Below are 55,386 nucleotides of genomic sequence, written 5' to 3'. Positions count from 1 at the left end.
GGACGCGGGCCCGGCCCTGGGCCACGGCCGCGTACACGGCGAGGGCCTCCTCGGGCCGGCCGGCGCGGCTGAGGGCGAACGCGCGGGTGTGCCCGGCGGCGAGCGCGTCGGGCTCGCCGCCGGGCGGGGTGTGCGGGGTCAGCCCGTACGCGGCGGTGAGCCGGGGGTCCTCGGCGGGGGCGGGGCGGGTGATGCGGTGGCTGCCGGTACGGGAGCCCGTGCCGGGGGCGGTGCCGACTCCGGGGGCGGTGCCGACTCCGGGGGCGGCCGTCACGGGGCGGGCGGCGGTCCAGGAGCCGGTGAGCAGGGTCCACTCCCCGCTGGCGGGGCGGGCGTCCACGCCGGCCTTGCGCCCGGCGGTCATGCCCGCGGCCCAGGCGGGCAGCGGCGGCCGGGCGGCGGGCCGGCCGCCGGGGCCGAAGCGGGCCTCGACCAGGCGGCGGTGCAGGTGGCGGGCGTCGCCGGGCCGGTCCTCGGGGCGCTTGGCCAGCAGGTCCAGTACGAGCTGCTCGAAGTAGCCGGGCAGTTCGGGGCGGTGCTCGCGCAGCGGTACGGGCGCGGTGTCGCGGTGGCCGACCAGCACGGACCAGGAGTCGCCGAGGTCGAACGGCGGGGCTCCGGTGGCGATCTCGTAGAGGACGCAGCCGAGGGAGTAGAGGTCGCTGCGGTGGTCGACCTCGCCGCCCGCGATCTGCTCGGGCGACATGTAGTGCGGGGTGCCCATGGCCATGCCACCGCCGGTGAGCTTGGCGGTGAAGCCGATGTCGTGGGCGAGGCGGGCGATGCCGAAGTCGCAGATCTTCACCGTGCCGTCGGTGAGCCGCATGATGTTGGCGGGCTTGAGGTCGCGGTGGACCACGCCCTGGTCGTGGGTGTAGCCGAGGGCGGCCGCCATCTGCTCGGCGATGTCGAGGACCACGTCGACGGGGAGCGGGCGCGCCTCGTTCTCCTCCATGAGCTGGCTGAGGTTGCGGCCCTCCAGGAGTTCCATGACCAGGTAGAGGGGGCCGCCGGAGGCGCTGTCGTCGCCGAAGTCGTGCACGACGGTGACGCCCCGGTGCTGGAGCGAGGCGGCGACCCGCGCCTCGCGGCGGAAGCGCTCGCGCAGGACCTGGGTGAAGTGGGCGTCCTGTTCGGGGCCGAGCGGCTTGAGGCACTTGACCGCGACCTGCCGGCCGAGCGACTCGTCGCGGGCGCGCCACACCTCGCCCATGCCGCCGCGCCCGATCAGATCGAGTGACCGGTACCGGCCCTGGATCAGTCTGGACTCCGCCATGTCTTAAAGCCGCCCCCGTCGTCGTGCCGCGCCCTCCCCGGCCGGTCCAGTATGGCCGCTGATTTTCGCAGTGTGTACGCGGAGGGGCGGCTCCCGGGGCCCGGTCGGCGCATCGCTTTCAAGACGTGACCTGGAGGCGGCCGCCGGCGTAGACCTGCGGGAATGGTGCGCGGCACGCGACCCGTGAGACGCATGCGGCGGGTCGGCGTCCTCGTGGCTCATCGGGGCCTCCCGCCCGGGTACCCACCCCGGCGGGCCCGGGATCAGGCGGGCGGCGGTGCGGCGGGCGGGCGGCCTCGTCACGGGGTTCAGGGGCCGGTCCAGTCGAAGGTGATGTGTTTGCTGGACTGTCCTTCCCTGCTCCAGTGGAAGCCGAAGGCGTCGGCCCGGTCCACGGTGGAGCGGCCCCAGGTGGCGACCTGTCCGGGGCCGGTCTCGCAGCCGGGCAGGTTGGTGGACTGGACGCGTGCGCCCTCCGGGGTCGTGGGGCCGGTGAGGGCCACGGCGTCGGCCTCGACCCGGCCGGGCACGGTGGCCCGCCAGCCGCCGAGGTCCTCGTCGACCTCGATGCGGACCGGGGCGAAGTCCATGCCCCGCATCTCGGCGTTCATCATGGCCACCATCTCGGCGGGCCAGCTGCCCGCCTGCCCGCCGAAGATCATCTGGAGTGCCTCGCGCTGCGCGGCGTCGGCGAGCTCGTCGATGAAGACCGCCGCGTAGGTGTCGCTGTGCTCCGCCCACACGTTCCCGACGAAGGCGCCGAGCATCAGGACGTTCAGGCCGTCCAGCGTGACGTCGCCGTAGGTGCCCTCGCGGATGTGCCAGGCGAGGACGCCGTCGCACGCACCGTAGGTGGGCTTCTGAGCGAAGGTGCAGGGGCAGGGAACGTCGCACCGGCACGTGTCGAACCAGTCCCCGGCGGCGTGCCAGCTCGGGACGGTCGCTGTGGTCTCGGACATCTCATCGCCTCCACAAGACCCCGTCCCGATTCTCCTCCTGCGGTCGCGCCCATGGAAGCGGTCGCCGTCATCCCGTCGGCTGCACGTCGGGGTGCGTGCCCGGCTCCATGTCCGGCTCCGTGTCCGGGTGCGTGCCCGGCTCCATGTCCTCCATGTCGCCCATCGGCGGGCCGTCCTCCAGCCCCGGCAGCATCCAGTCCTGGAAGGGGGTGAGGGCCGCCAGGACGAGGAAGGCGATGCCGACGGCCCAGGCCAGCCGGGGTCCCTGCCGCCAGAGCTTCTCCAGGAAGATCACGACGGCCACGGCGGCCATCGCCGCCACGTTCATGACCCCGAGCGGGATCAGGACGAGCATCAGGCCCCAGCAGCAGCCGACGCAGTACAGCCCGTGGTGCGCTCCGACCCGCAGGTCCTTCGCCCACCGCCGGTAGCGCGCGTACCGGGCCAGCTGGAACACCGGGTTGCGGCAGTGCCGCAGGCAGACCCGCTTCAGCGGTCCGAACTGCTGGATCCCGGCGAGGAGGAAGGCGCCGGCGCCGATCCAGCGCGCCGTCCCGGGGCCGTCCGCCACCATGCGGCCGGTCACCATGAGCGCCCCGTACACCAGCAGGCCGAAACCGGTCCAGGCCAGCAGGTAGCCGCACACGAACCCGGCGATCCTGAGGGCGCGGGCCGGGCCCGCCGAGCGGCGGCGGATCCCGCGTACCCAGGTGATCGCGACGGGGGCCACCGACGGCAGCATCATCGCCGCCATCATGACCACCCACAGTGCCAGGAAGAGCGGCAGGGCCAGGCCCATGGTTCCCGGCCCCACGGCCATCTGCCGGGACCGGTCCACGGTGACCGCCCAGGCGAGCAGGGCGATCAGCGTCATCAGCGTCCAGGCGACCGCCAGCTCGCGCCGGGGCAGGAGGACTGCGGGGCCGGCCGGCACGGGCGTGCCGGGGCGGACGTGCGGCATGGTGCGCCTCCCGGGGGCGCCGTGACCCGAGGACCCTTCCAGCTGAGCACAGGGCGGGCGGCGACGCGATCCAGGACGGCAAGATGTTCGACGTACATCCGATCGGCCGGCTCCACCCCCTCGGCTAACATGTTCGAGCCAACAATGACCAGGTTGAAATATGAACATCGGCTGAAAATTGACATCTGTGGTATCGCGGGCGCTTTCGCGCACGAGCGGCGGAATCACGTCCGGGGGTTGGCGTAGGCCGCGGGTCCTGCTGTGGCTCGCGGTGAGCGTGACGGGCCTCGGGTTCCTCATCGCCCTGGAGATCGCCGCGCGCCACTACGGGGTGGCCGGTCCGATCACCAGCCAGGCGCGCGAGGTGGTCTTCGCCCCCCGGTCGGGAACGGTCCTCTACGCCAGCATGGCCCTGATGATGGTCGTGCTCACCTGGCGGCAGCGGTTCGTCGCCCTCGGTGCCGCGATCGGCATCGACCTGGTCTTCTGGCTCGTCCGGTGGGTGGTCGGCGCCGAGATGATGGTCGGCAACGGGGCCCTGTGGGTGACCCTGGGCGTGGGCGTCTTCGCCGTCCTGCGCCGCACCGGCCACGAGCGCGCCCTGCTGCTGAAGGGCGTGGGCCTGGCGCTGCTGCTCGTCACCGGCCGCAAGACCGGCTACACCTGGCTGCTGATCACCTCCAAGACCCGCCCGACGGTCCTCGACCAGTACGTGGCGGCAGCCGACCAGGCGCTGGGCAATCCGTCCTGGGTGGCCGGCAAGATCGTGGAGGCCACCGGGGCGGTCGGGCACCACGTGCTCGACTGGGTGTACATCCAGCTCGCGGTGGCCGCCGTCGTCGTCGCCCTGTACCAGCTGCGCCACGTGGCGGCCGAGCGCCGCTTCCCGGGCCACCACCTGGTCCGCACCTTCCTGGTCATCGGCCTGCTCGGGCCGGGCATCTACATGGTCTTCCCCGTGGTCGGGCCGATCCTCGCCTACGGCGTCGACGGCGGGCACTGGGCGGTGGCGGACCTGTGGCCGAACACCCCGCCGCCGATCGGCGCCCCGCAGCCGATGCCGTTCGACGAGATCACCCCGCGCAACTGCATGCCCAGCCTCCACACGGCGTGGGCCACTGCGATCTTCATACATTCCCGCAAGGGGCCCTGGGTCCTGCGGTTCGTCGGCGCGTTCTGGCTGGTCGCGACGCTCGGCGCGACCCTGGGCTTCGGCTACCACTACGGCGCGGACATCGTCTCCGGCGTGGTGTTCACCGTCACCATCGAGGCGGCGCTGCGCGCGCTCGACCGCGGCTGGGACCGGCGGGCCACCCTGCTGGTCGCCCACGGCACCGTGGTGTTCACCGCGCTCCTGGTGGCGTTCCGCTACCTGTCGTCGGAGATGGCCGCGTACCCCTGGGTGTTCGGACCCCTGGTCCTCCTCTCGGCGGCCTCGGTGGTCTACGGCTACGTACGCACGACCCGGACGTGGGACCGGACACCGCAGCGGGCGCACGTGCCGGCGCCCCGGCGCGAGCAGCAGCAGCCCGAGCTGGTCTGACGGGCGGCGGCACCGGCCGTCCGGCCCCGGGGCCGACACGCCCGCCCGGATGCGGCGGATCCCCGGGCGGGTGGACGAGGATCGCCACCGCGTGCCCGTCCCCCCGTCCCGGGAGTCACCATGGCCTCAGACCCGGACCCGCCCCGCCCGCGCGGCCCGGCCGGCTGGAGGGGGCCGCGCCGCTCCGGGCCGTCGATGCTGCCGGTCCTGATGCCCGTCGCGCTCCTGATCGTGGTGGCGGTGGCGGTGGGGTCGTGGCTCCAGTTCAACGAACGGCAGGCCCTCGACACCGTCCGCACGGTCGGGTCCACCGCCGCCGACCGGGTGGACGTGCAGGCCACCGTCCAGCGGGTCGACGCCGCGGCCAGGGAGCTGCTGCTGCGGGTCCGGGCCGTCCCGCTCGGCGCCCTCGGCGAGGAGGAGGGGACCGCCCCGGTGGCCGACCTCACCCTCCAGACCTCCGCGGCGACCCTCGGCGACCTGGCGTTCAAGGCGCACGAGCGCATCACGACCCGGGACGTGCAGGTGGCGATCACGGGCGGGTCGATCAGCGACTACCCGTTCGACAGCTACGAGACGGACGTCGAGTTCTGGGCGCAGCTGGACGGCTGCGTGCTGGACTGGTTCGCCTTCCTGTGGGCCGAGACCGTGATCGCCCTCTGCCTGATCGCCGTGGTGGTCGCGGGCGTCCGCACCGCGCTGCACCCGGTGGAGGAGCGGCCCTGAGGCCTCCGGTGCACGGGCTCAGCGGCGGACTCTCGGCATGCCCAGGCCGATCCAGGAGATGATCTCGCGCTGGATCTCGTTGTTCCCGCCGCCGAAGGTGAAGATCACGGCGCTGCGGTAGCCGCGTTCCAGTTCGCCGTGCAGGACCGCGCCCGCGGAGCCGTCCTTGAGGGAGCCGGCCGCGCCGACCACCTCCATGAGCCAGGCGTACGCGTCCCTGCGCGCCTCCGAGCCGTACACCTTGACGGCGGAGGCGTCCTGGGGGGTGAGGGTGCCCGATTCGACGGCGCCCACCATCTGCCAGTTGAGCAGCTTCATCGCGTCGAGGCGGGCGTGGGTGCGGGCGAGCCGGCCGCGGACCCAGGACAGGTCGATGACGCGGCGCCCGTCGGCGAGCTTGGTCGCGGCGGCCCAGCGCTGGACGTCGTGCAGCGCGCGGACGGCCATGGTGCCGTGCGCGGCGAGGGTGACGCGTTCGTGGTTGAGCTGGTTGGTGATCAGGCGCCAGCCCTTGTTCTCCTGCCCGACGCGGCGGCTCGCGGGAACCCGGATGTCCTCGTAGTGACTGGCGGTCGTGTCGTGGGAGGCGAGGGTGTTGATCAGGGTGAAGGAGTAGCCGGGGTCGGAGGTCGGCACGAGCAGCATGGTGATGCCCTTGTGGGCGGGGGCGTCCGGGTCGGTGCGGACGGCGAGCCAGACCCAGTCGGCGGTGTCGCCGTTGGTGGTCCAGATCTTCTGGCCGTTGACCACGTAGGTGCCGGTCTCCTCGTCGCCCTCGCGGACGGCCTTGCACTTGAGGGCGGCGAGGTCGGTGCCGGCGTCGGGCTCGCTGTAGCCGATGGCGAAGTCGATCTCCCCGGAGAGGATCCTGGGGAGAAAGTACGCCTTCTGCTCGTCGGTGCCGAACTGCATGATGGTCGGCCCGACGGTGTTGAGCGCCATCAGCGGCAGCGGGACGACGGCCTGCGCGGCCTCGTCGAAGAAGATGAACTGGTCCATGGCCGACATGCCGCGGCCGCCGTACTCCTTCGGCCAGCCGACGCCGAGCCAGCCGTCCGCGCCGAGGCGGCGGATGGTCTCCCGGTAGAAGCGCTTCTGGGCGGCGGGGTCCGCGTAGCGGGCGTGGACGTCCTCCGGCACGAGCCCGGCGAAGTAGGCGCGCAGTTCGGCGCGCAACCGCTGCTGCTCAGGCGTGTATTCGAGGTGCACGGCCCCTCCGGGAGTCTCGCGGTGCTGCCGGTCGCTGTGGTGGCGGCGGTCAGAGTAGAACCCGTTACAGGAATTGGGAAGGGCCGGGAGTTCCCCGCGGAACTCCCGGCCCCCGGCGTGCGGTCCGGTCAGGCGCGGCGGCACTGTCCGGTGCGGGGTCCGGTCCCGGTGTCGCCGGCCAGGAGGGGTTCGGGCGCGTTGCCCGCGCAGCGCAGCGGACCGTTGACGGTGTTGCCCGAGACCTCGGTGCCGCCGCCGTTGCCGGCCAGCGTCACCGGTCCCTGGACGGTGTTGCCGGCACAGGACTCCCAGGCGGGGCCGGAGCCCAGCAGCACCGGGCCGGTGCTCCCCTCCACGGAGAGGGGGCCGGTCAGGGAGGAGCCGCAGATCGTGAGGGCGAGGGCTCCGGTCGCGGACACCGGGCCGGTGACGGTGGCGTCCGTGACGGCGAGGGCCCCGCCCGGCCGGACGGTGACCGGGCCGCTCTGGCTGCCGCCGGCGCCGATGCACAGGGCCTCGCCGGAGGCCACCGTCAGCGGGCCGGTGTGGGCCTGCGTCAGGCAGGGGGCCGTGAACCGGACGGTGAGGTCGGCGGGGGCGGCCGTGGCGCCCGGGGTGAAGGCCGCGTCGCCGCTGTAGCGGGCGGTGACGGGGTGGGTGGTGGGCTGGAGGGTGCCGGTGCGGGTGGTGGCGCGGCCGTCCTGGAGCGGGACGGTGGCCAGCGGGGTCGTGCCGTCGAAGAAGGTGACCTCGCCGGTCGGGGTGCCCGCGTCCGGGTTGCCGGGGGCCACGGTCGCGGTGAGGGTGACGGCCTGCCCGAACAGCGGGGTGGTGGTGTCGGCGGCCACGGTGACCGAGGTTCCGTAGCGGAAGGAGACCACCGCCTTTCCGTTGCCCCGCCGCACGCCCTGGGCGAGGGTCACGGCGGTGGCCGTCGGCGCCGCCCAGCTGCTGCCCCCGCCGCCGCCGGCGCCGTAGAGGTTGCCGGGCCGGCCGCCTCCGGAGCCGCCGCCCCCGGCGAACCAGCCGCCGCCTCCGCCGCCGCCCCCGTTGCCGCCGCCCCCGCCGTTGCCGCCGGAGCCGCCGCTCCCGGGGTTCGGTTGGCCGCCGTACTGGTCGATGTCGCTGCCCGCGCCTCCCGGGGCGCCGACGGTGTTGTTGCGGGCGCCGCCCGCGCCGTGGGCGGACCGGGTGCCGCCGCCGCCCGCGAGGCCGGAGCCCTCGGGCCCGCCGCCCTGGCCGCCGGGCTGCGCTTCGGGCCCGCCGCCGTGGCCGCCGTGCAGCAGCGGTCCGCCGTTGCCCGCGCCTCCGCCGCCGCCGGCCACCAGGATCCGGTCGGCCGCGCCGAAGGAACCCGTGCGCACGTCGCTGGCGCCGCCGCCGGAACCGCCGCCGCCGTGGGCGCCGCCGCCTCCGGAGCCGTGGCCGCGGCCGCCGGGGCGGGCGTACTCGCCCTTGCGGGAGGTGCCCGAGCTGCCCACGCCGCCGACGGTGATCTGGAGGATCTGGCCCGGCGTGACCGCCAGGTCGGCGCGGGTCTCGCCGCCCAGGCCGCCGGGGGCTCCGTCGTTCGGGGGGCTGGGGACGACGTAGCCGGCCGCGCTGCCGCCCTCGGCGCCGAAGAGGTCGACGGTCACGGCGGTCACCCCGGCCGGCACGGTGAAGGTGTCCGTACCGACGGCGGTGTAGGTGCAGGTGGGGTTCCGGGCGGTGAAGACGCCGCCCGTACCGCAAGGGCTGGCGGCGGCCGCGGCCGCCGGATCGGCCGTGGCGGGGACGGGCGCCAGTGCGGCGGCCAGCAGGCCCGCGGCGCCGGCCGCCTTCAGGATCTTCGATCGGTACATGCTCAAGGGGGTTCCAAACGACGGTACTCGGGAGACGGGACGCGCGGGGCCGCCGCGGTCACGGCCACGACGGGGGCCGTGACCGCGGCGGCCGGGCTGCCGGTGGTTCAGACGCCGTCGTCGGCGCAGAGCGCCCAGACGTCGGAGTAGGTGTTCGGGGAGCTGCCGCCCCCGGTGTGGGTGAAGGCCGACCAGTACGAGGCCGTGGTGGTGCCGTCCGCGACCGGGCTGCCGCCGGAGTCACTGGGGTAGCTGCCGTTGAGGTGGTCGCCCGGGGAGCCCGGACCGGTGAAGTTCGTGGTCGTGACGCCGCCCCCGCTGATGGCGGCGCCGCCGCTGATCAGCTTGCCGTCGTTCTGGCCGCAGCCCACGGTCACGGTCGCGCCGCTGGTGGCGGCGGTGGGGCCGCTGACCTCGCTGAAGCGGACCTTGACGGTGGTGCCGCTGATGTCGATGTTGTTGCCGCTGCAGATGGCGTACGCGTACGTGGTGTTGCCGCTGTCGCCGCCACCGCCGTTCCAGCCGACGGCGCTCCAGGAGTCGGGGTTGGTCTCGCCGTCGGCCGCGGCCTTCTGGCCGTAGGCGTGGGCGGAGTCGTTGAAGGTGGGGAAGCCGGCGATCGGCTTGAGGCTGCCGACGGCGGCCGGGGTGATGCGGGCGCCGCCGCCGAGCAGCCGGGTGTTGGCCGGACAGGTCGCGGTGACGAGGCCGACGGTCGAGCTGGCGGAGGGTCCGGCGACCTTGTTCATCACCACCTGGGTGTGGTTGATCAGGTTGCTGCTGAAGCACATCGCGTACGGGGTGCTGGAGAAGGAGGCGTTGACCGCGCCGCCGCTGCCCCCGATGCCGAGCCAGTACGTCACGTCGGTGCCGACGACGCCGGTCGAGCCGGTGTACTCGGTGCTGCCGTCGGGGCTGGGCGAGGTGCCGTTGATCTTGTTGCCGTTGGACGAAGTCCCGGTGCCGATGGCCTGGTTGATGCCGCCGCCGGAGATCAGGCCGGCGGCGCACTGGGCGCTGGTCGAGATCTCGGAGAAGGCGGAGCCGGGGCCGGAGGTGGCGCCGGGGGTCTTCACCGTCACACCGACGGTGTTGGCGTGCGCGGTTCCGGGCACGGCGAGGGCCAGGAGGGCGCCGAAGATCAGGGCCCTTCCGGCGAGGGGGCGCCGCAGGAGGAAGCGGTCCATCGAGTTCTCCCTGTTCGGAGGTGGTTGAGGGCAGGCGGACCCGCGCGCGGGCGGCACCAGGCCCCGGGGATCCGGGTCCGGCGCCGGGCGTCGGGGGGTTCGCTCTGGCCGGATCGCGGTCGGCACGGCGCCGGAGCGGCGTGGACCGGGTGCCGCAGCGGGCTGCTCGCTGGATCAGCGGACGGACTGGCCTTGCGGGGAGAGCGCGGCGCCGCGTACGTGACGGCCGGCGCGGCCCAGGTCATGGGCCGTCCCGGCCGTCCGGCACGCAGATGGCACTTGCGGAATGTAGCAGTCAGATAAGGCCGCATGTAAGCCGGGAACGGCGTTCTTTCCTGGCAAATGCGGTACTGACAAGTAGGTCGCCGTGCGGGCCGGTCCGACGGTAGGGTCACCCGTCATGAAGGAAGCGGAGACCGTGGTGGCCGGCAGCGAGATCGTGGTGGAGTGCCCCGGGCTGACCCACCACTACACGGGCGGCGCACCGGTCCCCCTGCGACTGCGGCGCCGCACCGCCGACGGCACCTGGCTGTTCGAAGTGGGCACCCCGCTCGCCGCAGTCCCCCTGCTGGCCGGGGCCGCGCTGGAGGAGGACGTACGCGGCCTCGCGCAGGGAATCCTCGACACCCTGGAGGTGCAGGACGGGGAGCCCGACTTCCGGCTCTACGACGACGGGTACGCGCAGGTGCGGGCGACGGTCGGCTACGGCCCCGAGCTCTACCTGACGCTGGAGGCCACCTTCGACCCCGCACAGGACCGGGCCGGCACGGACGCGAACGGCACCCCCTCGTACTCCAACCCCTTCGGCTGGTCCTACGCGGAACTGGGCGGGATCCCCCTGGCCGAACCGGAGGCCCTGCGCCGGTTCGCGCGGGCGCTGCTGGCGGCCCTCGACGGCTGAGGCGCGCACGCGCACGGCGCCGGGCGCGCCCGAAGCGGGAGGGCGGGTACGGCTGCGGCATGTGCGGGCCCCTTCGGACGGCGCGGACGCTGAGCCTCCCCTGCCGTCCGGCCCCACACCGCGCGCGCCGCCCCCTCAAGGGCGGCGGCCGCGTCCTCCCGCTCTGGGGCAACCGCGCCCGAGGCCCCGTCAGGGCCGGCCCAGGACTCCGATCATGACTTCGGCCGTCGCCGCCATCGCCGTACGTGCGGCGGTGAGGTAGGGGCGGGGGTCGGCCGGGGTCAGGTGGGTGCGGATGGCGTCGGTCATGGCCAGGTTGAGGGCGGTGCCGATGTTGACCTTGCGGATCCCGCCGGCCACGGCCGCCGCGAGTTCCCCGTCGGGCAGGCCGGAGGAGCCGTGCAGGACGAGGGGGACGTCCAGGTTCTTGGCGAGGCGGGCCAGCAGGGCGTGGTCGAGGGAGGCGGTCCGGGTGGTCATGGCGTGGCTGCTGCCGATGGCCACGGCGAGTGCGTCGACGCCGGAGTCGGCGACGAAGCGGCGGGCCTCGTCGGGGTCGGTACGGGCGCCCGGGGCGTGCGGGTCGAGCGGCGCGGCTCCGTTCTTGCCGCCGACCTCGCCCAGTTCCGCTTCGATCCAGAGCCCGTTGGCGTGGGCCCAGTCGGCGGCGGAGCGGGTGGTCTCCAGGTTCTCGGCGTAGGGCAGGTGCGCGGCGTCGTACATCACGGAGCCGAAGCCGGCGTCCGCGGCCTGCCGCAGCAGGTCGGGGCTCTTGACGTGGTCGAGGTGGAGGCCGACGGGCACCCGGGCGGCTTCCGCGCAGGCGGCCGCGGCGCGGGCGATGGGCAGCAGGGCGCCGCCGCGGAACTTCACGGCGTTCTCGCTGAGCTGGAGGATGACGGGCAGGCCGGCCCGTTCGGCGCCCTCGACCACGGCTTCGGCGTGTTCCAGGGTGATGATGTTGAAGGCGGCGACGGCGCCGCCGGCCGCGGCGGCGTCGGCGACGAGGGTCCCGGCGGGGACGAGGCTCATCGGACGGCCCCCTCGCCGGCGGTGAGGATCACCGAGCGGGTGAGGTTGCGGGGCGCGTCGGGGTCGAGCCCGCGGTGGGCGGCGACGGCGACGGCGAGGCGGTGCACGCGGACCAGCTCGGCCAGCGGGTCGAGTTCGCCGTCCACCCACTGCGCGCCGGTCCCGAGGACCTGTTCGGCGATCCCCTCGGGGGTGCTGCCGAGCGACCAGGTCGCGGAGCCTGGTCCGGTGACGCTGACCGGGCCGTGCCGGTACTCCATGGCGGGGTAGGCCTCGGCCCACGACAGCGAGGCCTCGCGCATCTTGAGGGCGGCCTCGTGGGCCAGGCCGACGCTCCAGCCGCGGCCGAGGAAGGTGAACTGGCCGCGTGCGTCGAGGCCGTTCGGCAGGGGAAGTTCGAGGGCGGCGCGGCCGTCGGCGACGACGGCGGGGTCGTGGGCGCCGACGTGGGCCCGCAGCAGGGTGAGGGCGGTGGTGGCGAAGCGGGTCTGGACGACGGAGCGTTCGTCGGCGAAGTCCAGGACGACGAGGTCGTCCGCGAGGCCCGCCACCGGAGTGTCCGGGTCGCCGACGACGGCGGTCGACGGGATCCCGGCTTCCCGCAGCCCGGCCAGCAGGTCCAGCACCTCGGTGGTGGTCCCGGAGCGGGTCAGCGCGACCACCCGGTCGTAGCGGCGGTGGCGGGGGAACTCCGAGGCGGGGAAGGCGTCGGTCTCGCCGTGGCCGGCCTCCTCGCGCAGGGCGGCGGCGGCCTGGGCCATGTAGTACGAGGTTCCGCACCCGACGATCGCGGTACGCTCGCCGGGCCCCGGCAGCACCGCCCGGTGGGCGGGGGCCAGTTCCGCGGCCTGTTCCCAGCTGTCGGGCTGCGTGGCCAACTCGTACGCGACGTGACTCATGCGGGCTCCTTGCGCGTCGGAATGCGTGCCCGGTGGGGGTGCCGACCGGACTTCCCTGCGTGTTCCTGCCTGATCCTGCGTGTTCCTGCAAGGTAGCGGGCCGTTTCACGCAACTTCAAGCATCTTCCGGGTGATCCGCTGGGCTAACCTCGACGGCGGGCCCGTCACCGGCCCGGGGGACGACACGGAGGGGCGCCATGACCCGCAAGGAACGCTGGCAGCGACTGCTGGACCTGCTGGTGGAGCGGGACGGCCTGGAGGTGGAGGCCGCCGCCGGGGCGCTCGGCGTGTCGGCGGCGACCATCCGCCGCGACCTCGACCAGCTCGCCGAGCAGCAGTTGCTGGTCCGCACGCGCGGCGGGGCGGTGCCGCACGGGGTCTCGTACGAACTCCCCCTGCGCTACCGCACCTCCCGGCGGGCCGCCGAGAAGCGCCGGATCAGCGAGGCGGTCGCGGCCCTGATCGCACCGGGCGAGGTGATCGGCCTGACGGGCGGCACCACCACGACGGAGGTCGCCCGGGCCCTGGCGGCCCGCGCCGACCTCGCCGCGCCGGCGGCCGGCGCGCCCGCGCTCACGGTGGTCACCAACGCCCTGAACATCGCGGGGGAACTGGTGATCCGGCCCCAGTTCAAGATCGTCCTGACGGGCGGGGTGGCCCGCCCCCAGTCGTACGAACTGACTGGCCCGCTGGCACAGCAGACGCTGGGTCAGCTCACGGTCGACACGGCCGTGGTCGGCGTCGACGCCTTCGACCCGGAGGACGGCGCGGCCACCCGCCACGAGGACGAGGCCGCCGTCAACGCCCTGTTGTGCGCACGGGCCCGCCGGCTGGTGGTGGCGGCCGACTCGTCGAAGCTGGGCGTGCGCGCCTTCGCCCGCATCTGCGCCACCTCGGCGGTGGACGTCCTGGTCACGGACACCGCCCTGACGGAGGCCGCGGCGCGGCCCTTCCGCGCGGCGGGCGTGGAGGTCGTACGGGTCTGACGCGGTGCCAGGGCCCGGCTTTATCCAAAAGACACGGCCTAGCCCTGCTTCTCGAAGCCCGCCAGCAGGCCCCGCGGGTCGAAGGTGACCCGGATCCGGGTGATCCTCCCGCCCTCCACGTGCATCCAGTTCGCCGTGGGCGCCGGCGGGGCGATGGTGGTGCACAGGTCGAACCAGGTGATCACCTCGCCGCCTTCCGCCACCCGCGCCTTCACGTCGATCTTCTCCAGTACCCGGCCCATCCCCCTCAGCCCGGCCAGCGCCTCCTCCGCCCCCGAGGCCGTGCCCAGTGCCCCGACGAAGTCGACGTCCTCGGCCAGCAGCCCCCGCACGGTCTCGAAGTCGCCCGCCTCCCAGGCGCTGAAGTAGGTCTCGGCAAGTTCGCGCGCGCTCTTCGTCGTCGTCATGCCCCCATCCTCCGGCCGGATCCGTCCATCCGTCCAACAGATGGATCCGATGCGATCTATCATCACCGGATATGGAGATGCACCAGCTGCGCTACTTCGCCGCCGTCGTGGACGAGGGCACCTTCACCGGGGCCGCCCGCCTCCTGCACGTCAGCCAGTCCGGCATCAGCACCCAAGTCGCGAAACTGGAGCGCGAGTTGGGGCAGCAGCTCCTCGATCGCGGCGGACGCCGGGTCGGCCTCACCCCGGCCGGGGAGGCCGTCCTGCCCCTCGCGAAGAACGCCCTCGCCACCCTCGACGCCATCCGGCACACCGCCGCGGAGTTCGCCGACGCCGTCCGCGGCCGGATCAGGCTCGGCATGATCGCGGGCTGCTCGATCCCGCCCTTCCTGGACGCCGTCGCCGACCTCGGCCGCACCCACCCCGGCATCGAACTCAGCCTGCACGAGGACCACTCCGACGCCCTCCAGGCGCAGGTCCTCGCCGGCTCCCTCGACCTGGCCCTGATCGGCTACGCGGGGGAGACCGCCCCCGGCCTGGAGGTGAGCGTCGTCCTCGACGAGCCCATCGCCGCCGTGGTACCGGCCGGGCACCCGCTCGACCGGGCGGAACTGCGGCTCGCCGGCCTCCGGGACGAGAAGATCCTCTGCCTGTCCCGGGGCACCGGCATCCGCGCCGCCTACGAGGACTCCTGCCGCCGGCTCGGCCTCGAACCCCGCGTGCACCTGGACGCCTGCTCCCCGGCCGCCCTGCTGCGCCTCGCCGAGCGCGGCGCGGGCGTCGCCGTGCTCAGCGCCTCCTCCGCGCCGGGCGCCGGCCTGCGGACCGTCGCGCTCGCCGACGCCGCCACGCACGCCCGGCTCGGCCTCGTCGCCCGCGGCGACCAGCACTCCCCGGCCGTCCGGCTCCTGCGGACCAGACTCCTCGCGGCGCTGCGGGAAGGTCAGGGGGTGTCCGACGGATCACGGCCGGGCCCGGGCCGCCGGACACTCCCTGGCTAGGGCCTGTCGTCAAACTTCCGTCTGCCCCGCGACGCCTTGCACGCGCTCTCGCCGCACCGGGCGGAAGCCCGAGTACGTCCAGTACGAGGGCTGCCGCCCGGCACGCCGAGAGCACGCACCAGACGCCGCGGGGCCGCCCTCCGGGCGACGACGGCAGTTTGACGCCAGGCCCTAGGCCGCTCCCCGGCGGAGGCGGGCGGCGATCGTGCGGGCGCAGGCCATGGCTTCGGTGTGCGTGGTGTCCAGCTCCAGGTCGTACGAGACCCCCTCGTGGACCACGGCCGCCTGGGACGCGGCCATGCCCGGGGTGCGGTCCCCGCGGGCGATCTCGCGTCCCGCGGCGGCCTCCGGGTCGCACCGGACGGCGACCCACAGGACGTCGAGGTCGCCCAGGGCCCGCCGCCAGCGCGCCTGCGATTCGGCCCCGCCGAGGAAGACGTCGTCGATGACGATCCTGGCGCCGGCCCGGGCCATCGCCACGACGCCCTCCATCCAGGCGGCCTCCAGCGCCCGGAAGTCCTCCCCCACGCTCACCCGGCCGTCCTCGCCGAAGACGATCCCCGCGTCCGCGTCCCGCATCCTCCCGGGCATGGAGTCGACGAAGGAGTCGCAGCCGAAAGCGAGCCAGGCGTCCGGCAGTTCGGCCTGGAGGCAGCGCACGATGCCGGACTTGCCCGAGCTGGAAGCGCCGTTGAGGATGATCATCCGAATGGTCATCGGACCACCGTAGGGCGGTCCCCGCCCTACGGGTAACGGATTTCGGCGGCCGCCCGGTCAGTGCGCCGGGACGCGCTGGGCCTCGTGGGTCAGGGCCGCCAGGACCGGGGCGATCAGCGGGTGCGTCTCGGCGCCGCGGCGGGTGGCGGCGAAGACCCTGCGGGTGGCGGCCGGGCCCGCGACCGGGCGCACCCGGACCTCCTTGAGGTCCATGCCGCGCAGCGCCGAACGCGGCACCAGCGCCACCCCCGCGCCCGCGCCGACCAGGGCGGTGACCGCCCGGAAGTCGTCGGAGGAGTGCACGAAGCGCGGCTGGAACCCGGCCAGTTCGCACGCCAGCAGGGTCACGTCGTGGCACGGGTTGCCCGGGTACTGGCCCACCCAGTCGGCGTCGGAGAGGTCGGCCAGCGCCACGGCGGGCAGGTCGGCGAGCGGGTGCCCGGCGGGCAGGACCGCGTCGAAGGGCTCCGCGTACAGCGGGAGCACCGACAGCCGGCCGTCGTCGGCGCCCGGGGCGCCCCGGTACTCCACCGCCAGGGCCAGGTCGGCCTCCCCGTCGAGCAGCAGCGGGAGGCTCTGGTCGCCCTCCAGGTCCCGGACCCGGAGCCGGATGCCCGGGTGGTCCAGGGCGAGCCGGGCGATGGCGGGGGCCAGCACCTCGGCGATGCCCGTCGCGAAGGCGGCCACCGTGACCTCGCCGGCGGAACCGCCCGCGTAGGCGGCGAGTTCCGCCTCGGCGCGCTCCAGCTGGGCCAGCACCTCGTGGGCGTGGGCCAGCAGGATCTCCCCGGCCGCCGTGAGCCGTACGCCGCGGCCGCTGCGGGTCAGCAGCGTGTGCCCGGTCTCCTGCTCCAGCGCGGCGAGCTGCTGGGAGACGGCGGAGGGGGTGAGGTACAGGGCTGCGGCCGCGGCGGTCACCGTACGGTGGTCCGCCACGGCCCGCAGGATGCGCAGCCGGCGGGGGTCGATCACACCCCCATGATGTCAGCCCTGAGCAGCGGAAAGCGCCGCGCGGGCGTCCACGAAGGCGGCCACCGCGCGCTCGACGTCGGCCGTCGAGTGGGCCGCCGAGAGCTGGACGCGGATGCGGGCCGCGCCGAGCGGCACCACCGGGTACGAGAAGCCGATCACGTACACGCCGCGCTCCAGCAGCAGCTCCGCCATGCGGCCCGCCTCGGCGGCGTCGCCGATCATCACGGGGGCGATGGCGTGGTCGCCGGGCAGGATCTCGAAGCCGGCCTCGGTCATCTTCGTGCGGAACAGCTTGGTGTTGTCCGCGAGGCGTTCGCGCAGGTCACCGGCGGACTCCAGCAGGTCGAGGACCTTCAGGGAGGCGGCGGCGATCACCGGGGCGAGGGAGTTGGAGAAGAGGTACGGGCGCGAGCGCTGGCGCAGCAGCTCGACGATCTCGGCGCGGGCGGCGACGTAACCGCCGGAGGCGCCGCCGAGGGCCTTGCCGAGGGTGCCGGTGATGATGTCGACCCGGTCCATGACCCCGTGCAGTTCGGGGGTGCCGCGGCCGCCGGGGCCGACGAAGCCGACGGCGTGCGAGTCGTCGACCATGACCATGGCGTCGTAGCGGTCGGCGAGGTCGCAGATCTCCTGGAGGGGGGCGACGTAGCCGTCCATGGAGAAGACACCGTCGGTGACGATGAGCTTGCGGCGGGCGCCGCCCTCGGTGGCCTCCTTCAGGCGGGCCTCCAGCTCGGCCATGTCGCGGTTGGCGTAGCGGAAGCGGCGGGCCTTGGACAGGCGGATGCCGTCGATGATCGAGGCGTGGTTGAGGGCGTCGGAGATCACCGCGTCCTCGGCGCCGAGGAGGGTCTCGAAGACGCCGCCGTTCGCGTCGAAGCAGGAGGAGTAGAGGATCGTGTCCTCCTGGCCGAGGAAGGCCGACAGCCGCGCCTCCAGCTCCTTGTGCACCTCCTGGGTGCCGCAGATGAAGCGGACGGAGGCCATGCCGTAGCCCCAGCGGTCCAGCGCGTCCTTCGCGGCGGCGACCACGTCGGGGTGGTCGGCCAGCCCGAGGTAGTTGTTGGCGCAGAAGTTCAGCACCTCGCCGGGGGCGCCGCCCGCGGTGACGGCGACGGCCGCGTTCTGCGGGGTGCCGATGACGCGCTCGGGCTTGTGCAGGCCCGCTGCGCGGATCTCGTCGAGGGTGGTGCGGAGGTCTTCGCGTACGGACTCGAACATGGGCTTCGGTTTCTCCTTGTGCGGGTCGCCGTCCGGCGGACGGGGAGGAGGGGCCGGGTGCCGCCCGGCGGGGCGGAGTGGTCTGAGGGGGGCCGGGCCCCGCGGAGGGGGGTGCGGGGCCCGGCCGGAGGGAGATGGTCTTGTGGTTGCGGCGGCCGGGCGGATCCCGGCGGGCACGACGGTAGCGGCTGCCGGTGCCTCCGGCGGCCGGTCCGCCCGTACGTGGCCGACGCGCGCCGCCGGCCGGAGCCGGCCCCCGGGGCGGGGCCCGGAGCCGCGGAACGGAGTCGCGGAACGGAGTCCCGGACCCGGACGCCCGGATCAGGCCCCCCGAACCGGAACCGGGCCTCGGTCCCGGGCAGGGATCGGGGACCCGGGCGGGGGCCGGGAGTCGGGGGCCCGGGCCGGTTGCCGGGCCTCGGTCCCGGGCAGGGATCGGGGACCCGGGCGGGGGCCGGGAGCCGGGGGCCCGGGGCCGGGTCGGCCCGCGCCGGATCCGGGGTCCGGGCGCGCGGCGGGCCGGGCTACCGCCGGAGGCTCACGCCGTCCAGTCCAGGATGATCTTGCCGCTGCGGGCGGTGGCGGCCTCGTCGAAGGCGGCCTCGAAGTCGCGGTGCGAGTAGCGGCCGGTGATGACCGGGGACAGGTCGAGCCCGCCCTCCAGCAGCACGGTCATCGCGTACCAGGTCTCGAACATCTCGCGGCCGTAGATCCCCTTGATGGTGATCATCGAGGTGACGACCTTCGCCCAGTCCACCGGGAACTCCTGGGCCGGGAGGCCGAGCATCGCGATCCTGCCGCCGTGCGTCATGTTGTCGATCATGTCGCGCATCGCCTCCGCGCGGCCGGACATCTCCAGGCCGACGTCGAAGCCCTCGCGCAGCCCCAGCCGCGTCTGCGCCTCGGCGATGGAGGACTCGGCGACGTTCACCGCGAGCGTGGCGCCGGCCTTGCGGGCGATCTCCAGCCGCTCGGGGCTGACGTCGGTGATGACCACGTTGCGCGCGCCGGCGTGCTTCGCCACGGCAGCGGCCATGATGCCGATCGGGCCCGCGCCGGTGATCAGCACGTCCTCGCCGACCAGCGGGAAGGACAGCGCGGTGTGCACGGCGTTGCCGAAGGGGTCGAAGATGGCCGCCACGTCCAGGTCCACGGCGGTCCGGTGCACCCACACGTTCTGCGCGGGCAGGACGACGTACTCGGCGAAGGCGCCGTCACGGCCCACGCCCAGCCCGATCGTCGAGCGGCACAGGTGGCGGCGGCCGGCCAGGCAGTTGCGGCACTTGCCGCACACCAGGTGGCCCTCGCCGCTGACCAGGGCGCCCGTCTCGATGTCGCGGACGTCCGCGCCGACCGCCGCGACCTCGCCCACGAACTCGTGGCCCAGCACCAGCGGGGTCTTGACGGCGCCCTGCGCCCAGCCGTCCCAGGAACGGATGTGCAGGTCGGTGCCGCAGATGCCGGTGCGCAGGACCCTGATCAGCACGTCGCCGGGGCCGTACTCGGGCTCGGGAACGTCCATGAGCCACAGCCCGGGCTCGGCCTTGTGCTTGACGAGTGCCTTCATGGCGGTGGCTCCAGGCATGCGTAAGGGGGGTGCCGCTCCCGCTGGTGCGCGAGTGGCGTGGGTGACGGGCACCAATCTGCCGATCGGCGCGGTGATCAGTCCATCGAGACTTTCTTAAGCGGGTCGACAGCGCAGCTTCACGCCTATGCTCCTCCCTGGACGGGGATGGGGCCCGGCGGCGGAAGCCGCGCTAAGGTCCCTGACCGGGGAAAAGGGGAGGTGAGGGCGTGCCGAGTCTGCGCAGCAGGGCGCTTTCGGCCGCGCTGGTGGCGACGGGGCGGCGAAGACGGTTCGCGACCGCCGAGGCGGTACGCGCGACGGTGGCGCAGGCGGCCCGGCGGCCCGCTTCGCACCTGCCGCCGCGCTCGCTGGGCCGGGTCGCGGAGCTGTCGCGGACCTTCGTCGGGGCCTGGCCGGTGTACGACGCCTCGCCGCGCGGGCAGGAGCCCGTGGCGCGGGTGCTGTACGTGCACGGCGGCGCGTACATCGACGAGCTGGTCCGGCCGCACTGGTCGCTGATCCGGACCCTGGTGACCCGGGCCCGGGCCCGGGTCGTCGTACCGGCGTACGTGCTGGCGCCGCGCGGCACCGCCGACCGGAACGTTCCGGTGGCCGCCGATCTGCTGAGCGGTCTGATCGAGAGCGGCGGCGCGGGCGGGACGGTGCTGATCGGGGACTCCGCCGGGGCCGGGCTGGCGCTGGCCGCCGCGCAGCGGCTCCGGGAGCGCACCGGGGCGCAGCCGTCGCGGATCGTGCTGATATCCCCCTGGCTGGACCTGAGCATGAGCCACCCGGGCCAGGCGGAGCTGGAGGCGGCGGATCCGGTGCTGACCCGGGCCGGGCTGGCCGAGGCGGGCCGGCTGTACGCGGGGACCCTCGCGGCGGACGACCCCCGGGTGAGCCCGCTGCACGGGTCGTTCGAGGGGCTGGCGCCGCTGACGGTGTTCACCGGCACCCGGGACGTGCTGGCGACCGACAGCCGGGAGCTGCGGCGGCGGGCCGGGGCCGCCGGGGCGCAGGTGGAGTGGCACGAGGAGCCGGGCCTGCCGCACGGGTACCCGCTGCTGCCGGTCCCGGAGGGGCGGGCGGCTCGGGACAGGATCGTCGAGCTGATCGGGGAGACCGCCGACCCGCGCTAGGCGGTGCACGTCATGAGCGAGCTGACCGGCCAGGCGCGGTACGCCGTCCAGTACGCCTCGTCGCGCGCGGCGTCGGCGGGCGGGGTGCGGGAGGGCTGCCAGCCGACGGTGCTGAAGCCGGCGTCGACGGCGGCTTCGGCGAAGTCGGCGTGCGCCCATTCGCGGTACTCGAAGTGCTGGGGGGGCTCGGTCAGGAACTGGGCCTTCAGCAGTGGCGCGTCGCCGTCCGGGACCCGGTCGAGGATGCGCATCCCGTAAGGGGACCAGTCGACGCGCGGGTAGGCGCCGGGGTTGCGGACGAGCGACAGCAGCCGTCCGCCGGGGCGCAGGTTGGCCCGGATCCCGCGGAACATGGCGTGCAGGGCCGCCCGGTCGGGGGCGTGGCTGAACAGGTAGACGGCGGTGGCCAGGTCGAAGGGGCCGAGCTGTGGCATGGCGGCGGCGTCCGCGACCACGTACTCGACGGGGGCGGAGGGCGGCGCGGCCGCCCGGGCCCTGCGGACCCGGTCCGGGCAGCTGTCGACGCCGACGGTGCGCCGGGCGCCGCCGCCGGCGAGCAGTGCGGCGGTGCCGCCGTGTCCGCAGGCCACGTCGAGGGTGTCGAGGTCGCGTACCCCGCCGAGGGCGTCGAGGGCGGTGCGGAGGGTAAAGGCGTCGGCGGCGGTGAAGGCGGCGCGGGGCGCCGGGTGCGTGTCGTCGTACTGGTGTCGCATGCCGGATGCCTCCCCGGCGGGGGCGCGGCCGACGGCGTGCGCGGCGGGCTGTCCCCCCTTCGGGGGAGGCGTTCGGCGCATCGCCGCTCCCCCGGCCCGTCGCCTGCCGGCCGGGGAGCCGCGGGCGCGGCGAGCGCGGCGGGCGCGGCGGGCGCGCGGGTGCAGCCGCCGGGGGCGAGGGCGCATCCTGGCTGTGTGACGGCGAGACCGGACAGCGGCGGCCCGGCCCCCGCCGCCACGGGCCGGGCGCTCGCGCGGGCGGCGTCGGGTGCCGTGGAGGCCGTCGGCGGGCACGCGGGCGGGGTCTACCTGCGCTCGGGCACCGAGGGCCTGCTGCGGATGGCCGTGATCACGGGCCTGCCGGGGCGGCTGTTCCGGCCCTGGTGGCGGATGCAGGTGAACCGGCCGTACCCGGTCGCCGAGGCGTACCGCACCGGGCAGTCCGTGCACCTGCCGGACGGGGAGGCGGCGATGCGGCGCTTCCCCCAGCTGATGGCCGGGCTCCCCTTCCCCTTCGGGTCGTTCTACGAGCCGGTGTGCGCCGGCGCCGAGCGGTTCGGGGTGCTGCTGGTGCTGCGCCCCGCGACGCCCGGGGCCACGATCGGGGCCGGTGAGCGGCAGCGGCTGCGGGAGGTGGCCGCCGGGCTGGCGCGGGAGCTGGCCGCGCTGGAGGCAGCCGGGGAGCCGGTGCTCTGGGACGGGGACCCGCTGTGCGTGCCCTGGCCCGCGCCCGCCGGGGAGGTCGGCCGGGAGACGCTGGACCGGCTGGGCACGGCGGTGCTGTCCGTGGACCGGCAGGGCGTGGTCGCCTTCGCCAACCCCGCCGCCGGGGAGCTGCTCGGGCCGGCCGCGCAGGGGCTGGGCGGGCGCGTGCTGTGGGAGGTGCTGCCGTGGCTCGGCCACTCCGCGTACGAGGACCACCTGCGGGGGGTGTTCGTCGCCGGTGAGCCGGTGCGCTTCGAGGCCCGGGCCGTGGCTTCCCCGGACACCGGGCCGGAGTCCGGGCAGTGGCTGTCGGTGGGCCTGTTCCCGGGGCCGTCGGGGGTGACCGTGACCCTGGAGCCGGCCGAGACGCCCGCGTACGCGCCCGGTTCGGTGTCCCGCCCGGGCGCCGGTCTCGGTTCTCCGGCCGACCGGGCCTCCGCCCTGTACCGGCCGGTGGCCCTGGCGATCGCGCTGACCGAGGCGGTCACCGCGCGGCAGGTGTCGGCCGTGGTCACCGAGGAGCTGCTGCCCGCGTTCGGCGGCCGGCAGCTGGCCATCTACGTGCTGGACGAGCGGCACCTGTACCTCGCCTGGGAGACCGGCTTCCCCCAGGGGTTCCTGAGCCGCTTCGACGGGGTCTCGCTGCACGAGCGGCTGCCGGGCGTGGAGACGCTGACCTCGGGCCGGCCGCTGTTCTTCGAGTCGATGGAGCATCTGGCGGCGGCCTATCCGGGGATCCCGCTGGACGCGGAGGTCGGGGCCCGCGCCTTCCTGCCGCTGATCGCCTCCGGCCGGCCGGTGGGCTCCTGCATCCTCGGCTTCGACCAGCGGCGCGGCTTCAGCCCGGAGGAGCGTACGGTCCTCACGGCGCTGGCCGGCCTGATCGCGCAGGCCCTGGAACGGGCGCGGCGCTACGACAGCGAGGCGGCGCTGGCCCGCGGGCTCCAGGCGGCGCTGCTGCCGCGCCGGCTGCCGGTGCGGGGCGAGGTGACCACGGTGGGCCGGTACCTGCCCGGTACGGACGGCATGGACGTCGGCGGCGACTGGTACGACGTGATCGCGACGGCGGCGGGCCCGCTGGCGCTGGTCATCGGGGACGTCCAGGGGCACGGGGTGGCCGCCGCCGCGACCATGGGCCAGCTGCGCAGCGCGGTACGGGCCTTCGCGCTCAGCGGCAACACCCCGGACGAGGTGGTGCGGGGTACGAACCAGCTGCTGATCGACCTGGATCCGGGCCAGTTCGCCAGCTGCTGCTACGTGCTGCTGGACCCGGGCTCCGGCCGCGCCCTGGCCGCCCGGGCCGGACACCCGCAGCCCCTGCTGCGGCACGCCGACGGGCGGGCGGAGGTGCTGGACCTGGCGGGCGGGGTGCTGCTCGGGATCGACCCGGGGGCGCGGTATCCGGTGACCGAACTGGCGCTGGGGCGGGGCGGGGTGCTGGCCCTGTACACCGACGGGCTGGTGGAGACGCCGGGCGCGGACATCGACGACGGCGTGGAGCGGCTGCGGGCGGCCCTGGCGGCGGCGCGGCCGTCCCCGCTGACGGAGACGGCCGACCGGCTGGTCGCCGAGGCGGCCCGTACCGCCGACCGCCCGGACGACATCGCCCTGCTGCTGGCGTCCCGCGTGCGCCCGGACACCTGAAGGCCGCGCACGGCGGAGGGGGAATCCGCGCGGGGGTCAGCCGGCGGTTCCGGAACCGGTCAGGGCGATCGCGGTGTTCACCAGGCCGACGTGGCTGAACGCCTGGGGGAAGTTGCCGAGCTGGCGTCCCGCCCGCGGGTCGTACTCCTCGGCCAGCAGGCCCACGTCGTTGCGCACCGCGAGCAGCCGCTCGAAGAGTTCGCGGGCCTCTTTGGTCCGGCCGGTCAGGTGCAGGGCGTCGGCCATCCAGAAGGAGCAGGCCAGGAAGGTGCCCTCGTCGCCGGGGAGCCCGTCGACGGAGGGGCCCTCGGTGCTGTAGCGGCGCACCAGGCCGCCGCTGCCCAGCTCCGCCCGTACGGCGTCGACGGTGCCGATGACGCGGGGGTCATCGGGCGGGAGGAAACCGACGCGGGGGATGAGCAGGGTGGCCGCGTCCAGCTCGCGGGAGCCGTAGTACTGGGTGAAGGTGCCCCGCTCGGGGTCGTAGCCCTTGTCGCAGACGTCACGGTGGACCTCGTCCCGCATGGCCCGCCAGCGCTCGACGTCGCCCTGGAGGTGCGGGGCGTTCTCCAGGGTGCGCACGGCCCGGTCGGCGGCGACCCAGGCCATCACCTTGGAGTGGGTGAAGTGCCGGCGCGGGCCGCGCACCTCCCACAGTCCCTCGTCCGGGCGGTGCCAGTTGCGTTCCAGGAAGTCGAGCAGGGCGAGCTGGATCTTCCAGGAGTGCCGCTCCGCCGCCAGCCCGGAGGCCCGCGCCAGGTGCAGGGCGTCCAGTACCTCGCCGTACACGTCCAGCTGGAGCTGGTCCACGGCGGCGTTGCCGACGCGGACCGGGGCGGAGGAGGCGTAGCCGCGCAGCCAGGGCAGTTCGGTTTCGGGGATGCGGCGCTCACCGGCGATGCCGTACATGATCTGGAGGTCGGCCGGGTCGCCCGCGACGGCGCGCAGCAGCCAGCCGCGCCAGGCCCGGGCCTCGTCGAGGAAGCCGGTGGACAGCAGGGCGCCCAGGGTGAGGGTGGCGTCGCGGAGCCAGCAGTAGCGGTAGTCCCAGTTGCGGACGCCGCCGATCTCCTCGGGCAGGGAGGTGGTCGCGGCGGCGGCGATGCCTCCGGTGGGGGCGAAGGTGAGGGCCTTGAGGGTGATCAGCGAGCGGAGGACGGCCTCCCGGTACGGCCCCTCGTAGCGGCACTGGGCGGCCCACTCGCGCCAGTCGGCGAGGCTCTGCTCCAGGGCCTCGTACGGGTCGACCTGTTCGGGGCGCGGCTCGTGCGAGGGGTGCCAGGTCAGTACGAAGGCGACCTTCTCCCCGGGGCCGACGGTGAACTCCGAGCGGGTGCTGCGGTCCTCGCCCCAGGTCCGCACGGGCGGGTCGCTGCGGAACCAGGCCGAGTCGGGGCCGGCGACCGCGACCCGGTCGCCCTCGCTGCGCCGGACCCAGGGGACGACGTGACCGTAGTCGAAGCGCAGCCGGAGGGTGCTGCGGACGGTGACCCGGCCGGAGACGCCCTCGACGATCCGCATGACGTCGGGCGCGCTGTCGCGCTGCGGCATGAAGTCGACGACCTTGACGGTGCCCTCGTCGGTCTCCCAGTAGGACTCGAGGACCAGCGAGTCGTCCAGGTAGGCCCGCCGCGTGCACCGTTCGCCGTTCTCGGCGGCGGCCGGGGCGATGCGCCAGTGGCCGTTCTCCTTGGTGCCGAGGAGCGCGGCGAAGCAGGCGCCGGAGTCGAAGTGGGGCAGGCACAGCCAGTCGATGGACCCGTCGCGGCCGACCAGTGCGCTGGTCATCAGGTCGCCGATGAGTGCGTAGTCTTCGATGGGTTGTGTCATTCATCCGCTTTTCCCGCAAACCCCGGGGGTCAATCAGCCCGCCCCGGGACGGCCTCGGCGGGCCGGGCGGCGGCCTCGACGTTGGCGGCCATCCTGCGGAGCACCCGGAGGGCGGCGACGTACTCCGCGTCGTCGATGCCCGCGTGGACGACGGCGCGCAGCTCGGTCACCAGGGCGCGCAGCCGGAGCCGGGCGGCCTCGCCCTCGGCGGTGAGGCGGAGCCGGCCGTCCCCGCTTTCGCGGATCCAGCCGCGGTGGAGCAGCTGGTCGAGGACGCGGGCGATCTCGTGCGGCCCGTCCGCGAGGGGGGTCAGCTGGGCGGTCACCTCCTCGCGGAACGGCGGCTCGGCTCCGCCGTCGATCCGGTTGAGGACCCAGTACTGCGGCTGCGTGACGTCGGTCCGCGCCATGGCGTCGCGCAGATGGCGGGTGACGGCCTCGTGGACGAGGCCGCTCCAGTAGCCGATGGGCTGGCCGGCCAGCGCGTCGTCGGCGGCGGCGGGGTCGGCGGGCGCCTGGTCGGTGGTGGTTCCACTCGGCGGTTTCATGATCACAACGCTACTCCGGACGGGGGACCACACGAGCGGAACCGGTTCCCCCGCCCGACAGAGGGCCCAGGGTCTGTCGTCAGACTGCCGTCGTCGCCCGGGGGGGGACGGGAGTCCGACGACAGGCCTCAGTTGCGGATGAGGAGGGTCACGGCGGCGAGGACCACGCCGAGGGCGAGGGCCTGGGCGCCGAGGGCCAGGCGGTGGGTGCGCAGGGCGGGGACGGGCAGGAGGCGGTCGACCGCGTGGCGGCCGGGGCCGGCCAGGGTGAGGGCGGCGGCGGCCGCGGCGAGCAGGAGCTCGTACTCCATGCCCTTGGGGGCGAAGAAGGCGCCGGCGCCGTGGACGGCCAGGGCGTTGATCATCGTGCCGGTGACGGCCGCCCCGGCGAGCGGGGTGAGCAGGCCGAGGGCGAGGCCGAGGCCGCCGAGGGTCTCGGTCAGTCCGGCGACGACGGCCATGGCGTCGCCCGCCGGGTAGCCGCTGGCGGTGAAGAACTGCCCGGTGCCGCCGATCCCGCCGCCGCCGAACCAGCCGAAGAGCTTCTGGGTGCCGTGGGCGGCCACGGCGAGGCCGAGGACCACGCGCAGGAGGAGCAGTCCGGCGTCCTGGGCGGAGGTGTCGGCCGCGGGGGCCGCCTGGGGGGCGGCCGGGGCCTTCGTCGCGGTGGCGGTGGCGCTGGTCATGGGGGGTCCTTCCGGTCGGGCGGCCCGAGGGGATTGGTTCAAATTCGAACCTGCTTGAGTCCGACCCTAGCCAGTGATTCAAATTCGAACAACTCGTGTACCCTGGCGCCATGGCTGAGACGAGATGGCTGGACGAGCGCGAGATGCGGGCCTGGAGGGGCTTCCTGGCGGCCTCCGCGCTGGTGAACCGGCATCTCGACCAACAGCTGAAGGACGACTCCGGACTCTCCCACCCCCAGTACGAGATCCTCGTGCGGCTCGCGGCGGCACCCGACCATGAGCTGCGCATGACGGAACTCGCCAACGGGCTCATCAACTCCAAGAGCGGCCTGACCTACCAGGTCGGCCAGATGGAGAAGGCCGGCCTCGTCCGCCGCCGCAGCTGCCCCTCCGACGTGCGCGGGGTCTTCGCCGTGCTCACGGAGGCGGGCCGGGCCCGCCTGGAGGAGGCCGCTCCCGGCCATGTCGCCGCCGTGCGCGAGGTGCTCGTCGACGTGCTCACCCCCGAGCAGCTGGACGCCCTGGCCGACGGCCTGGGCGAGGTCAGCCGCCGGCTGCGGGAACAGGGCGCCTGACGCGACGTCCCCCCGCCTGGGCTCCGGGGAGCGCGGGCCGGGACCAGAGGAGTCCGGCGGTGTCCGGTTCCGGGCGCAGGCCCAGTTCGCGCAGGAGGTTCACCGCCATCATCGCGGTGAACAGCGGGTTCGGGTTGGCACCGGTGACGCCCAGGGCGGTGGCGGCTTCCGCGCAGCCGGCGGTGAACTCGGCCGCGCGGACCGGCCCCGTACCGCCGGCCAGCCGCAGTGCCGCCGCGTGCAGGGCCGCGGCCTGGTCCAGCATCCCCTCCAGATGGGGAACCGCCTCGGCGGCTCCGCGTACGGCGAAGGTGTGCCCGTCGGTGAGGAGCTCCGCCGCACCCTCCTCGAAGAGGCCTGCCGCGGCGCCGAGCACCGTCTGGATCTTGAGCTGGTCGGCGTCGGCCATCGCACCGCAGGGCCCGTTGGCCTCGTCGGACAGGTGCAGCACTCCACTGTCCCTCAGGTGCACGATCACGTGCCCCGCGCAGTGGCCCTGGCTGCGCAGCACCCGGACCGCGCCGTCGGCGAAGGTCCAGCCGCCGAACCGCAGCGAGCCGATGGCGATCCGCTCCGGCGGGCGTTCCTCGTAGGTCCGGGTCGTCGCGCCGAAGGGCCGGAGCGGCCGGAAGAGCGACACCACCTTCTCGGCGGCCCGCCGGGGCGGCGCGGGCAGCACGCCCAGCCCGTCGACGTGCTCGAAGGCGCGTACCCAGTACGCCACCGGGTCCCTCATCTGGTCGACGTCGGCGGCGGGCACCCAGTGCTCGGCCGGCCCGCCCAGTTCGTCGGCCAGGTCGTTGTTGCCGATGTGGTCGAGGTGGCCGTGGGTGGTCAGCAGCAGCACCCGGGACCACGGCCCGACCCGGCCGGCGGCTTCCCGCAGCGCCGCGCGGAACGGCTCCGTGACGCCGGTGTCGACCAGCACGAGGGTGTCGCCCGCCCGGTGGACGAGGGCGTTCGCCACGTCGGGCCGGTCGTGCGCGAGGTCCAGTTCCTGCCCGGCGACCAGTACGGTCCTGTCGTCGATCGCGATCAGGTCACCCAGCGCGGTCATCGGTCCTCCCGGGAAGCCGTCGGAGGCGGGGCGCGCCCCGCCGACGAGCGTACGCCGCTCCGGCGGTCCCCGCCCGGCCGGCCGGGGCCGCCGGGGACCGGACCGCGGGCCCCGGACCGCGGGCCGCGGCGGCTCAGGTGAAGGCGATGGCCGCCCCGGTGGCCACCGAGAGCCGCGCCGCCCGGATGAGCTGGAGACAGACGTAGGACTCGACGCCGTGGCGCTGCCAGCCCGTGGCGGCCGGCTCCTCCGCGTCGGCGGCCTCGAAGACCTCCTCGGAGTGCGGGTCGAGGTCCTCCGGCAGACCGAGCGCCGCGGCGAGCCGCCGGACTTCCGCCAGCAGCCGCACGGAGGAGCCGAGGGAGCCGCCCGGCACCTCCTTCCCCACGATGACCCGCGCGCAGTCCACCGGCACGTAGTAGCCCTCGCAGTCCGAGTGGTGGACCAGGTGGTCGAACGGACCGGGCGGGCCGGCCGGCTGCGCCCCGTAGGCCCGGGCGAGGAGCGGGTCGCGGTGGGCCTGGCGGTCCTCCTCCAGCGGCTCAGGCAGGCGTCCTTCCACCGCGAGGTGGACCGCCAGCCGGCGGAGCGTGTGCAGGCCCGAGTAGCCCCACGCCTGGAAGTAGGCGGGCTCCCCGCCGCGGGGCTCCGGCTCCTTCCACGGCCGCGCTCCCGCGCGTTCCAGCAGTTCGCCGATGACGGCGAAATCGGCACGGACCAGGTCCGCGTAGTCGTCCTCGGCGTCGGCCAGGACACCGACGCTCAGGTTCAGCCCCATGGCTTGATCATGTCAGGACCGCCCTGCTCCGGCCGCGCCGCGCCCGCGTTCCGCCACCGGAGCGGGGCCCGCTGCCCTAACGTCGGCGGCAGGTCACAGGACCGGACAGGACTCCGCCGCACCGGGAGGTTTCGTGAGGATGCTCATCAACTCCGCCGACACCGTGGTCTCCGACGCGCTGCGCGGGATGGCCGCCGCGCATCCCGAGCTCGACGTCGACGTGGAACGGCAGGTCGTCGTACGGCGGGACGCGCGCACCGGCGGGAGAGTCGGGCTGGTGTCCGGCGGCGGCTCCGGGCACGAACCGCTGCACAGCGGCTTCGTGGGGCCCGGGATGCTCTCGGCGGCCTGCGCCGGCGCCGTGTTCACGTCTCCGGTGCCCGATCAGGTGCTCCACGCGGCGCACGCCGTCGACGCCGGCCAGGGGGTGCTGTTCGTCGTCAAGAACTACACCGGCGACGTGCTGAACTTCCGGATGGCCGCCGAGCTGGCGGAGGAGGACGGGCTCCGGGTGGAGAGCGTCCTCGTCGACGACGACGTGGCCGTGACCGACAGCCTCTACACGGCCGGGCGGCGCGGCACCGGAGCCACCCTCTTCGTGGAGAAGATCGCCGGGGCGGCCGCCGAGGAGGGCGCGCCGCTGGACCGGGTCGCCGCGCTGGCACGGCGGGTCAACGGCTCCTCCCGGAGCTTCGGCGTGGCCCTCGGCGCCTGCACCACCCCGGCGAAGGGCAGCCCCACCTTCGACCTGCCGGACGGGGAGCTGGAGCTGGGCGTGGGGATCCACGGCGAACCCGGCCGGGAACGGCGCGCCATGATGACCGCGCGGGAGATCGCGGAGGTGGCCGTGGGGGCCGTACTGGACGACCTCGACGCGGCGGATCCGCCGGCGGCGGGCGGGCCGGTGCTGCTGCTGGTCAACGGGATGGGCGCGACCCCGCTGCTGGAGCTGTACGGCTTCCACGCGGAGGTGACCGCGGTCCTGGCCGCGCGGGGCGTGCCGGTGGCGCGGGCGCTCGTCGGAAACCACGTCACCTCCCTGGACATGGCGGGGTGTTCGGTGACCGTGTGCCGGGCGGACGACGAGCTGGTGCGGCTGTGGGACGCGCCGGTGCGGACCGCCGCCCTGCGCTGGGGCTGCTGAGATGGCGGTGACCGAGGTACGGGACGGTGGAGGAGACGGGATGCGTGACGCGGGGTTCTTCCGGCGCTGGATGGAGGCCGCCGCGGCGGCGGTGGAGCGGGAGGCGGACCGGCTGACCGAGCTCGACTCCCCCATCGGGGACGCCGACCACGGGGCCAACCTGCTGCGGGGGTTCACGGCCGTGCGCTCGGCGCTGGCCGGGGCCGACCGGGCGGCCGTGCCCGGCGCGCTGCTCCAGCTGGCGGGGCGCACGCTGATCTCCACGGTCGGCGGCGCGTCCGGGCCGCTGTACGGGACGCTGCTGCGGCGCACCGGCAAGGAACTCGGGGAAGCCGCCGAGGTCTCCGACGAGGAGGTGCGCGCCGCCCTGCACGCGGGGGTCGGCGCGGTGGCCGAGCTGGGCGGGGCGGCGCCGGGCGACAAGACGATGCTGGACGCGCTGGTCCCGGGGGTCGCGGCGCTGGGTACGTCGTACCGTGCCGCCGGGGACGCGGCGGACGGCGGGGCCAGGGCGACGGTTCCGATACTGGCCCGCAAGGGCCGCGCCAGCTACCTCGGGGAGCGCAGCATCGGGCACCAGGACCCGGGAGCCACCTCGGCCGCCCTCCTGCTGGGCGCGCTGGCCGACACGGCGGAGGGGGCCGCGTGAGCGCCGGGGCGCTGGTCGGGCTGGTGCTGGTGTCGCACAGCGCCGGGGTCGCGGAGTCGGTGGCGGAGCTGGCGCGGGGCCTCGCGGCGGGCGGGGCGGTGGCTCCGCTGGCCCCGGCGGGCGGCACCGCCGACGGCGGGCTGGGCACGAGCGCGGAGCGGATCGTGGCGGCCGCGGCGGCGGTGGACCGGGGGGCCGGGGTCGCGCTCCTCGCGGACCTGGGCAGCTCGGTACTGACGGTGAAGGCGCTGCTGGAGGACGGGGAACTGCCGCCGGGCTCCCGGCTGGTGGACGCGCCGTTCCTGGAGGGCGCGGTGGCGGGGCTGGTGGCCGCCTCCGCGGGGGCCCCGCTGGACGCCGTGGCGGCGGCGGCCGAGGAGGCGTACGCGTACCGCAAGGTCTGAGCCGTCCCAGCCCCGCCGCCGCCAGAGACCCGGGGCCTGGGGCTCCGGCCCCGGGAGACGGGGTCGGCGCAACCCCGAGCAAGCAGGGCCCTGGGGCGCAGCCCCCGGAAGGCGAGGCCCGGGCGCAACCCGCAGGAAGCAGGGCCCGGGGGCGCAGCCCCAGGAAGCGAGGCCCAGGACACAACCCCCGGACAGGGCCCGGGACACAGCCCCCAGGAAGCGAGGCCCGGGCGCAACTCCCGGAAGGCGAGGCCCGGGCACAGCCCCCGGGGAACGGGGTCCGGGGCGCAGCCCCCGGGGAACGGGCTAAGGGTGGGGCGGGGAGCACTTCCCCGGCCCCGCCGGGGGCTAGCGGCCGCGGAGCTGGTCCATCTCCCGCCGGTCGCGCTTCGTCGGGCGGCCCGTACCCCGGTCACGGATGCCGACCACCGCCGCCTCCACCGGCGTCGGCGGCGGCGGGCTGTTGTCCACGTAGCACTCGGCGGCCACCGGCGGCCCGACCCGCTTCGTCACCGGCCGCCGGACCACCACGACGCGCTCGCGGCCCGCGTGGAAGAGCCGTACCTCGTCCCCCGCCCGCACCTGCTGCGCCGGCTTCGCCCGCTCGCCGTTGACCTTCACGTGGCCCGCCCGGCAGGCCGTCGCCGCGACGGAGCGGGTCTTGGTGAGCCGGACCGACCAGATCCAGGCGTCCACCCGCGCGGTTCCGGTCTCCAGCGGGGCCGCCCCCGACTCCGTGGTCCTCGTACCGGTCAACGGTCGCTCCGTCCCTGCGTCGGCCGTGCCTGCCACGCCCGCCATGCCCCGACTCTAGTGATCCGGCGGCCGTGAAGCGGAATGCTTTTTGGCGGATACCACAAGAGCGGTGGCATCTGCGATAGAGATCGCGCCAAACGAATTGCACATGCGGGTTCCGAGCGCCTAACTTGTCGCGCATGCAGTCCTACACCATCGGACAGGCGGCGCGTCTGCTGGGCGTCAGCCCGGACACCGCGCGCCGCTGGGCCGACGCCGGCCGGGTCGCGACCCATCGCGACGAGGGCGGCCGTCGCCTGATCAACGGGCGCGACCTGGCGGCCTTCTCCGTCGAGGTGGGGCAGGGCGCCCACGCCGAGGACGGCGAGCCGTACACCTCGGCGCGCAACGCCTTCCCCGGGATCGTCACGGCCGTGAAGCTCGGCGACGTGGCCGCCCAGGTCGAGATCCAGGCGGGTCCCCACCGCCTCGTCTCCCTCCTCACCCGCGAGGCCGTCGAGGAGCTCGGGCTGGAGGTCGGCATGCAGGCCACCGCCCGCGTGAAGTCGACCAGCGTGCACATCGACCGCACCTGACCCGAACCTTCAGGGCCACCCGGCCCGTCCGCTCGTCCCCACCCGCTCCGCCCGTCACCGGCGCGGGTCACCTCCGCGCGGTTCCGGCACCCGGCCGGCCGCCGACCCGACCGAGGAGCACCTGCTCATGTCCGTCACCCCGAACCGCCGCCGCGTCGCCGCGGCCGCGCTCACCGCCGCCCTGCTCGTTCCGCTGTCCGCCTGCGGCGGCGGCGCCGACGAGAAGAAGGCCGACGCCTCCTCGTCCCCCTCGGCTTCCGCCTCCGCCGGGGCCAAGGCCGCGAGCCTGACGATCCTCGCCGCGTCCTCCCTCACCGACGTGTTCAACACCGCGAAGGCCGCCTACGAGAAGTCCCACCCGGGCACCAGGCTGAACATCTCCTACGCCGGTTCGCAGGAGCTCGCCGCCCAGGTCAAGCAGGGCGCCCCGGCGGACGCGCTGGTCACCGCCGACACCAAGACGATGGACGGCCTCAGGGGCGAGACCAACGACCCCGCGATCATCGCGAAGAACCGCCTGGTCATCGCCGCCGGCAAGGACAACCCCTTCAAGATCGACGAGCTGAAGGACCTCGCCGACACCAAGATCAAGGTCGTCCTGGCGGCGCCCGAGGTCCCGGTCGGCCGCTACAGCAAGCAGATCCTCGACGCCCAGAAGATCGAGGTGAAGCCGGTCTCCCAGGAGCCCAACGTCCGCGCCGTCCTGAGCAAGGTCGAGCTGGGCGAGGCCGACGCCGGTCTCGTCTACAAGACCGACTCCGCCAAGTCCGGCGACAAGGTCGTCACCGTGGACATCCCGGACGACCAGAACGCCGTCGCCTCCTACCCGGCCGCCACCCTCAAGCAGTCCAAGAACGCCGAGGCCGCCGCCGCGTTCGTGGCCTGGCTGAGCTCCCCGGAGGCGCAGAAGATCCTCCAGGACGCCGGTTTCCAGAAGCCGTAACGGCCCTCGAAGCTCCGGAGGGGGCTGCCCGGTCCAGGGGGGGACGGGCAGCCCCTTCCGGCGTGTCCGGCGGCCGCGCCCGCGTCGCGGGGACCCGCGCCCGTCCGCTCCGTACCCTTCTCCCGTCCGGCGGCATCCCGCCCCGGCCCCCGACCAGGAACGCCCATCACCCCATGAGCAGACTCCGCACCCGCACCCGGCCTCCCGTGACGCTGGCGCTCCCCGCGCTGCTCGCCGTCGCGTTCCTGCTGCTGCCGCTCGTCGGCATCCTCATCCGCACCCAGTGGGGAGAGCTCGGCGAGCACCTCACCAGCCCCGGCGTGGTCACCGCCCTGAAGCTCTCCCTGCTGGTGTCCCTGTGGGCGCTCGGCCTCTCGCTGGTCCTCGGAGTGCCGCTCGCATGGCTGCTGGCCCGGGTCGAGTTCAAGGGGAAGGCCTTCGTCCGTTCGCTGGTGCTGCTGCCGATGGTGCTCCCGCCGACCGTCGGCGGTGTCGCGCTGCTCCTCGGCTTCGGACGGCGCGGTCTGCTCGGGCCGTGGCTGGAGGAGAGCTTCGGCGTCGCCCTGCCCTTCCACACCTCCGGGGCGGTCGTCGCGGCGACCTTCGTCGCCATGCCCTTCCTCGTGATCAGCCTGGAGGGGGCGCTCGGCGGTTTGAAGCAGAGCTACGAGGAGACCGCCGCCTCCCTCGGAGCCTCGCCGGTCCGGGTGTTCTTCACGGTGACCATGCCCATGGTGGCCCCGGGCCTGGTCGCGGGCGCCGCCCTCACCTGGGCCCGTGCGCTCGGCGAGTTCGGGGCGACCATCACCTTCGCCGGCAACCTGCCGGGCACCACCCAGACCCTGCCCCTCCAGGTCTACCTGCTGCTCCAGGACCAGCCGGAGGCGGCCACCTCGGTCTCGCTGCTGCTGCTCGCCATCGCCATGGGCGTGCTCATCGCCCTGCGCGGGCGCTGGACGGGAACCCCCGTGGCCCCGAAGGCGCCCGCGGCCGGGCCGGAGGCGCCCGCCCCCGCCGTCCCCGACGAGGCCCCCGCCCCCGCCCCCGCCCCGGCCCGGGCCGGTGACGGCCGCTGGCCCCTGCACGCCGAGGTCACCGGCTTCAACGAGCTCACCCTCCACGCCGAACCCGGCACCACCATCGCCGTGGTGGGCGAGAACGGCGCCGGCAAGACCACCCTGCTGCGCGCCCTGCTCGGCCTGACCCCGCGCGCCCGCGCCGAACTGCGGCTCGGCGACACCGACGTCACCGCGCTGCCCCCGCACAAGCGGCAGGTGGCGTGGGTGCCGCAGGACGGCGCGCTGTTCCCGCACCTCAGCGCCCTCGCCAACACCGCGTACGGGCTGCGCGCCCGCCGGGCCGGCCGCGCCGAGGCCCGGCGCGAGGCGCAGCTGTGGCTGGACCGGCTCGGCGTGGGCCACCTCGCCCAGCGGCGGCCCGCCCAGCTGTCCGGCGGGCAGGCCCAGCGGGTGGCCCTGGCCCGGGCGTTGGCCGCGCGGCCCCGGCTGCTGCTGCTCGACGAGCCCCTCGCCGCCCTCGACCAGACGACCCGGGCGCACGTGCGGCACACCCTGCGCAAGCACCTGGCGGGCTTCGGCGGGGTCTGCCTGATCGTCACGCACGATCCCGTCGAGGCGGTGTCACTGGCCGACCGGGTCCTCGTACTGGCCGACGGGCGCACCCTGCAGGACGCGCCGCCGGCCGAGGTCACCCGGCATCCGCGCTCCCCGTGGGTGGCCCGGATGCTGGGCCGCAACGCCTGGCCCGGCGCCGCCTCCGCCGAGGGGCTCGCACTCGCGGGCGGCGGCCGGCTGGTGGTGGCGGAGACGCTGCCCGAGGGCACCCAGGCCCTGGCGATCATCGCCCCCGAGGCGGTGTCCCTGCACCGCAACCGTCCGGTCGGCAGTCCCCGCAACGTCTGGCCCGGCACCGTACGGGAGATCACCTCGGCCGGCAGCCGGCTGCGCGTGCTCGTCGCCCCGGACGAGGCCCCCGACCTGGTCGCGGAGATCACCCCGGAAGCGGCCGCCGAACTCGGCGTGGCGGACGGCACGCGGGTCTGGACGAGCGTGAAGGCCACCGAGGTCACGCTGGTGACCCTCTGAGCGGACGCCCGCCCGCGTCCCTTCGCGGCGGCCCCGGCGGGTTCCGGACGTTCCCCGACGGGTTCCGGCCGGGAAGGGCGGTACGCGCGGAGAACCGTTTGGACGACGTGTGCGGCGCTGACATATGTTCGGCGCTGCCGTACCGGAGTTCGACCGGCCGGTGCATCGCCGACCAGCGCATCGCTGACCAGCGCACTTTCGCACGTCCCGTGGGGGGTCCTTCACCATGTCCTTCAGCGCACCCGGAGCGCAGCCGCCCCCGCAGGGCCCCGGCCCGCAGCCCCCGTACGGGGCGGCCCCCTACCCGGCCGCCCATCCGGCGGTCCCCCCGCAGCCCGGACAGCCGTACCCGGGCCCGCCGGCGCCCGGCAACCCGTACCCGGGCCCGTCGGCGGCCGGGAACCCGTACGCCGTTCAGCAGTTTCCGGGAACCCCCCACCCCTACCCGGGCTCCGCCTTCCCCCCGCCGCCGCCCGTCCAGCCGCTGCGCTCCCCGCAGGTCCTCTCGACGGTGCTGACCGTGCTGCTCTGCGTCGCGGGCCTGGTCAACCTCTACTCGGCCGCGGCCAACCTCTACGCGTGGGCGCTGATGCGGGACGTCGTGGCGGACCCCTCCTCGGTCCCGGACGACAGTCTCGACCTGTCCGACGGTCTGACCGGTCTCGCCGGGTCCCTCCAGGTGCTGGTCCTGGCCGTGACGGCCGTCGTCTTCGTCATCTGGTTCCACCGGGTCCGCGTCAACGGCCAGGTCTTCCGGCCCGACGGGTTCACCCTGGGGAGCGGGTGGGCGATCGGCTCCTGGTTCGTGCCCCTCGGCAACCTCTTCCTGCCGTACCGGGTGGCGAAGCAGACCTGGGAGGCGAGCGTCCAGCTCGCACCGGACGGCTCGTACCGCCACGTCTCGGCGGCTCCCGTGACGGCCTGGTGGGTGGTGTGGGCCGTGTCCATGGTCTTCGACCGGATCTTCGGCACGGTGTACGTCCGCACGGAGACCCCCGAAGGCCTGCGTGACGTCTCCGCGTTCGGCGCCGTCGCCGACCTGACCGTGGTCGCCGCCGCCGTCCTCGCGGTGCTGTTCGTCCGCAAGCTGACCGCCCTGCAGAACGTGAAGGCCGCTCAGGGCCCGTACGCCGCCGTCTGACGCTCACTCCGCCGCGGCGCCGGGGGCGGGCACGTCGAACTCGCACCACACGCACTTGCCCGCGCCCCGGGGCTCCACGCCCCAGGCGTCCGCGAGCCGTTCGACCAGCAGCAGGCCCCGGCCCGACACCGCCCAGTCCCCGGCCTCGCGGCGCCGGGGCAGGGCGCTGCTGCCGTCCTCGACCTCGATGCGGATCCGGCCTCCGGCGGTCAGCCGCAGGGCGACCTGGCCGCCGCCGTCGGTGTGCACGAGGGCGTTGGTCATCAGCTCGTCCGCGGCCAGCTCGATCTCGTCGGCCCGGTCCCGGGCTCCCCAGGCGGCCACCGCCGCCCGGATCAGGTGCCGGGCCATGGCCGGGCCGTCCGCGTCGCCCGGCACCAGACGCTGGCGCAGCGGGCCGCCGCCGCGCGGAGCGGGGGTGCCGCGCCGGCGCAGCAGGAGCAGCGCCATGTCGTCCCCGCCGCCCGCGTCCCCGACGACGTCGCACAGCACGTCGGCGAGTTCCTCGACGTCGGCCGGGCCGCTGCACGCCGCCTCCAGGAAGGCCCGCATGCCGGTCTCGGAGTCGCCGCCGGGGCGTTCGACGAGGCCGTCGGTGAACATCATCAGGGTGTCCCCGGGGTGCAGTTCGAGGGTGGTGACGGGATATCCGGAGCCGCTGCCCTGCTGCTCGCGCGGGGGCAGGCCGAGGGGGAGCCCGCCCACCACCCGGACGCGGTGGCAGCTGCCGTCGCCGCGCCGTACGACCGGGTCGAGGTGCCCGGCCCGCACGATGTGCAGCATCCCGGTGTTCAGGTCCAGCTCGGCGTAGGTGCAGGTGGCGAAGCGTTCGGCCGCCAGGTCGCGCAGGAAGGCGGAGGCCCGCGCCAGCGCCGTGCCGGGGGTGTGGCCCTCCAGGACGTACGCGCGGAGCACGATCCGCAGCTGGCCCATGACGGCCGCCGCGTCGGTGTCGTGGCCCTCGACGTCGCCGATGGTCACCCCGACGCGTCCCTCGCCGAGCGGCACCACGTCGTACCAGTCGCCGCCGATGTCCCGTCCGATCCGGGCGGCCCGGTAGCGTACGGCGATCCGCGCGCCCGGCACCTCCGGGATCACCCGGGGCAGCATGGCCCGCTGGAGGCCCTCGGCGAGGTCGTGCTCCTGCTCGAAGAGCATGGCCCGCTGGAGTCCCTGCGCGATCCCGCTGCCGAGCGCCACGAGCAGGTTCCGCTCCTCCGCGTTGAAGTCCCCGTCGCGGGTGTACAGCAGTCCGAGCGCGCCGACGGGCCGGCCCTGGGCGATCAGCGGCAGGTAGACCCCGCTGCGCACGGACAGCGGCTCGATGTAGGGCCACAGCAGCGGGTAGCGCCGCTGGAACTCCTCCCGCGAGGCGATGAAGACCGGCTGGAGGGTCCGTACGGCCTCGCTCATCGGGAACTCGGCGTCGATGCGGGTGTACTCGATCTCGGGCACGTACGAGCCCAGCTGCCCTTCCGCGACCAGGTGGATCCGGCCGCCGTCGACGATGCCGAGCATGACGCTGACGGCGCCGAGGTGGCCGAGGGCCTCGGGGTCCTTCAGGACGTCGGTGACGTCGTTGACGGTGCGGGCGTGGGCGAGGATCGCGGTGGTGCGCTCGACGACCCCGGTCATCCTGCGGCGGCCCTCGTCGCGCTCCCCCGCGGCCCCCGGCTCGCCGGGGTCCTGGGCGGCGTCGCGGAGGATCCCGATGATCCGGTACGGGCGGCCGTGCGGGTCCCGCAGGATGTGTCCCTGGACGTGGGTCCAGGCCGCCGCGCCGTCCTCGCGCAGGGTGCGGAAGTAGGCCCCGTAGTGGCTGCGGCCGTCCTTCAGCGCCTGTTCCACCCGGGTGTCCAGCCGTGCCCCGTCGCCGGGCACGACACGGCGGCGCAGCCCGGCGGGCGTCCCGTCGAACTGCTCGGGGCGCAGGTCGAGGACCTCGAGAGCGGTGGCGTCCAGGTACATGCGCCCGCTGTCGAGGTCCCAGTCGAAGGTGCCCATGCGGTTGAGCGCGAGGCTCAGGTCGGGCCGCGCCGGCCAGTCGACCTCCGGGGTCCGTCCCCGCTGGTCCATGCAGCCAGGGTCTCACTCTTCCCCCTGCGCGGCAGCGCTTCCGCGACGTCAGGACCGCTGCCCGCGCGGGACGCTGGTGCCGGCGGGCGCGGGCGGGCGGCAGGGGCGGGCGGCGGTTTGCCGGGCCCGACGCGCGAGCGGACAATTGGATCATCCCATCCGTCTGAGAACGGGGACTCCCCATGACAGACACGACACGCCTGCGGTGGCTGTACCGGGCATCGGTCGGGACCGGGATGACGTGCGGACTCGCGCTCGGCCTCGCCACTCCGTCCTCGGCGTCCTCCCTGCTCAGCCTGAAGCTGGACGCCCCGTACGTGACCGTCTCCTTCCGCGACACCGAAACCCAGGACGAGAGCAACACCCTCATCCTCCGACCGCAGGAGGGCGGCACGGAGACCCGGCAGGTGGCCCTGGCCGGCGAGGTGCCGGGGGTGAACAGGACGGTCGTCAAGCGGCTCAACGCCGGCATCAGCCCGGGTGTCGGCTACTGCGCGACGGTCAAGGTCGCGATCAGGGGCGGAGAGGGCCCCATCCCGTCCTTCGGCACGACCTACGAGACCCCCCAGGTCTGCTCGAAGCCCGCCGACTCCCCCGGCGCCGCGCCCGACCTGGCCATCGGTGCCATCACGGGCGAGGCCAATCCGCCCGTCGGCACCAACCGCAACTACTGGGTCAGCTACTCGAACTCCGGTGGCGAGGCCAAGGGCGCCGTCATCGAGGTCGTGGCCTCCGGTTCCCTCGCGCTGCGGCGCGCCCCGGAATCCGGGACCTTCAACGGCTTCACCTGCTCCGCGACCGGAACCACCGGCTTCCGCTGCACCGGCGGCACCCTCGCCAAGGGCGCCAAGAACCAGATCCCGCTGCTGGCCACGGTCACCCGGGCCGGCCCCGGAGCGGTCCACGCCACCATCTCCGTGCCGGGCGACGGCAACCCGACCGACAACGCGAGCACGGAAGGCGTCATCGCCGTACCGCGGTAGCGCTCGGCATGCGCCCGGACACCGGGCGGGACCCGGACGCTGGGGCCTGTCGTCAAACTTCCGTCGTCGCCCGGAGGGCGGCCCCGCGGCGTCTGGTGCGTGCTCTCGGCGTGCCGGGCGGCAGCCCTCGTACGGGACGTACTCGGGCTTCCGCCCGGTGCGGCGAGAGCGCGTGCCAGGCGTCGCGGGGCAGACGGAAGTTCGACGACAGGCCCTAGGAGGGAGGGGAAGCCCCGCCCGCCGCCGGCGGGGACGGGCCGGGCGAGGAGGCCGGGGGCGGGGGCGGCGGGCTGGACGCGGGGGTGTCCGGAGCGCCGCTCGTCCGGTCGTCCCGCAGGGCGGGCGGCGCCGAGGACGGCGAGCCGGTCGTGCCGTCGGGGCTCTCCGTCGCGGGCTCCGAGGTGGAGGGCGGCGGCGGGGTCAGGGACGGGCCGAGGGGCGACGGCTGGATGACGGCCGGCGGCGAGTCGGCGGGAGGGGAGACCGCGGGCGGGGAGACGGCGGGCGGGAAGACCGCCGGGGGCGGCGAGACCACCGGCGGGGAAACGACCGGCGGGGAGACGACGGGCGGGCCGACCGGCGGGGCGACGGGCTTGTCCGGCTCGGGGGCCGCGCCGCGGTCGCGTTCGAGCCAGCGGCGGTCGCGGTGGTCGTAGATGACGAACTTGTGCACGACCGTCACCGACGGCGCGACGACCACCACCTGGGCCGGCCGGTACGAGGCCCAGGGCTCTCCGAACCGCTTCGGATCGGCCTTCAGCGCCACCGGCGGGCCCAGCGGGTTCCCGCAGGCGCAGCGCACCCTCGGCATCCCCCGGTCGTCCACGAGCACGGCGGTCCCGGCCTGGAGCACGGCCTGGTAGGCGGTGGCCCGGCCGTCGCGGTAGCCGTGGTTGGTGACCCGGGTGTCGATCCGCAGCCGCACCGGGGTGAGCGAGCGCAGGTGGCCGGGAACGGCGGAGGGCCTGATGCCGAGGGCGGAGGCGAACGCCGCGTTCTTGGCGGGCTGCGCGGTCAGCACGGTGATCTGCTTCTCGACGTCACAGCTGGCGACGTCCTTGGTGCCGCCGTACAGCCCGGGCGCGGAGCCGCTGACGCTGCGGGTTCCCGAGGGGCCGGTGGGGGTGGCGGTACCGGGTGGCGGGCTCACGGGCGGCGGGGCCGCCTCCTCGGCCGCCGTGGACTCGGTGAACGGGTCCCGCCCGGCCGCGGCGGCCGGCTGGAGGAACACCTCGGCCCCGGCCTGCTGCCGGGTGCCGCCCCCGCCCCCGCCGGGCCGGGTCAGCACCACCACCAGGGTGACCACGGCGGCGAGCGCCACGGCCACCGTCGCCAGCCCGGGCACCGACCGCCACCAGGGCCCCCGGGGCGGTTCCCCGCCGGAGGGCGGGGCCGGTGGAGGCGGCGGGGGCGCGCCGCCCCCGCCGGAGAGCGGCCCGGAAGGCGGCCCGGTGGGCCGCCCGGGGGACGGCGGTGGGGGCGTCGAGGGCGGTGCGGGCGACCGCGGTGACGACTGCGACGGCGGAGGCGACGGCGGCCGGTCCGGCTGTGGCGGCCGCTCGCCGGAGGGTTGCGTGGTCACGGGCCCTTCTTCCCAGGCGGGCGGAGAACAGCGGAATCCGGGTGAACCGGGGTGTTTCCGGCACTCTTGCCGACCATTGTGTGCGCCGTCCAGGTGGTGCCCGCAAGCCGGGGATGCCACCGTTGCAGGGTGAGCCGTACCTCCGCGAGGACGTCCGCGAGCACCTCGGCGGCGGCCTGGCGGGACGCACTCGTCGCCGTCGTGGCGGGCTTCGCGGTGATGACCGCGGTGGCCGCCGCCGGTCTGGCCTGCGCGGGGGCGGGCGATCTGCCCGGCGGGGCGTTCCCCAGGGTGGTCGCGGCCGTCGTCGTGATGGCGGCCGGGGGTGTGGTCGAGGTCTCCGGTGACGCGGGGCTGCTGGCCGGTGCCGACGCGAGCCTGTCCGTACTCCCGCTCTCGGTCGGCCTGGCCGGGGCGCTCACCACCGGGTGGCTCTTCCTGCGCCCCCTGCGCCACCGCGCGGTGGCCGGACCGCGCGAACTCCTCGCCCGGGCCGCCCGGTCGGCGGCGCTGTGGCTGGTCCTGCTCGCCCTGTACGCGCTGCTCGCCCGTCAGACGTTCGGGCTGTCCACGGGCGACTCCCCGCTCGGGGAGCTCGGCGAACTCCTCGACTCCGCCCCGACGGTGGGCTTCCGGGCGGCACTCGGAGCCACCCTCCTGTTCGGACTGCTGTGGTTCCTGGGCCTGTTGCTGATCGCCCTGCTGGTCTCCCGCCGCGCACCGCTCCCGGCGGGGCTGCTCCGCTTCCACACGGCGGTGCGCCCGGCCGCGCACGCGACGGCCGTGCTGCTGCTGGCGTACGTGGTGCTCGGCGTCGGCGTCGGCCTGGTGGTGGCCGCCACCCAGGGGCACGCGGCCCGCACCCTGGCCGTGCTGCTGCTCGGCCTGCCGAACCTGGCCTGGCTCGCCCTGACCGTGGGCTTCGGCGGTGCCTGGCGGGGCGAGGCCGAGGGGCCCTTCGGCCTGCCGGTGCCGCAGCTGCTGGACCAGGTGCTGCGCGGCCCCGGCGGTTCCACCGTCGACGCGGCCTCCCTCGCGGAGCGGGACTCCCGGGCGTGGTGGCTGGTCGTGGTGGCCGCCGTCGCACTGCTCGGCACGGGCGTGCTGGCCGCCGTACGCTCCCCCGCACACGTCCGCCCGTGGCAGCACGCGCTGCACCTGGCGGTGGCGCTGGGGCTGGCGACCCTGACGGTCTGTCTGCTGGCCGGGGTGCGGGCCCGGTTCGGGCTGTCGCTGCTGGGGCTCGGCGACGTCGCGGGGCTGGGCGGCCGGGTCGAGCTCACCCCGTACCTGTGGCGGACGACCGGCCTCGCGCTGCTGTGGGGCGCGGTGGCGGGCTTCCTCGGCGCTCTCCTGGCCCGCCCCCTGCGCCACCCGGGCCGGGTCCCGGAGGACTGAGGCGTCAAGGAGCCGCCCAGGAGCCGCGGACGACCGGCGCGGTACGGCCTACCGCCCCCGGAACACCGGCAGCGCCCAGCGGGGCGGCGGAGGCGGCGGGCCCTCGTCCGGGGCCGGCCCACGGCCCCGGTGCGCCCCGGTCACGCCGGTCACGCCGGTCACGCCGGTCACCCCGGTCGCCCCTGCACCCGCACGGCGCAGCGCGCCGGTGAACTCCAGGCAGGTCCCCCACCTGTCCTCGGGTGCCTTCGCGAGCGCCCGGGCCAGCACCGCGTCCACCTCCGCCGGGAGTTCCGGGCGGAGTTCGCCGGGCGGGGGCGGCGGGTCGTACTGGTGGGCCCAGAGCAGGGCCATGTCGTCCTCCCGCCGGAAGGGCGGGCCGCCGGTGAGCATCTCGTGGACCACGCAGCCGAGGCTGTAGACGTCGCAGCGCCCGTCGACCGGTTTCCCGGCGATCTGCTCGGGCGCCACGTAGTCGAGCGTCCCGACGAACTGTCCGACGCTGGTGAACCCGGTGAGCGACAGGGACTTCTTCGTGAGGCCGAAGTCCGTCAGGTAGACGTGTTCGGGGTGCTCGCTGTCCGTGCCCTCCGCGACGAGGATGTTGCCGGGCTTCACGTCCCGGTGGACCAGGTCGTGGGTGTGGGCGGCGTCGAGGGCGGAGGCCACCTGGCCGGCGATCCGGGCGGCCGTCCCGACGGGCAGGGGGCCGGTGCGGTCCAGCAGGGCGCGCAGGTCGTGTCCGGCCACGTAGCGCATGGCGATGTAGAGGAGGCCGTCGGACTCGCCCGCCTCGAAGACGGGCACGATGTGCGGGTGGTCGATGGCCGCCGCCACCTTCGACTCGTGGGCGAAGCGCTGCCGGAAGGTGTCGTTGCGGGCGAGCTGGGGGGCCAGCAGTTTCAGGGCGACCGTCCGGTCCAGGCGCAGGTCGCGGGCGCGGTAGACGACGGCCATCCCGCCGCGCCCGATCTCGTCCTCGACGAGGTAGCCGGCGAACCGCCTGCCGGTCAGCTCGGAGGCCCGTCCGACGGGATCGCCGGTTCCGGCCATCAGGGGCCTCCCCCGCCGGGCGGGTCGGCGATGCGCGTGGGCTCGTGCGGTGTCTCCCGTACGCCGGCCCGTGCCGCGGCGTCCGTCTCGCCCGGCTGCGGCTGCGGTGCGGGCGGGGCGGCCGGTTCCGAGACGACGGCGTAGGTGGTCAGGCGGCTCCCGTCGGTGTAGAGCCACCGGCCCTCCGTCTCCTCGTACAGCCACACGGAGTCGCCGTCGATCACGATCCCGGCGCGCAGGTCCCGTACGGCCCGCCGGAAGCCGTCGGCACCGGCGGGGCCGAGGGCGAGCTCCCGCAGGGCCCGCCGGTAGCGGTCGAGGGCGTCGGCCGTGCGGGTCAGGAGGGGGGCGGGGTCCTCGGTGCGCGCGAGGGGGCGGCCGGCGGTCGGCGGCGGCTGGGGCACGGCGACGAGGAGCCGTCCGTCGACCCAGGCGGACCAGCCGTTGGCGCAGAGGATCTCCGCCCATTCGCCCTGCCGGGACAGCAGCCGGACGGGGAGGAAGGGGTCCAGGGCGGCGGTGGGCCGGGTGACGTCGGGCGCCTCCCAGGCCGGCAGGCCGTCCTGCGGGACCACGTGGGTGGGGCGGAAGCCCGCGGCGGGTTCCGGGGGGCCGCTCATCGCCGGGGCCTACTTCCGCATCACGGCGGGCTCGTGGCGCCGCAGCAGCCGCGCGACCAGCAGCGCGAAGAGCACGGACAGGGCGACGAGCATGCCTATGTCCAGCAGCCAGACCCCGGCGGAGTGGGCGAAGAGGGGGTCGTCGGTGAGGGGGCCGGGCACGATCCGGCCGAGGTCGACGGTCGCGGCCATGGCGCCGAGCGCCCAGCGGGAGGGCACCAGCCAGGCCAGCTGGCCGATGACGGGTACGCCGTCGAGCTGGAGCAGGGCCCCGCAGAAGACCACCTGCACGATGGCGAGGAGGACCAGCAGGGGCATGGTGACCTCCTCCTTCCTGACCAGGGCGGAGACCAGCAGGCCGAGCATCATCGCGGTGAAGGAGAGCAGGGCGACGGCCAGGGTGATCTCGGCGAGGCGGGGCAGGAGGACGCCGGTGGCGCCGGGCGGGCCGAGCCGCACTCCGTAGAGGCCGACGAGCGTCAGGACGACGGCCTGGGCGACGGTGATCGCGCCGAGGACGACCACCTTCGACATCAGGTAGGCGGCCCGGGAGAGTCCGACGGCGCGTTCGCGCCGGTAGATGCCCCTTTCCTTGACGAGTTCGCGGACGGCGTTGGCCGCTCCGGTCAGGACCCCGCCGACGCACAGGATGAGCAGGGCGTTGATCGCCGTCTCCTGGGTGAGGGCGCTGCCGGCCAGGGCGCGGGCCATGGCGCCCATCACGAACGGCAGCGCGATCATGATGGCGAGGAAGGTGCGGTCGGCGGAGAGCGCGGTGGCGTACCGGCGGACCAGGGTGGAGAGCTGGGCGCGGCCGCTCTGCGCCTTGGGCGGCGGGTCGGCGAAGCCGGCCGGTCCGGGCGGTCCGGGGTCCTGGGCGCGGGGGCGGCGGGCGGCGCCCGCCACGTAGGCGCGGTGCTGGGGGGAGGCCGCGTACTGGCCGGCCCAGTCGCGGTCGCGCTGGCTCTCGAAGGCCTCGAAGGCCTCGGGCCACTGGTCGAAGCCGAAGAAGCCGAGGGTCTCCCCCGGGGGTCCGTACCAGGCGACGCGGCCGCCGGGGGCGAGGACGAGGAGCCGGTCGCAGACGTCGAGGCTGAGGACGCTGTGGGTGACGACGATGACGGTGCGGCCGTCGTCGGCGAGGTCTCGGAGCATGTGCATGACCGAGCGGTCCATGCCGGGGTCGAGGCCGGAGGTGGGTTCGTCGAGGAAGAGCAGGGAGGGCTTGGTGAGCAGTTCGAGGGCGACGGAGACGCGTTTGCGCTGGCCTCCGGAGAGGCTGTGGATGGGCTGGTCGGCGCGTTGTCCGAGGCCGAGTTCGGCGATGACCTCGTCGACCCGGGCCAGCCGTTCGGCCTTGGCGGTGTCCTGGGGGAAGCGCAGTTCGGCGGCGTAGGCGAGGGCGCGGCGGACGGTGAGCTGGGCGTGCAGGATGTCGTCCTGCGGGACGAGTCCGATGCGGGAGCGCAGTTCGGCGTAGTCGCGGTAGAGGTCGCGGCCGTCGTAGAGGACGGTGCCGTGGTCGGCGGGGCGCAGTCCGGTGAGGGCGCCGAGGAGGGTGGACTTCCCGGCGCCGCTGGGGCCGACGACGGCGAGCAGGCATTTGCCGCCGACGGGGAAGGAGACGTGGTCCAGGAGGGTCTTGCGGCCGTGGTCGACGGCGACGGCGAGGTCCTGGACGTCGAGGGAGACCTCGCCGGTGTCGGTGTACTCCTGGAGCTGGTCGCCGACGAGGCAGAAGGCGGAGTGGCCGATGCCGATGATGTCGCCCTCGGTGACGGGGGCGACGTCGACGGGGGCGCCGTTGAGGTAGGTGCCGTTGTGGCTGCCGAGGTCGGCGATCTCGTACGTGCCGTCGGCGAGGGCGCGCAGTTCGGCGTGCCGGCGGGAGACGACGAGGTCGTCGATGACGAGGTCGTTGCCGGGGGCGCGGCCGATGCGGACGGCGGCCCGGGAGGGGAGCGGCCGGATGCTGGTGGGGCGGCGGAAGGTTCCGGTCAGGGCCGGGTCGGCGACCCGGGAGGGGCGTGAGGCGGCGGCGCGGGGAGGCGTACGGCTGGTGAGGAGGGCGCGCGGGCCGTCCTGTGCGCTGCCGAAGCGCAGTTCGCTGCCGGGGCCGACGGCCAGTTCGCGGACGCGGTGGCCGTCGGCCCAGGTGCCGTTGGTGCTGTCCTCGTCCCGGAGGGTCCAGTGGTCGCCGTCGGGGCGCAGGACGGCGTGGTGCCAGGAGACGCGGGCGTCGTCGAGGCAGATCTCGCAGAGGGGGTCCCGGCCGACGTGGTAGGTCCGGCCCGGGCTCATCTCGGTGGAGCCCATGGCGGTTTCCAGGACGAGTTCGGGCGCGGTCGCCGCACCGGGCCGCTGGACCATGGACAGATTTTCCCATGAACCGCCGCAACCGGCAGAAGGGCCATCGCCGCAGGTCAGGCGGGTCTTATGGGGAATGACAACGGTCCCCGTTGCAGCCTTTGCCGATCTCGTCTCGGTGCGCTTCACTTCACGCGTCGGAACCGAACAAACGGGGGAAGCCATGAGCCGGCACGACCACGACCACGATCACGCGGACGGGCACACCGGAGCCGTCGGCGCCGGGCACGGGCACGGGCACGGCGGGCACGACCACGGGCCCGGCGGGCACAGCCACGGCGTGGACCCGGACGCGGACCGTCGCTGGCTGGCGATCGCGCTCGCCCTGATCGGCGGGTTCATGGCGATCGAGGTGGTCGTCGGCGTGATGGCCCACTCGCTGGCGCTGATCTCCGACGCCGCGCACATGCTGACGGACGCCGTCTCGATCGTCCTCGCGCTGATCGCGATGCGGCTGGCCGCGCGCCCGGCGCGGGGCGGTTTCACGTACGGACTCAAGCGGGCGGAGATACTCTCCGCGCAGGCCAACGGGCTGACCCTGCTCCTGCTGGCGGTGTGGCTCGCGTACGAGGCGGTGCAGCGGCTGCTGGACCCGCCGCCCGTGGAGGGCGGGGTGGTGCTGGTGACGGCGCTGGCCGGGATCGTGGTGAACGTGGGCGCGGCCTGGTGCATCTCGCGGGCGAACCGGTCCTCGCTCGCCGTGGAGGGCGCCTACCAGCACATCCTGAACGACCTGTTCGCCTTCATCGGGACGGCGGTGTCCGGTCTGATCGTGCTCACGACCGGTTTCGTGCAGGCCGACGCGATCGCCACGCTCGTGGTGGTGGCGCTGATGGTCAAGGCGGGGTACGGGCTGGTCCGCGAGTCGGGACGGATCTTCCTGGAGGCGGCCCCGGCGCACGTGGACCCGGACGCGGTCGGCGACCGCCTGGTGGCCCACGGGCCGGTGACCGAGGTGCACGACCTGCACATCTGGACGATCACCTCGGGCCAGGCGGCCCTGTCGGCGCACGTGCTGGTGGCGCCGGAGGGCGACTGCCACGCCGTGCGCCGCGACCTGGAGCTGATGCTGGCGAAGGAGTACGGGATCACGCACACCACCCTCCAGGTGGACCACGTCCAGGAGGAGCTGCTGTCGGTCGGCCGGGCGGGCGAGGACCCGGACGGCACGGACCCGCACTGCGCGGACGCCCACGGTCCGGTGCACCGCGAGGGGCCGCACGCGCACTGACGGCCGCCGACGGCGCCCGCCGTGGGGCGGACCGGCACTGAAGGGGGCTCCGGCGGGGCATGTATGGCCCCCGTGACGGATGCGACGAGGTACAAGCGGAGCGCCGGCCTGCTGCTGTTCCGCCGGACCGGGGAGCGGCACGGGGTGGAGGTGCTGCTCGGCCACATGGGCGGTCCCCTGTGGGCGGGCCGGGACGCGGGGGGCTGGGCGATCCCGAAGGGCGAGTACGGGCCGGACGAGACGCCCCGGGACGCGGCCCGCCGGGAGTTCACCGAGGAGCTGGGGGTGCCGCCGCCGGAGGGGGAGTACCTGCCGCTGGGCGACGTACGGCTGACCAGCGGCAAGCTCGTGACCATCTGGGCGGTGGAGGCGGACCTCGACCCCGCGCTGACCGCGCCGGGCACCTTCACGATGGAGTGGCCCCCGCACTCCGGGGTGGAGCGTGAGTTCCCCGAGCTGGACCGGGTGGCCTGGTTCGCTCCCCCACTCGCGCGAAACAAGCTGATTGTCAGTCAAATTCCGTTCCTGGAGCGCCTATTGGTGCTATTGGCGGATTGACCTGACCTTTACTTGCCAACAAACCCCACCTGCGTGGACATTGCACATATGACGAACGTCGTGCTGGTGGGAACCCTGGACACCAAGGGTGTCGAGTACGGCTGGCTGCGCGAGAAGCTGCTGCGCGCCGGCGTCGAAGTGGTGCTGGTGGACACGGGGATCATGGGAGAACCCCGGGTGCCCGCGGACGTGCCGCGTGAAGCGGTGGCACGGGCCGCGGGCACGGAACTGTCGGAACTCCGCGCGGTCGCCGACCGGGGCGCGGCCGTGACGGCCATGGCCCGGGGCGCCGAGGCGGCCCTCTTACGCCTGCACGCCGAAGGCCGGCTGCACGGTGTGCTCGCGATCGGCGGGAGCGGCGGCACCTCGATCGCGACGCGGGCCATGCGGGCGCTGCCCCTGGGCGTGCCGAAGGTGATGGTCTCCTCGATGGCGTCCGGGGACGTGTCCCCGTACGTGGGCTCCGCGGACATCACCATGATGTACAGCGTGGTCGACATCGCCGGGATCAACAGCGTCTCGGCGCCGGTGCTGGCCAACGCCGCGGAGGCCGTGGCCGGGATGGCGAAGGCCTACGCGCGCGCCGCGCTGGACCGCAGCCGGCCGGCCCGCCTCGGCAGCGGATCGAGGCCGCTGGTGGCGGCGAGCATGGCCGGAGTGACCACGACCGGAGTCGACGCGGCCCGGGAGCGGCTGGAGGAGCTGGGGTACGAGGTCCTGGTCTTCCACGTCAGCGGCGCGGGCGGGCGCACCCTGGAGACGCTGGCCGGGCAGGGCGTCTTCGCGGGGGTGCTGGACCTGACGCTGAGCGAACTCGCCGACGACCTGTGCGGCGGCATCCTCACCGCCGGCCCCGACCGGCTGAGCGCGGCCGGGCGGGCCGGGATCCCACAGGTGGTGAGCCTGGGGGCGCTGGACATGGTGAAATTCGGGCCGCTGGAGACCCTGCCCGAACGGGCCCGCTACCGCCGGGTCCGCGTCCACAACCCATCGATCACGGTGGTCCGTACGACCGAGTCCGAGTGCGCGGAGCTCGGACGGCGGGTCGCCGCCAAGCTGCGCGCCGCAACCGGGCCGACGGCGGTGTGCGTGCCGCTGCGGGGGCTGTCCACACTGGGCGCGCCGGGCGGGCCGTACCACGACCCCGGGGCGGACCTGGCGCTGTTCTCGGCGCTGCGCGAGGGGCTGCGCGGCAGCGCCGCCCGGCTGTACGACTACGACACCCACATCAACGACCCGGCGTTCGGGACGGCGGCCGCCGACCGGCTGCACGCGATGATCGGGGCGGTGTCGGCGGCGGCCTGACCGGCATACGAGACGCGCGCCGGATTGGGAACCGGCCGTGGCGGAAAAGTGTCCCAGGTGGTGGCCGGTCGGGGGACGACCGGCCGGCCGCCCCCGGGCGGCCGGTGACGCCACGGACGGGGGCGCGTGATGGGCGACGGCTGGACGGTACCCGGTTACACGGAGGTCCGTGAGCTCGGCGCGGGCGGCAGCGGCCGGGTCGTGCTCGCGCTGCACGACGCCACCGGCACGGCCGTCGCGGTGAAGTACCTCAGCGAGCGGCTGCGGGAGGACCCCGCCTTCGTCCGGGAGTTCCGGGCCGAGGCCCGGCTGCTGGGCGGGCTCGTGTCCCCGTACGTGGTGGGCCTGTACGAGTACGTCGAGGCCCCGGGCGGGGCGGCCATCGTGATGGAGCTGGTCGACGGGATCTCGCTGCGCGCCGTGCTGAGGGAGTCGGGGCGGGCGGACGCCGCGGCGGCGCTGGTGGTGCTGAAGGGCTCCCTGCTCGGGCTGGCCGCCGCCCACCGGGCGGGCGTCGTGCACCGCGACTACAAGCCGGAGAACGTCCTGGTCGCGCCCGACGGCTCCTCCAAACTGGTGGACTTCGGGATCGCCGCGGGCCGGGGCACCACCCCCGGGGTGGCGGGCACCCCCGCCTACATGGCCCCCGAGCAGTGGCAGGGCCAGCCGGCCTCGCCCACGGCCGACGTGTACGCGGCCACCGCGACCTTCTTCGAGTGCCTGACGGGCCGCAAGCCCTACGACGGGGCGAACTTCGCGGAGCTCGCCGTCCAGCACATCGAGGCCCCGGTGCCGGAGACGGAGGCGCCCGAGCCGGTGCGCCCGCTCATCCGCCGGGGCCTGGCCAAGCGGCCGGAGCAGCGCCCGGAGAACGCCGAGGCGTTCGTGGCGGAGCTGGAGGCGGTGGCGGTGGCCGCGTACGGACCCGGGTGGGAGGAGCGCGGGCAGCGCAAGCTCGCCGCACTGGCGGCGCTGCTGCCGCTGCTGTTCCCCTCGGCCGGCGCGGCGGCGGGCACCACGGCGGTGGCCACCACCTCGGTCGGCGGCGGCTCCGGCTGGGCCCCGGGGCGCGGCGGCTGGCTGGCGACGGGTCTGGCGCTGGTGCTGGGGGCGGTGCTGGTGCTCACGACGGACGCGGGCGCCGGCACCCCGCCGCCCTCGGCGCTCAGCGACTTCGCCACGACGAGCCCGGCCCCGCCGGGGACGGCGTCGCCCGCACCCGGGCCGTCCGCCTCCCCTTCGCCGTCGGCGAGCCCGTCGGCGTCCCCTTCCCCCAGCGCCCCGCCCTCCCCGACGCCGGCGCCCACGCACACGCCCACGCCTTCGCACCCGGGGAGCGCGAGCCCTTCGGCGAGCCCGACCCCGAAACCGACGGTGAGCCACACCCCGACGCCGACGCCCTCCCCCACGCTGCGGGTGGGCAAGGTCGGCGTCGTGCTCAAGCCGGGCGTCTACCGGGGCGAGGCGACCGTCTCGGTGGCGGCCCAGGGCAGCGGCCCGGTCACGGTCGTGCTGGAGTGGTTCCTCGGCGGCTCCCAGGGCGCCTACTCCCACCCCGACGGCACCGACACCGTCGTCGTCCAGGCGGGCTCCGCGGCCTCCGTGGTGCGGAGCCACGTCTTCAGCCGGGGCCACGGCTGCTACGGCGGGGTCCGGGTCACCACCAAGCCGGCCGCGGCGAGCGGTCCGGCCGCCGCCTCCGCACTGCTGTACCGCTGCCAGGACATGGAGCCCCCGCGATGAACGATCCGCGCGCCCCGCAGGACCCCGGGGACGACTACAGCGCCACCGTGCTCGGCAGCCACTGGTTCAGCGGTCCGCCGCCCCCGGCGGACGCCGCGCCCGACCGGGTCGAGGGTTCCGTGCTGCGGTTCGGGCCGGGTGTGACGGCGGCCATGGCCCCGCCCTTCCCCGTCCGTCCGGGCCCGGCCGGGCCGCGGCCGCCCGCGCGGCGCGGCGGGGGCTGGCGGCGGTACGTCCTGGCGGCCGTGGTGCTGGCGGCGGTGCTCGGGTACCTGGGCTGGCAGCGGTTCGGGCCGGCCGTCGAGGTGCGGGAGCTGTCGGTGGCCACCGACCCGCGGGGCCCCGGGTGCGACGCGGCCGCCGATGTGGTGGCCGTCGTACGCACCAACGGGCGCCCCGGGATCCTGCGCTACCGCTGGGTCCGCAGCGACGGCACCCGGTCGGAGGAGCTGACGGAGCGGGTGCCCGGCGGGCGCGAGGAGGCCACGCTGCACCTGATGTGGACCTTCCAGGGCAGGGGCAGCTACCCGGCGCGGGCCGAGCTCCAGCTGCTGGCGCCGGTGGAGCGGACGGCGGCGGCCGAGTTCACCTACCGGTGCCCCCGGTAGCGGGGAGCCGGATGACGGCACGGCCGGCGTCGAGGTCGACCCGGGAGTGCGGCGGCGCGCCGTCCTCCTCGTCGTCGCGCATGACGAGGGCGCTCTGCCGTTGCTTCAGCTCGTGCTGCTTGCCGGGTGAGAGGCCGGCGTGGAGCTGCTCGAAGCCGGTGGAGGAGATCTGGCCCTGGCGGCCGTTCCACCGCCAGGGCAGCAGTCCGGCGCGGCCGGCGCGCAGGAGCGCGAGGTCCGCGAAGGCCATCGCGGTGAGCAGCAGTGCCAGTCCCGGCAGGGTCATGAAGATGACGAAGGCCATGGCCGGACCGTAGCCCACCGGGCCCTCCGGCCCCAGGGGCAGGGACCGGAAGCAGTTCTTCCGGCCAGGGCGGGTGGGGCCTTCCGGCCGACGCGCCGCACCCGTCCGCGCTGGTTGACTCGAAGGCGTCGGCGAGGGCGTGCAGGACGCCCTCAGGCACCGCCTCGTGTCATGTTCCATCCGGAGATCCCGACCGGAACGTGGCCGTCCCCGCGGATGCCGTCCGTGCGGGAGGCCCGCGGCCGCTTTGGGGAGCGGCCGCGGGCCGTTTCGCGTTCCCGCCCCCCGCCGCAACCGGGGGACGGTGTCCGTGGGGAGCGCCCGGCGGGACGGCGCCGGGCGCTCCGGGTCCGGACGGCCTGCGTCCGGAAGATGCGGGCGACAGGCCCTAGAACCGCGCGTGTGCGGTGATGTCGGCCTGGAACTCGCCGGTCATCGCGGGGGTCACCGTCGGCCTGCACTGCGCCGCGGCCGCCAGGTAGTCCGCCGTGGTGGCACCCAGCTGCGCGGCGGACACTCCGCGCGCGCCCACCGCCTCCAGGTCGCGCTCGAAGGACACCTGCGCGGCGATCCGTGCGGCGTGCTCGATGTCGGCCGGGGTGAACAGCTCGGTCGCCGCCACCAGCGCCGCCACGTCCACGTCGGACCGTCCGGCCGTGTAGCGCGACCAGATCGCGGCGCGCGCCCCGGCGTCGGGCGTGCCGATGGGGATCAGGTAGTCGAAGCGGCCGGGGCGCAGGAACGCCGGGTCGAGGGAGCGGATGGAGTTGGTCGCGCAGACCAGCAGCCGTTCGTCGCCCTCCCGGAAGCCCGGGATCAGCTTCAGCAGCTCGTTCGTCACCCCGTGGATGCCGCCCGGCTGCGCCGGCTCGGTGCGCACGGGCGCGATCTCCTCGACCTCGTCGATGAAGACGAGGACCCGCTCCAGCTCGGCGATCCGGGCGAAGGCGTGGCGCAGCGCCGCGGCGAGGTTGCCCTCGTCGGCGAGGCGGGAGGGCAGCAGCTCCACGAAGGGCCAGCCCAGCCGGGAGGCGATGCCCCGGGCGAAGGTGGTCTTGCCGGTGCCGGGCGGCCCGAAGAGGGTGATCGCGCGTGGCGGCCGCACCCCGTGGGCGGCGGCCCGCTCCGGCTCGGCGAGCGGGAGCACCACGCGCCGTTCGATGAGCTCCTTCTCCTTCTCCATGCCGGCGACCTTGGTCCACAGGTCGTTGGGCAGGAAGCGGCCGCCGAGGTCGTCGAGGAGGCCGGCCGCCGGTCCGTGCAGCGGCTCGGTCTTCTCGAAGTAGGCGACGGCGGGCTGCCGGGTGTAGCCCGCGTTGAGCAGGCCCTCGCCGAGCAGGTCCTCCTCGGGCAGGACGTAGGCGATCCGGCCGACGCGGGCGGCGATCAGGCGCCGTTCCAGCTCGACGAGGAGGGCGCTGGCCAGTCCCCGGCCGCGCCAGCCGGAGGCGATCGCGATGCGCATCACCCAGGCACGCTCGCCGGTGACGCCGGCGAGGGCCGCCCCGATCGGCACGCCCTGGTGGACGGCGACGACGCAGGGCTGGCGGTCGGTCAGCGCGCTGATGCACTCGGCGAGCGAGAAGACGGACTCCTGGCCCAGTTCGGCCGTGGTGTCTATGAGATGGACCACCGCCGCGAGATCGCTCTCGCGGTAGTCGTGGATGAGCCAATTCACTCGGTACCGCCCCTCGTTCGTGCTCCTGCGGTGAGGCTAGGGGGGTGCGGGCCCGGCGTTCACGCACCGCGGTGCACAACACCCGGCCGGGAAGTCCGCCGCGGCGTCCATAGACTGGGATCTTCCGCCGAAGCCGCCCCGCGAGGACCCGAGCACCTTCATGACATCCGACATACCCGACGGCATACGCACCGGTACGCGGGACGGCGTGCCGGCCGGCCGGCGGCGGCACCTCGTGTGGCTGCTGCCGTTCCTGTGGACCCTCGGGTTCGGTCTGTGGGGGCTGTCCCGGCAGGACAGCGTGTGGCGGGACGAGGCGGCGACCTGGCAGGTGGCGGGGCGGCCGGCGGGCGACATCTGGGCGATGCTCGCCAACGTGGACGCCGTGCACGGGCTGTACTACCTGCTGATGCACGGCCTCTTCGAGCTGTTCGGGGCGAGTACGGCGACCCTGCGGCTGCCGTCCGTGCTGGCCGTGGCGGTGGCTGCGGCGTGCGTGGCGCTGACCGGTCGGCGGCTGGCGGGTCCCTGGGCCGGACTCGGGGGCGGGCTGGCGCTCGGGCTGCTGCCGGCGGTGCAGTTCTACCTCCAGGAGGGCCGGCCGTACGCGCTGGTCGCGGCCGGGGCCGGGCTCTCGACGCTGCTGCTGGTGTCACTGCTGGACGGCGGGCCCGGGTCGCGGGGGTGGCCGCGCTGGGCGGCGTACGGGTTCCTCGTGCTGCTGTGCGCGCTGCTGAACTGGCTCTCGCTGCTGTTGCTGCCCGCGCACGCGGTGACCCTGTGGTGGGTGCGGGCCGGGCGCGGGACGTGGCTGGGCTGGGCCGGGTCCGCGACGGCCGCGCTGGCGGGGGCCCTGCCGCTGGTCCTGTTCAGCCGGACCCAGTCCGAGCAGGTGTCGTGGATACCGCCGCTGACCTGGCACATGCTCATCGGGCCGGGGATCCTGCTGGCCGTCGGCGCCCTCGGGGCCCTCGCCGACCGGCCGGGGCGCGGCCGGCTCTCGGCGGCGGCGGTGGGGCTGCCGCTGCTGGCGGTGCCGCAGCTGGGCCTGATCGGGCTGTCGCTGGCGCAGCCGTTGTT

The 55,386-nt window shown here is 75.0% G+C and carries 50 protein-coding genes (2 of these 50 only partly in view); 23 read left to right on the top strand and 27 right to left on the bottom strand.

The window, feature by feature from the left end; genetic code table 11:
- From AC069X_RS03270 to AC069X_RS03260, 3 genes are all read right to left on the bottom strand, one after another.
- Positions 1–1,276, bottom strand: the 5' portion of a protein-coding gene (locus AC069X_RS03270) for a serine/threonine-protein kinase (protein WP_478724541.1). Its footprint begins 848 nt before the window's first position; 1,276 of the gene's 2,124 nt are visible here — the first part of the coding sequence; the start codon lies at positions 1,274–1,276; its stop codon lies beyond the left edge, outside the window.
- Positions 1,277–1,584: 308 nt separating this feature from the next.
- Positions 1,585–2,235, bottom strand: coding sequence for a DUF1326 domain-containing protein (locus AC069X_RS03265; protein WP_478724539.1), 651 nt, complete (start codon positions 2,233–2,235; stop codon positions 1,585–1,587).
- A gap of 67 nt (positions 2,236–2,302) precedes the next feature.
- The gene (locus tag AC069X_RS03260; protein ID WP_478724538.1) at positions 2,303–3,196 is read right to left on the bottom strand and encodes a DUF2182 domain-containing protein; all 894 of its coding nucleotides are present in this window, start codon (positions 3,194–3,196) and stop codon (positions 2,303–2,305) included.
- Between the two features lie 223 nt (positions 3,197–3,419).
- Between AC069X_RS03260 and AC069X_RS03255 the strand changes: the two genes are divergently transcribed.
- On the top strand, positions 3,420–4,739 hold the full coding sequence (locus AC069X_RS03255) for a phosphatase PAP2 family protein (RefSeq protein ID WP_478725091.1): 1,320 nt from the start codon (positions 3,420–3,422) through the stop codon (positions 4,737–4,739).
- Between the two features lie 120 nt (positions 4,740–4,859).
- Positions 4,860–5,465, top strand: a complete 606-nt coding sequence (locus AC069X_RS03250) for a DUF4436 family protein (protein WP_478724536.1) — start codon at positions 4,860–4,862, stop codon at positions 5,463–5,465.
- A gap of 18 nt (positions 5,466–5,483) precedes the next feature.
- Here AC069X_RS03250 and AC069X_RS03245 read toward each other — a convergent pair whose 3' ends face one another.
- The 3 genes from AC069X_RS03245 to AC069X_RS03235 all read right to left on the bottom strand — a co-directional run bounded on the left by AC069X_RS03245 (position 5,484) and on the right by AC069X_RS03235 (position 9,705).
- Positions 5,484–6,674, bottom strand: coding sequence for an acyl-CoA dehydrogenase family protein (locus AC069X_RS03245; protein WP_478724534.1), 1,191 nt, complete (start codon positions 6,672–6,674; stop codon positions 5,484–5,486).
- Positions 6,675–6,802: 128 nt separating this feature from the next.
- Entirely contained in the window at positions 6,803–8,518 is a 1,716-nt protein-coding gene (locus tag AC069X_RS03240) for an Ig-like domain-containing protein (RefSeq protein ID WP_478725089.1), read from the bottom strand.
- A 107-nt stretch (positions 8,519–8,625) separates the two neighbouring features.
- A complete protein-coding gene (locus AC069X_RS03235; RefSeq protein ID WP_478724532.1) occupies positions 8,626–9,705 on the bottom strand; it encodes a hypothetical protein in 1,080 nt (359 codons plus the stop codon).
- A gap of 400 nt (positions 9,706–10,105) precedes the next feature.
- Here AC069X_RS03235 and AC069X_RS03230 point away from each other — a divergent pair, with 400 nt between their 5' ends.
- The gene (locus AC069X_RS03230; RefSeq protein WP_478724531.1) at positions 10,106–10,606 is read left to right on the top strand and encodes a hypothetical protein; all 501 of its coding nucleotides are present in this window, start codon (positions 10,106–10,108) and stop codon (positions 10,604–10,606) included.
- A gap of 189 nt (positions 10,607–10,795) precedes the next feature.
- Here the strand turns inward: AC069X_RS03230 and AC069X_RS03225 are convergent, their stop codons facing one another.
- Both AC069X_RS03225 and AC069X_RS03220 read right to left on the bottom strand, forming a co-directional pair.
- On the bottom strand, positions 10,796–11,638 hold the full coding sequence (locus tag AC069X_RS03225; RefSeq protein WP_478724529.1) for a class II fructose-bisphosphate aldolase: 843 nt from the start codon (positions 11,636–11,638) through the stop codon (positions 10,796–10,798).
- A complete protein-coding gene (locus AC069X_RS03220; protein WP_478724527.1) occupies positions 11,635–12,537 on the bottom strand; it encodes an SIS domain-containing protein in 903 nt (300 codons plus the stop codon). The genes AC069X_RS03225 and AC069X_RS03220 overlap by 4 nt, the downstream gene beginning before the upstream one ends.
- Positions 12,538–12,734: 197 nt before the next feature.
- Between AC069X_RS03220 and AC069X_RS03215 the strand changes: the two genes are divergently transcribed.
- Positions 12,735–13,523 carry a DeoR/GlpR family DNA-binding transcription regulator gene (locus tag AC069X_RS03215; RefSeq protein WP_478724525.1) on the top strand — a complete coding sequence of 263 codons (789 nt, stop codon included), beginning with the start codon at positions 12,735–12,737 and terminating at the stop codon, positions 13,521–13,523.
- 38 nt (positions 13,524–13,561) lie between these two features.
- On the opposite strand, the gene AC069X_RS03210 is transcribed toward AC069X_RS03215, so the two are convergent.
- The gene (locus AC069X_RS03210; protein WP_478724523.1) at positions 13,562–13,930 is read right to left on the bottom strand and encodes a nuclear transport factor 2 family protein; all 369 of its coding nucleotides are present in this window, start codon (positions 13,928–13,930) and stop codon (positions 13,562–13,564) included.
- Between the two features lie 71 nt (positions 13,931–14,001).
- On the opposite strand from AC069X_RS03210, the gene AC069X_RS03205 reads away from it, so the two are divergent.
- On the top strand, positions 14,002–14,931 hold the full coding sequence (locus AC069X_RS03205) for a LysR family transcriptional regulator (RefSeq protein ID WP_478724521.1): 930 nt from the start codon (positions 14,002–14,004) through the stop codon (positions 14,929–14,931).
- A 171-nt stretch (positions 14,932–15,102) separates the two neighbouring features.
- Here AC069X_RS03205 and cpt read toward each other — a convergent pair whose 3' ends face one another.
- From cpt to tdh, 4 genes are all read right to left on the bottom strand, one after another.
- Positions 15,103–15,648, bottom strand: coding sequence for a chloramphenicol phosphotransferase CPT (gene cpt, locus AC069X_RS03200; RefSeq protein WP_478724519.1), 546 nt, complete (start codon positions 15,646–15,648; stop codon positions 15,103–15,105).
- Positions 15,649–15,705: 57 nt separating this feature from the next.
- Entirely contained in the window at positions 15,706–16,620 is a 915-nt protein-coding gene (locus AC069X_RS03195; protein WP_478724517.1) for a LysR family transcriptional regulator, read from the bottom strand.
- A 12-nt stretch (positions 16,621–16,632) separates the two neighbouring features.
- Entirely contained in the window at positions 16,633–17,841 is a 1,209-nt protein-coding gene (locus AC069X_RS03190; RefSeq protein ID WP_478724516.1) for a glycine C-acetyltransferase, read from the bottom strand.
- A gap of 538 nt (positions 17,842–18,379) precedes the next feature.
- The gene (tdh, locus tag AC069X_RS03185) at positions 18,380–19,408 is read right to left on the bottom strand and encodes an L-threonine 3-dehydrogenase (RefSeq protein ID WP_478725087.1); all 1,029 of its coding nucleotides are present in this window, start codon (positions 19,406–19,408) and stop codon (positions 18,380–18,382) included.
- Positions 19,409–19,635: 227 nt separating this feature from the next.
- Between tdh and AC069X_RS03180 the strand changes: the two genes are divergently transcribed.
- A complete protein-coding gene (locus AC069X_RS03180; protein WP_478724514.1) occupies positions 19,636–20,547 on the top strand; it encodes an alpha/beta hydrolase fold domain-containing protein in 912 nt (303 codons plus the stop codon).
- Here AC069X_RS03180 and AC069X_RS03175 read toward each other — a convergent pair.
- Complete coding sequence (locus AC069X_RS03175; RefSeq protein ID WP_478724512.1) at positions 20,544–21,260, bottom strand: class I SAM-dependent methyltransferase; 717 nt, start codon at positions 21,258–21,260, stop codon at positions 20,544–20,546. The two genes, AC069X_RS03180 and AC069X_RS03175, sit on opposite strands and share 4 nt — an antisense overlap.
- A gap of 195 nt (positions 21,261–21,455) precedes the next feature.
- Here AC069X_RS03175 and AC069X_RS03170 point away from each other — a divergent pair, with 195 nt between their 5' ends.
- A complete protein-coding gene (locus AC069X_RS03170; protein WP_478724511.1) occupies positions 21,456–23,609 on the top strand; it encodes a PP2C family protein-serine/threonine phosphatase in 2,154 nt (717 codons plus the stop codon).
- Positions 23,610–23,645: 36 nt separating this feature from the next.
- Here the strand turns inward: AC069X_RS03170 and AC069X_RS03165 are convergent, their stop codons facing one another.
- From AC069X_RS03165 to AC069X_RS03155, 3 genes are all read right to left on the bottom strand, one after another.
- On the bottom strand, positions 23,646–25,439 hold the full coding sequence (locus AC069X_RS03165; RefSeq protein ID WP_478724509.1) for a glycoside hydrolase family 15 protein: 1,794 nt from the start codon (positions 25,437–25,439) through the stop codon (positions 23,646–23,648).
- A 29-nt stretch (positions 25,440–25,468) separates the two neighbouring features.
- Positions 25,469–25,987 (bottom strand): MarR family winged helix-turn-helix transcriptional regulator, encoded by a 519-nt coding sequence (locus AC069X_RS03160; protein ID WP_478724507.1) that lies wholly within the window; start codon positions 25,985–25,987, stop codon positions 25,469–25,471.
- A 128-nt stretch (positions 25,988–26,115) separates the two neighbouring features.
- Positions 26,116–26,673: a DoxX family membrane protein gene (locus AC069X_RS03155; protein WP_478724505.1), complete on the bottom strand. Its 558-nt coding sequence runs from the start codon at positions 26,671–26,673 to the stop codon at positions 26,116–26,118.
- Positions 26,674–26,783: 110 nt separating this feature from the next.
- Here AC069X_RS03155 and AC069X_RS03150 point away from each other — a divergent pair, with 110 nt between their 5' ends.
- Positions 26,784–27,248: a MarR family winged helix-turn-helix transcriptional regulator gene (locus AC069X_RS03150; protein WP_478724503.1), complete on the top strand. Its 465-nt coding sequence runs from the start codon at positions 26,784–26,786 to the stop codon at positions 27,246–27,248.
- On the opposite strand, the gene AC069X_RS03145 is transcribed toward AC069X_RS03150, so the two are convergent.
- Both AC069X_RS03145 and AC069X_RS03140 read right to left on the bottom strand, forming a co-directional pair.
- Complete coding sequence (locus tag AC069X_RS03145) at positions 27,217–28,305, bottom strand: MBL fold metallo-hydrolase (RefSeq protein ID WP_478724502.1); 1,089 nt, start codon at positions 28,303–28,305, stop codon at positions 27,217–27,219. The genes AC069X_RS03150 and AC069X_RS03145 overlap by 32 nt on opposite strands.
- Positions 28,306–28,438: 133 nt before the next feature.
- Positions 28,439–29,083, bottom strand: a complete 645-nt coding sequence (locus AC069X_RS03140) for a hypothetical protein (RefSeq protein ID WP_478724500.1) — start codon at positions 29,081–29,083, stop codon at positions 28,439–28,441.
- 139 nt (positions 29,084–29,222) lie between these two features.
- Here AC069X_RS03140 and dhaK point away from each other — a divergent pair, with 139 nt between their 5' ends.
- Genes dhaK through AC069X_RS03125 form a run of 3 tightly spaced genes read left to right on the top strand, consistent with a single transcriptional unit; the run spans position 29,223 to position 31,280 of the window.
- Positions 29,223–30,227: a dihydroxyacetone kinase subunit DhaK gene (gene dhaK / locus AC069X_RS03135; protein WP_478725085.1), complete on the top strand. Its 1,005-nt coding sequence runs from the start codon at positions 29,223–29,225 to the stop codon at positions 30,225–30,227.
- 40 nt (positions 30,228–30,267) lie between these two features.
- Positions 30,268–30,876, top strand: coding sequence for a dihydroxyacetone kinase subunit DhaL (gene dhaL, locus AC069X_RS03130; RefSeq protein ID WP_478724498.1), 609 nt, complete (start codon positions 30,268–30,270; stop codon positions 30,874–30,876).
- Positions 30,873–31,280, top strand: coding sequence for a PTS-dependent dihydroxyacetone kinase phosphotransferase subunit DhaM (locus AC069X_RS03125; RefSeq protein WP_478724496.1), 408 nt, complete (start codon positions 30,873–30,875; stop codon positions 31,278–31,280). Before dhaL ends, AC069X_RS03125 begins: the two co-directional genes overlap by 4 nt.
- Before the next feature lie 348 nt (positions 31,281–31,628).
- Here AC069X_RS03125 and AC069X_RS03120 read toward each other — a convergent pair whose 3' ends face one another.
- Positions 31,629–32,036 (bottom strand): RNA-binding S4 domain-containing protein, encoded by a 408-nt coding sequence (locus tag AC069X_RS03120; protein WP_478724494.1) that lies wholly within the window; start codon positions 32,034–32,036, stop codon positions 31,629–31,631.
- 179 nt (positions 32,037–32,215) lie between these two features.
- On the opposite strand from AC069X_RS03120, the gene AC069X_RS03115 reads away from it, so the two are divergent.
- The 4 genes from AC069X_RS03115 to AC069X_RS03100 all read left to right on the top strand — a co-directional run bounded on the left by AC069X_RS03115 (position 32,216) and on the right by AC069X_RS03100 (position 36,800).
- The gene (locus AC069X_RS03115; protein ID WP_280915342.1) at positions 32,216–32,611 is read left to right on the top strand and encodes a TOBE domain-containing protein; all 396 of its coding nucleotides are present in this window, start codon (positions 32,216–32,218) and stop codon (positions 32,609–32,611) included.
- A gap of 127 nt (positions 32,612–32,738) precedes the next feature.
- Entirely contained in the window at positions 32,739–33,554 is an 816-nt protein-coding gene (gene modA, locus AC069X_RS03110; protein ID WP_478724491.1) for a molybdate ABC transporter substrate-binding protein, read from the top strand.
- A 173-nt stretch (positions 33,555–33,727) separates the two neighbouring features.
- Positions 33,728–35,659: an ABC transporter permease gene (locus AC069X_RS03105; protein WP_478724490.1), complete on the top strand. Its 1,932-nt coding sequence runs from the start codon at positions 33,728–33,730 to the stop codon at positions 35,657–35,659.
- Positions 35,660–35,885: 226 nt separating this feature from the next.
- Complete coding sequence (locus tag AC069X_RS03100) at positions 35,886–36,800, top strand: DUF4328 domain-containing protein (protein WP_478724489.1); 915 nt, start codon at positions 35,886–35,888, stop codon at positions 36,798–36,800.
- A 3-nt stretch (positions 36,801–36,803) separates the two neighbouring features.
- Here AC069X_RS03100 and AC069X_RS03095 read toward each other — a convergent pair whose 3' ends face one another.
- On the bottom strand, positions 36,804–38,876 hold the full coding sequence (locus tag AC069X_RS03095) for a SpoIIE family protein phosphatase (RefSeq protein WP_478724487.1): 2,073 nt from the start codon (positions 38,874–38,876) through the stop codon (positions 36,804–36,806).
- A gap of 182 nt (positions 38,877–39,058) precedes the next feature.
- On the opposite strand from AC069X_RS03095, the gene AC069X_RS03090 reads away from it, so the two are divergent.
- A complete protein-coding gene (locus tag AC069X_RS03090) occupies positions 39,059–39,859 on the top strand; it encodes a hypothetical protein (protein ID WP_478724485.1) in 801 nt (266 codons plus the stop codon).
- A 214-nt stretch (positions 39,860–40,073) separates the two neighbouring features.
- On the opposite strand, the gene AC069X_RS03085 is transcribed toward AC069X_RS03090, so the two are convergent.
- Positions 40,074–41,204 carry a DUF6777 domain-containing protein gene (locus AC069X_RS03085; RefSeq protein WP_478724483.1) on the bottom strand — a complete coding sequence of 377 codons (1,131 nt, stop codon included), beginning with the start codon at positions 41,202–41,204 and terminating at the stop codon, positions 40,074–40,076.
- A 366-nt stretch (positions 41,205–41,570) separates the two neighbouring features.
- Here AC069X_RS03085 and AC069X_RS03080 point away from each other — a divergent pair, with 366 nt between their 5' ends.
- Complete coding sequence (locus AC069X_RS03080) at positions 41,571–42,839, top strand: streptophobe family protein (RefSeq protein ID WP_478724481.1); 1,269 nt, start codon at positions 41,571–41,573, stop codon at positions 42,837–42,839.
- A gap of 48 nt (positions 42,840–42,887) precedes the next feature.
- Here AC069X_RS03080 and AC069X_RS03075 read toward each other — a convergent pair whose 3' ends face one another.
- From AC069X_RS03075 to AC069X_RS03065, 3 genes are read right to left on the bottom strand one after another with little or no spacing between them, the layout of a single operon-like run.
- A complete protein-coding gene (locus AC069X_RS03075; RefSeq protein ID WP_478724479.1) occupies positions 42,888–43,892 on the bottom strand; it encodes a serine/threonine-protein kinase in 1,005 nt (334 codons plus the stop codon).
- On the bottom strand, positions 43,892–44,512 hold the full coding sequence (locus tag AC069X_RS03070; protein ID WP_478724477.1) for an SH3 domain-containing protein: 621 nt from the start codon (positions 44,510–44,512) through the stop codon (positions 43,892–43,894). Before AC069X_RS03070 ends, AC069X_RS03075 begins: the two co-directional genes overlap by 1 nt.
- A 9-nt stretch (positions 44,513–44,521) precedes the next feature.
- The gene (locus AC069X_RS03065) at positions 44,522–46,882 is read right to left on the bottom strand and encodes an FHA domain-containing protein (protein ID WP_478724475.1); all 2,361 of its coding nucleotides are present in this window, start codon (positions 46,880–46,882) and stop codon (positions 44,522–44,524) included.
- Between the two features lie 160 nt (positions 46,883–47,042).
- Between AC069X_RS03065 and AC069X_RS03060 the strand changes: the two genes are divergently transcribed.
- From AC069X_RS03060 to AC069X_RS03040, 5 genes are all read left to right on the top strand, one after another.
- Positions 47,043–48,110 carry a cation diffusion facilitator family transporter gene (locus AC069X_RS03060; RefSeq protein ID WP_478724473.1) on the top strand — a complete coding sequence of 356 codons (1,068 nt, stop codon included), beginning with the start codon at positions 47,043–47,045 and terminating at the stop codon, positions 48,108–48,110.
- A gap of 72 nt (positions 48,111–48,182) precedes the next feature.
- Entirely contained in the window at positions 48,183–48,668 is a 486-nt protein-coding gene (locus tag AC069X_RS03055; RefSeq protein ID WP_478724471.1) for an NUDIX hydrolase, read from the top strand.
- 48 nt (positions 48,669–48,716) lie between these two features.
- Positions 48,717–49,973 (top strand): Tm-1-like ATP-binding domain-containing protein, encoded by a 1,257-nt coding sequence (locus AC069X_RS03050; protein ID WP_478724469.1) that lies wholly within the window; start codon positions 48,717–48,719, stop codon positions 49,971–49,973.
- 129 nt (positions 49,974–50,102) lie between these two features.
- A complete protein-coding gene (locus tag AC069X_RS03045; protein ID WP_478724467.1) occupies positions 50,103–51,716 on the top strand; it encodes a serine/threonine-protein kinase in 1,614 nt (537 codons plus the stop codon).
- Positions 51,713–52,324, top strand: a complete 612-nt coding sequence (locus AC069X_RS03040) for a hypothetical protein (protein ID WP_478724465.1) — start codon at positions 51,713–51,715, stop codon at positions 52,322–52,324. Before AC069X_RS03045 ends, AC069X_RS03040 begins: the two co-directional genes overlap by 4 nt.
- Here AC069X_RS03040 and AC069X_RS03035 read toward each other — a convergent pair.
- Positions 52,302–52,628, bottom strand: a complete 327-nt coding sequence (locus tag AC069X_RS03035; RefSeq protein ID WP_478724463.1) for a DUF6191 domain-containing protein — start codon at positions 52,626–52,628, stop codon at positions 52,302–52,304. The genes AC069X_RS03040 and AC069X_RS03035 overlap by 23 nt on opposite strands.
- Positions 52,629–53,016: 388 nt before the next feature.
- Positions 53,017–54,306 carry an ATP-binding protein gene (locus AC069X_RS03030; protein ID WP_478724461.1) on the bottom strand — a complete coding sequence of 430 codons (1,290 nt, stop codon included), beginning with the start codon at positions 54,304–54,306 and terminating at the stop codon, positions 53,017–53,019.
- 160 nt (positions 54,307–54,466) lie between these two features.
- Here AC069X_RS03030 and AC069X_RS03025 point away from each other — a divergent pair, with 160 nt between their 5' ends.
- Positions 54,467–55,386 carry the 5' portion of a glycosyltransferase family 39 protein gene (locus AC069X_RS03025; RefSeq protein WP_478724459.1) on the top strand. Its footprint extends 574 nt past the window's final position, so 920 of the gene's 1,494 nt are visible here — the first part of the coding sequence; it begins with the start codon at positions 54,467–54,469; its stop codon lies off the right edge, out of view.

Source organism: Streptomyces sp. NPDC043896, from assembly GCF_056435605.1.
Note: the sequence above shows the minus strand (reverse complement) of the source record. Positions and strands in the feature narration are given on the sequence as shown.

Excerpts from the sequence above, each read along its gene's own strand:
- AC069X_RS03115 (WP_280915342.1), top strand. The coding sequence starts at position 32,216 with ATGCAGTCCTACACCATCGGACAGGCGGCGCGTCTGCTGGGCGTCAGC.
- cpt (WP_478724519.1), bottom strand. The coding sequence starts at position 15,648 with ATGACCATTCGGATGATCATCCTCAACGGCGCTTCCAGCTCGGGCAAG.
- AC069X_RS03060 (WP_478724473.1), top strand. The coding sequence starts at position 47,043 with ATGAGCCGGCACGACCACGACCACGATCACGCGGACGGGCACACCGGA.
- tdh (WP_478725087.1), bottom strand. The coding sequence starts at position 19,408 with ATGAAGGCACTCGTCAAGCACAAGGCCGAGCCCGGGCTGTGGCTCATG.
- AC069X_RS03215 (WP_478724525.1), top strand. The coding sequence starts at position 12,735 with ATGACCCGCAAGGAACGCTGGCAGCGACTGCTGGACCTGCTGGTGGAG.
- dhaL (WP_478724498.1), top strand. The coding sequence starts at position 30,268 with ATGCGTGACGCGGGGTTCTTCCGGCGCTGGATGGAGGCCGCCGCGGCG.
- AC069X_RS03050 (WP_478724469.1), top strand. The coding sequence starts at position 48,717 with ATGACGAACGTCGTGCTGGTGGGAACCCTGGACACCAAGGGTGTCGAG.
- AC069X_RS03140 (WP_478724500.1), bottom strand. The coding sequence starts at position 29,083 with ATGGGGCTGAACCTGAGCGTCGGTGTCCTGGCCGACGCCGAGGACGAC.
- AC069X_RS03175 (WP_478724512.1), bottom strand. The coding sequence starts at position 21,260 with ATGCGACACCAGTACGACGACACGCACCCGGCGCCCCGCGCCGCCTTC.
- AC069X_RS03230 (WP_478724531.1), top strand. The coding sequence starts at position 10,106 with ATGAAGGAAGCGGAGACCGTGGTGGCCGGCAGCGAGATCGTGGTGGAG.
- modA (WP_478724491.1), top strand. The coding sequence starts at position 32,739 with ATGTCCGTCACCCCGAACCGCCGCCGCGTCGCCGCGGCCGCGCTCACC.
- AC069X_RS03095 (WP_478724487.1), bottom strand. The coding sequence starts at position 38,876 with ATGGACCAGCGGGGACGGACCCCGGAGGTCGACTGGCCGGCGCGGCCC.
- AC069X_RS03045 (WP_478724467.1), top strand. The coding sequence starts at position 50,103 with ATGGGCGACGGCTGGACGGTACCCGGTTACACGGAGGTCCGTGAGCTC.
- AC069X_RS03090 (WP_478724485.1), top strand. The coding sequence starts at position 39,059 with ATGACAGACACGACACGCCTGCGGTGGCTGTACCGGGCATCGGTCGGG.
- dhaK (WP_478725085.1), top strand. The coding sequence starts at position 29,223 with ATGCTCATCAACTCCGCCGACACCGTGGTCTCCGACGCGCTGCGCGGG.
- AC069X_RS03250 (WP_478724536.1), top strand. The coding sequence starts at position 4,860 with ATGGCCTCAGACCCGGACCCGCCCCGCCCGCGCGGCCCGGCCGGCTGG.
- AC069X_RS03190 (WP_478724516.1), bottom strand. The coding sequence starts at position 17,841 with ATGTTCGAGTCCGTACGCGAAGACCTCCGCACCACCCTCGACGAGATC.
- AC069X_RS03165 (WP_478724509.1), bottom strand. The coding sequence starts at position 25,439 with ATGACACAACCCATCGAAGACTACGCACTCATCGGCGACCTGATGACC.
- AC069X_RS03065 (WP_478724475.1), bottom strand. The coding sequence starts at position 46,882 with ATGGTCCAGCGGCCCGGTGCGGCGACCGCGCCCGAACTCGTCCTGGAA.
- AC069X_RS03035 (WP_478724463.1), bottom strand. The coding sequence starts at position 52,628 with ATGGCCTTCGTCATCTTCATGACCCTGCCGGGACTGGCACTGCTGCTC.
- AC069X_RS03260 (WP_478724538.1), bottom strand. The coding sequence starts at position 3,196 with ATGCCGCACGTCCGCCCCGGCACGCCCGTGCCGGCCGGCCCCGCAGTC.
- AC069X_RS03205 (WP_478724521.1), top strand. The coding sequence starts at position 14,002 with ATGGAGATGCACCAGCTGCGCTACTTCGCCGCCGTCGTGGACGAGGGC.
- AC069X_RS03210 (WP_478724523.1), bottom strand. The coding sequence starts at position 13,930 with ATGACGACGACGAAGAGCGCGCGCGAACTTGCCGAGACCTACTTCAGC.
- AC069X_RS03225 (WP_478724529.1), bottom strand. The coding sequence starts at position 11,638 with ATGAGCCTCGTCCCCGCCGGGACCCTCGTCGCCGACGCCGCCGCGGCC.
- AC069X_RS03075 (WP_478724479.1), bottom strand. The coding sequence starts at position 43,892 with ATGGCCGGAACCGGCGATCCCGTCGGACGGGCCTCCGAGCTGACCGGC.
- AC069X_RS03160 (WP_478724507.1), bottom strand. The coding sequence starts at position 25,987 with ATGAAACCGCCGAGTGGAACCACCACCGACCAGGCGCCCGCCGACCCC.
- AC069X_RS03040 (WP_478724465.1), top strand. The coding sequence starts at position 51,713 with ATGAACGATCCGCGCGCCCCGCAGGACCCCGGGGACGACTACAGCGCC.
- AC069X_RS03150 (WP_478724503.1), top strand. The coding sequence starts at position 26,784 with ATGGCTGAGACGAGATGGCTGGACGAGCGCGAGATGCGGGCCTGGAGG.
- AC069X_RS03070 (WP_478724477.1), bottom strand. The coding sequence starts at position 44,512 with ATGAGCGGCCCCCCGGAACCCGCCGCGGGCTTCCGCCCCACCCACGTG.
- AC069X_RS03265 (WP_478724539.1), bottom strand. The coding sequence starts at position 2,235 with ATGTCCGAGACCACAGCGACCGTCCCGAGCTGGCACGCCGCCGGGGAC.
- AC069X_RS03240 (WP_478725089.1), bottom strand. The coding sequence starts at position 8,518 with ATGTACCGATCGAAGATCCTGAAGGCGGCCGGCGCCGCGGGCCTGCTG.
- AC069X_RS03105 (WP_478724490.1), top strand. The coding sequence starts at position 33,728 with ATGAGCAGACTCCGCACCCGCACCCGGCCTCCCGTGACGCTGGCGCTC.
- AC069X_RS03235 (WP_478724532.1), bottom strand. The coding sequence starts at position 9,705 with ATGGACCGCTTCCTCCTGCGGCGCCCCCTCGCCGGAAGGGCCCTGATC.
- AC069X_RS03100 (WP_478724489.1), top strand. The coding sequence starts at position 35,886 with ATGTCCTTCAGCGCACCCGGAGCGCAGCCGCCCCCGCAGGGCCCCGGC.
- AC069X_RS03220 (WP_478724527.1), bottom strand. The coding sequence starts at position 12,537 with ATGAGTCACGTCGCGTACGAGTTGGCCACGCAGCCCGACAGCTGGGAA.
- AC069X_RS03145 (WP_478724502.1), bottom strand. The coding sequence starts at position 28,305 with ATGACCGCGCTGGGTGACCTGATCGCGATCGACGACAGGACCGTACTG.
- AC069X_RS03155 (WP_478724505.1), bottom strand. The coding sequence starts at position 26,673 with ATGACCAGCGCCACCGCCACCGCGACGAAGGCCCCGGCCGCCCCCCAG.